The sequence below is a fragment of the Actinomycetospora chiangmaiensis DSM 45062 genome (assembly GCF_000379625.1).
Taxonomy (GTDB): Bacteria; Actinomycetota; Actinomycetes; order Mycobacteriales; family Pseudonocardiaceae; genus Actinomycetospora; species Actinomycetospora chiangmaiensis.
Genome location: NZ_KB903240.1, coordinates 1 through 57053, shown reverse-complemented (window position 1 = coordinate 57053; position 57053 = coordinate 1). Strand labels below are relative to the sequence as shown.

The 57053-nt window shown below is 74.6% G+C and carries 56 protein-coding genes and 1 pseudogene (1 of these 57 running past the window's edge); 34 read left to right on the top strand and 23 right to left on the bottom strand.

Translation table 11 applies throughout. The features are described from left to right. From A3CO_RS37055 to prcA, 8 genes are all read left to right on the top strand, one after another. Positions 1-816, top strand: the 3' portion of a protein-coding gene (locus A3CO_RS37055) for a tRNA (adenine-N1)-methyltransferase (RefSeq protein WP_425393417.1). 96 nt of this gene lie to the left of the window's left edge; 816 of the gene's 912 nt are visible here — the last part of the coding sequence; its start codon lies beyond the left edge, outside the window; it ends in the stop codon at positions 814-816. Between the two features lie 146 nt (positions 817-962). Next, positions 963-2750, top strand: a complete 1788-nt coding sequence (gene arc, locus A3CO_RS0117330; protein WP_018333502.1) for a proteasome ATPase — start codon at positions 963-965, stop codon at positions 2748-2750. Between the two features lie 20 nt (positions 2751-2770). Further along, on the top strand, positions 2771-4042 hold the full coding sequence (locus A3CO_RS32865) for an esterase/lipase family protein (RefSeq protein ID WP_018333501.1): 1272 nt from the start codon (positions 2771-2773) through the stop codon (positions 4040-4042). Next, positions 4039-5274, top strand: a complete 1236-nt coding sequence (locus tag A3CO_RS0117320) for a multidrug effflux MFS transporter (RefSeq protein ID WP_018333500.1) — start codon at positions 4039-4041, stop codon at positions 5272-5274. Before A3CO_RS32865 ends, A3CO_RS0117320 begins: the two co-directional genes overlap by 4 nt. Next, on the top strand, positions 5271-6788 hold the full coding sequence (dop, locus tag A3CO_RS0117315) for a depupylase/deamidase Dop (RefSeq protein WP_018333499.1): 1518 nt from the start codon (positions 5271-5273) through the stop codon (positions 6786-6788). The genes A3CO_RS0117320 and dop overlap by 4 nt, the downstream gene beginning before the upstream one ends. 77 nt (positions 6789-6865) lie before the next feature. Further along, positions 6866-7060: a ubiquitin-like protein Pup gene (locus tag A3CO_RS0117310; protein ID WP_018333498.1), complete on the top strand. Its 195-nt coding sequence runs from the start codon at positions 6866-6868 to the stop codon at positions 7058-7060. Positions 7061-7198: 138 nt separating this feature from the next. After that, positions 7199-8032 carry a proteasome subunit beta gene (prcB, locus tag A3CO_RS0117305; protein WP_018333497.1) on the top strand — a complete coding sequence of 278 codons (834 nt, stop codon included), beginning with the start codon at positions 7199-7201 and terminating at the stop codon, positions 8030-8032. A 36-nt stretch (positions 8033-8068) separates the two neighbouring features. Continuing rightward, a complete protein-coding gene (prcA, locus tag A3CO_RS0117300; RefSeq protein ID WP_018333496.1) occupies positions 8069-8848 on the top strand; it encodes a proteasome subunit alpha in 780 nt (259 codons plus the stop codon). Positions 8849-8933: 85 nt separating this feature from the next. Here prcA and A3CO_RS32860 read toward each other — a convergent pair whose 3' ends face one another. Then, positions 8934-10409, bottom strand: coding sequence for a bifunctional phosphatase PAP2/diacylglycerol kinase family protein (locus tag A3CO_RS32860; protein WP_018333495.1), 1476 nt, complete (start codon positions 10407-10409; stop codon positions 8934-8936). Between the two features lie 201 nt (positions 10410-10610). On the opposite strand from A3CO_RS32860, the gene pafA reads away from it, so the two are divergent. From pafA to A3CO_RS0117250, 9 genes are all read left to right on the top strand, one after another. Further along, positions 10611-11969: a Pup--protein ligase gene (gene pafA / locus A3CO_RS0117290; RefSeq protein WP_018333494.1), complete on the top strand. Its 1359-nt coding sequence runs from the start codon at positions 10611-10613 to the stop codon at positions 11967-11969. Between the two features lie 96 nt (positions 11970-12065). Continuing rightward, positions 12066-13811: a serine/threonine-protein kinase gene (locus A3CO_RS0117285; protein WP_018333493.1), complete on the top strand. Its 1746-nt coding sequence runs from the start codon at positions 12066-12068 to the stop codon at positions 13809-13811. 69 nt (positions 13812-13880) lie between these two features. After that, entirely contained in the window at positions 13881-14861 is a 981-nt protein-coding gene (locus A3CO_RS0117280; protein WP_018333492.1) for a helix-turn-helix transcriptional regulator, read from the top strand. Continuing rightward, complete coding sequence (locus tag A3CO_RS0117275; protein ID WP_018333491.1) at positions 14858-15838, top strand: helix-turn-helix transcriptional regulator; 981 nt, start codon at positions 14858-14860, stop codon at positions 15836-15838. The genes A3CO_RS0117280 and A3CO_RS0117275 overlap by 4 nt, the downstream gene beginning before the upstream one ends. Before the next feature lie 19 nt (positions 15839-15857). Next, positions 15858-16121 (top strand): hypothetical protein, encoded by a 264-nt coding sequence (locus A3CO_RS32855; protein ID WP_018333490.1) that lies wholly within the window; start codon positions 15858-15860, stop codon positions 16119-16121. Continuing rightward, the gene (gene tatA, locus A3CO_RS0117265) at positions 16118-16369 is read left to right on the top strand and encodes a Sec-independent protein translocase subunit TatA (RefSeq protein ID WP_018333489.1); all 252 of its coding nucleotides are present in this window, start codon (positions 16118-16120) and stop codon (positions 16367-16369) included. The genes A3CO_RS32855 and tatA overlap by 4 nt, the downstream gene beginning before the upstream one ends. A gap of 47 nt (positions 16370-16416) precedes the next feature. Beyond that, positions 16417-19251: a DEAD/DEAH box helicase gene (locus A3CO_RS0117260; RefSeq protein WP_018333488.1), complete on the top strand. Its 2835-nt coding sequence runs from the start codon at positions 16417-16419 to the stop codon at positions 19249-19251. Positions 19252-19282: 31 nt separating this feature from the next. After that, positions 19283-20020, top strand: a complete 738-nt coding sequence (locus tag A3CO_RS36040; RefSeq protein ID WP_018333487.1) for a DUF4333 domain-containing protein — start codon at positions 19283-19285, stop codon at positions 20018-20020. Between the two features lie 96 nt (positions 20021-20116). Then, positions 20117-20500 carry an MmcQ/YjbR family DNA-binding protein gene (locus A3CO_RS0117250; RefSeq protein ID WP_018333486.1) on the top strand — a complete coding sequence of 128 codons (384 nt, stop codon included), beginning with the start codon at positions 20117-20119 and terminating at the stop codon, positions 20498-20500. A 56-nt stretch (positions 20501-20556) separates the two neighbouring features. Here A3CO_RS0117250 and A3CO_RS0117245 read toward each other — a convergent pair whose 3' ends face one another. After that, positions 20557-21552, bottom strand: coding sequence for a 5'-3' exonuclease (locus A3CO_RS0117245; RefSeq protein ID WP_033414592.1), 996 nt, complete (start codon positions 21550-21552; stop codon positions 20557-20559). Further along, on the bottom strand, positions 21545-23593 hold the full coding sequence (locus A3CO_RS32845) for a DUF2339 domain-containing protein (protein WP_018333484.1): 2049 nt from the start codon (positions 23591-23593) through the stop codon (positions 21545-21547). The genes A3CO_RS0117245 and A3CO_RS32845 overlap by 8 nt, the downstream gene beginning before the upstream one ends. A gap of 123 nt (positions 23594-23716) precedes the next feature. On the opposite strand from A3CO_RS32845, the gene A3CO_RS0117235 reads away from it, so the two are divergent. The 9 genes from A3CO_RS0117235 (at position 23717) to A3CO_RS0117195 (ending at position 32855) form a co-directional block, all read left to right on the top strand. Next, on the top strand, positions 23717-24400 hold the full coding sequence (locus A3CO_RS0117235) for a GntR family transcriptional regulator (RefSeq protein WP_018333483.1): 684 nt from the start codon (positions 23717-23719) through the stop codon (positions 24398-24400). Positions 24401-24485: 85 nt separating this feature from the next. Continuing rightward, positions 24486-25838, top strand: a complete 1353-nt coding sequence (locus tag A3CO_RS0117230; protein WP_018333482.1) for an allophanate hydrolase — start codon at positions 24486-24488, stop codon at positions 25836-25838. Further along, positions 25835-26575: a biuret amidohydrolase gene (biuH, locus tag A3CO_RS0117225; protein WP_018333481.1), complete on the top strand. Its 741-nt coding sequence runs from the start codon at positions 25835-25837 to the stop codon at positions 26573-26575. The genes A3CO_RS0117230 and biuH overlap by 4 nt, the downstream gene beginning before the upstream one ends. Next, on the top strand, positions 26572-27264 hold the full coding sequence (locus A3CO_RS0117220; RefSeq protein ID WP_018333480.1) for a cysteine hydrolase family protein: 693 nt from the start codon (positions 26572-26574) through the stop codon (positions 27262-27264). Before biuH ends, A3CO_RS0117220 begins: the two co-directional genes overlap by 4 nt. Then, on the top strand, positions 27261-28898 hold the full coding sequence (locus tag A3CO_RS0117215) for a xanthine/uracil/vitamin C permease (RefSeq protein WP_018333479.1): 1638 nt from the start codon (positions 27261-27263) through the stop codon (positions 28896-28898). Before A3CO_RS0117220 ends, A3CO_RS0117215 begins: the two co-directional genes overlap by 4 nt. Next, positions 28895-29308: an AtzH-like domain-containing protein gene (locus tag A3CO_RS0117210; RefSeq protein WP_018333478.1), complete on the top strand. Its 414-nt coding sequence runs from the start codon at positions 28895-28897 to the stop codon at positions 29306-29308. The genes A3CO_RS0117215 and A3CO_RS0117210 overlap by 4 nt, the downstream gene beginning before the upstream one ends. A 36-nt stretch (positions 29309-29344) precedes the next feature. Beyond that, a complete protein-coding gene (locus A3CO_RS0117205; RefSeq protein WP_018333477.1) occupies positions 29345-30454 on the top strand; it encodes a M24 family metallopeptidase in 1110 nt (369 codons plus the stop codon). Further along, entirely contained in the window at positions 30448-32028 is a 1581-nt protein-coding gene (gene lnt, locus A3CO_RS32840) for an apolipoprotein N-acyltransferase (RefSeq protein WP_018333476.1), read from the top strand. Before A3CO_RS0117205 ends, lnt begins: the two co-directional genes overlap by 7 nt. Next, a complete protein-coding gene (locus tag A3CO_RS0117195) occupies positions 32025-32855 on the top strand; it encodes a polyprenol monophosphomannose synthase (RefSeq protein ID WP_018333475.1) in 831 nt (276 codons plus the stop codon). Before lnt ends, A3CO_RS0117195 begins: the two co-directional genes overlap by 4 nt. 27 nt (positions 32856-32882) lie before the next feature. On the opposite strand, the gene A3CO_RS0117190 is transcribed toward A3CO_RS0117195, so the two are convergent. Both A3CO_RS0117190 and A3CO_RS0117185 read right to left on the bottom strand, forming a co-directional pair. Beyond that, positions 32883-33221 carry an RNA polymerase-binding protein RbpA gene (locus tag A3CO_RS0117190; RefSeq protein ID WP_018333474.1) on the bottom strand — a complete coding sequence of 113 codons (339 nt, stop codon included), beginning with the start codon at positions 33219-33221 and terminating at the stop codon, positions 32883-32885. 243 nt (positions 33222-33464) lie between these two features. Continuing rightward, positions 33465-34259 (bottom strand): glycerophosphodiester phosphodiesterase family protein, encoded by a 795-nt coding sequence (locus tag A3CO_RS0117185; protein ID WP_018333473.1) that lies wholly within the window; start codon positions 34257-34259, stop codon positions 33465-33467. 234 nt (positions 34260-34493) lie between these two features. Between A3CO_RS0117185 and A3CO_RS0117180 the strand changes: the two genes are divergently transcribed. Beyond that, positions 34494-35225 carry a hypothetical protein gene (locus tag A3CO_RS0117180; protein WP_026204705.1) on the top strand — a complete coding sequence of 244 codons (732 nt, stop codon included), beginning with the start codon at positions 34494-34496 and terminating at the stop codon, positions 35223-35225. Here the strand turns inward: A3CO_RS0117180 and ligD are convergent, their stop codons facing one another. Next, on the bottom strand, positions 35226-36659 hold the full coding sequence (gene ligD / locus A3CO_RS39625) for a non-homologous end-joining DNA ligase (RefSeq protein WP_157647669.1): 1434 nt from the start codon (positions 36657-36659) through the stop codon (positions 35226-35228). Positions 36660-36747: 88 nt separating this feature from the next. Between ligD and A3CO_RS0117170 the strand changes: the two genes are divergently transcribed. Next, entirely contained in the window at positions 36748-38124 is a 1377-nt protein-coding gene (locus tag A3CO_RS0117170) for an FAD-binding oxidoreductase (RefSeq protein ID WP_018333471.1), read from the top strand. An 8-nt stretch (positions 38125-38132) separates the two neighbouring features. Then, a complete protein-coding gene (locus A3CO_RS0117165; protein ID WP_033414591.1) occupies positions 38133-39383 on the top strand; it encodes an SAM-dependent methyltransferase in 1251 nt (416 codons plus the stop codon). Between the two features lie 408 nt (positions 39384-39791). Here the strand turns inward: A3CO_RS0117165 and A3CO_RS39620 are convergent. Next, positions 39792-40352, bottom strand: a pseudogene (locus tag A3CO_RS39620) (sigma-70 family RNA polymerase sigma factor); the annotation flags it as partial. Then, complete coding sequence (locus A3CO_RS0117155) at positions 40349-40891, bottom strand: hypothetical protein (RefSeq protein WP_157647668.1); 543 nt, start codon at positions 40889-40891, stop codon at positions 40349-40351. The pseudogene A3CO_RS39620 and the gene A3CO_RS0117155, both read right to left, overlap by 4 nt. A 590-nt stretch (positions 40892-41481) precedes the next feature. Between A3CO_RS0117155 and A3CO_RS0117150 the strand changes: the two genes are divergently transcribed. Continuing rightward, a complete protein-coding gene (locus A3CO_RS0117150; RefSeq protein WP_018333467.1) occupies positions 41482-41916 on the top strand; it encodes a hypothetical protein in 435 nt (144 codons plus the stop codon). Continuing rightward, entirely contained in the window at positions 41913-42395 is a 483-nt protein-coding gene (locus tag A3CO_RS36035) for a hypothetical protein (RefSeq protein WP_018333466.1), read from the top strand. The genes A3CO_RS0117150 and A3CO_RS36035 overlap by 4 nt, the downstream gene beginning before the upstream one ends. 4 nt (positions 42396-42399) lie before the next feature. On the opposite strand, the gene A3CO_RS0117140 is transcribed toward A3CO_RS36035, so the two are convergent. The 7 genes from A3CO_RS0117140 to A3CO_RS0117100 form a co-directional block, all read right to left on the bottom strand. After that, the gene (locus A3CO_RS0117140) at positions 42400-43257 is read right to left on the bottom strand and encodes an alpha/beta fold hydrolase (RefSeq protein WP_018333465.1); all 858 of its coding nucleotides are present in this window, start codon (positions 43255-43257) and stop codon (positions 42400-42402) included. A 59-nt stretch (positions 43258-43316) separates the two neighbouring features. Next, the gene (locus A3CO_RS38220) at positions 43317-43475 is read right to left on the bottom strand and encodes a hypothetical protein (RefSeq protein WP_018333464.1); all 159 of its coding nucleotides are present in this window, start codon (positions 43473-43475) and stop codon (positions 43317-43319) included. A gap of 162 nt (positions 43476-43637) precedes the next feature. After that, positions 43638-44663, bottom strand: coding sequence for an aldo/keto reductase (locus A3CO_RS0117125; RefSeq protein ID WP_018333462.1), 1026 nt, complete (start codon positions 44661-44663; stop codon positions 43638-43640). 39 nt (positions 44664-44702) lie between these two features. Then, positions 44703-45119, bottom strand: a complete 417-nt coding sequence (locus tag A3CO_RS0117120) for a MarR family winged helix-turn-helix transcriptional regulator (RefSeq protein ID WP_018333461.1) — start codon at positions 45117-45119, stop codon at positions 44703-44705. A gap of 442 nt (positions 45120-45561) precedes the next feature. Beyond that, positions 45562-46398, bottom strand: coding sequence for an ANTAR domain-containing protein (locus A3CO_RS0117115; protein ID WP_245561520.1), 837 nt, complete (start codon positions 46396-46398; stop codon positions 45562-45564). Positions 46399-46579: 181 nt separating this feature from the next. Continuing rightward, positions 46580-47287, bottom strand: coding sequence for a GAF and ANTAR domain-containing protein (locus A3CO_RS32825; RefSeq protein ID WP_018333459.1), 708 nt, complete (start codon positions 47285-47287; stop codon positions 46580-46582). A gap of 121 nt (positions 47288-47408) precedes the next feature. Continuing rightward, positions 47409-48302 carry a DUF72 domain-containing protein gene (locus A3CO_RS0117100; protein ID WP_018333458.1) on the bottom strand — a complete coding sequence of 298 codons (894 nt, stop codon included), beginning with the start codon at positions 48300-48302 and terminating at the stop codon, positions 47409-47411. A gap of 41 nt (positions 48303-48343) precedes the next feature. On the opposite strand from A3CO_RS0117100, the gene A3CO_RS0117095 reads away from it, so the two are divergent. Together A3CO_RS0117095 and A3CO_RS0117090 are read left to right on the top strand one after the other, a co-directional pair. Then, positions 48344-48979, top strand: coding sequence for an MOSC domain-containing protein (locus tag A3CO_RS0117095; RefSeq protein WP_018333457.1), 636 nt, complete (start codon positions 48344-48346; stop codon positions 48977-48979). A 112-nt stretch (positions 48980-49091) separates the two neighbouring features. Beyond that, positions 49092-49319 carry a hypothetical protein gene (locus tag A3CO_RS0117090; protein WP_018333456.1) on the top strand — a complete coding sequence of 76 codons (228 nt, stop codon included), beginning with the start codon at positions 49092-49094 and terminating at the stop codon, positions 49317-49319. Positions 49320-49489: 170 nt separating this feature from the next. Here the strand turns inward: A3CO_RS0117090 and A3CO_RS40090 are convergent, their stop codons facing one another. The 8 genes from A3CO_RS40090 to A3CO_RS32810 all read right to left on the bottom strand — a co-directional run bounded on the left by A3CO_RS40090 (position 49490) and on the right by A3CO_RS32810 (position 56446). Continuing rightward, positions 49490-50263: an efflux RND transporter periplasmic adaptor subunit gene (locus tag A3CO_RS40090; protein WP_018333455.1), complete on the bottom strand. Its 774-nt coding sequence runs from the start codon at positions 50261-50263 to the stop codon at positions 49490-49492. Next, positions 50260-51762: an efflux RND transporter periplasmic adaptor subunit gene (locus A3CO_RS40085; RefSeq protein ID WP_018333454.1), complete on the bottom strand. Its 1503-nt coding sequence runs from the start codon at positions 51760-51762 to the stop codon at positions 50260-50262. The genes A3CO_RS40090 and A3CO_RS40085 overlap by 4 nt, the downstream gene beginning before the upstream one ends. Before the next feature lie 67 nt (positions 51763-51829). Next, complete coding sequence (locus tag A3CO_RS0117075; protein WP_018333453.1) at positions 51830-52306, bottom strand: SRPBCC family protein; 477 nt, start codon at positions 52304-52306, stop codon at positions 51830-51832. Continuing rightward, entirely contained in the window at positions 52303-53187 is an 885-nt protein-coding gene (locus tag A3CO_RS32820) for a hotdog family protein (protein ID WP_157647667.1), read from the bottom strand. Before A3CO_RS32820 ends, A3CO_RS0117075 begins: the two co-directional genes overlap by 4 nt. Positions 53188-53255: 68 nt before the next feature. Next, positions 53256-53672, bottom strand: coding sequence for a hypothetical protein (locus A3CO_RS0117065; protein ID WP_018333451.1), 417 nt, complete (start codon positions 53670-53672; stop codon positions 53256-53258). Positions 53673-53809: 137 nt separating this feature from the next. Then, a complete protein-coding gene (locus A3CO_RS32815) occupies positions 53810-54076 on the bottom strand; it encodes a FeoC-like transcriptional regulator (RefSeq protein WP_018333450.1) in 267 nt (88 codons plus the stop codon). After that, positions 54073-56196 carry a ferrous iron transport protein B gene (feoB, locus tag A3CO_RS0117055; RefSeq protein ID WP_026204700.1) on the bottom strand — a complete coding sequence of 708 codons (2124 nt, stop codon included), beginning with the start codon at positions 56194-56196 and terminating at the stop codon, positions 54073-54075. The genes A3CO_RS32815 and feoB overlap by 4 nt, the downstream gene beginning before the upstream one ends. Further along, positions 56189-56446, bottom strand: coding sequence for a ferrous iron transport protein A (locus A3CO_RS32810; protein WP_018333448.1), 258 nt, complete (start codon positions 56444-56446; stop codon positions 56189-56191). Before A3CO_RS32810 ends, feoB begins: the two co-directional genes overlap by 8 nt. 213 nt (positions 56447-56659) lie before the next feature. On the opposite strand from A3CO_RS32810, the gene A3CO_RS0117040 reads away from it, so the two are divergent. Continuing rightward, positions 56660-57053 (top strand): VIT1/CCC1 transporter family protein (locus A3CO_RS0117040; RefSeq protein ID WP_018333447.1); only part of this gene is annotated, 394 nt, incomplete at its 3' end.

Here is a 57053-nt window from a genome sequence, read left to right as displayed (position 1 = left end):
GGGCCGTTCCTCCCGGGCGACCGGGTGCAGCTGACGGACCCGAAGGGCCGGCACTTCAGCCTCGTCCTGGAGCCGGGGGAGAGCTACCACACCCACCGCGGGGCGATCGCGCACGACAAGCTGATCGGCGCCCCCGAGGGCAGCGTCGTGCACTCCGCGGCGAACACGCCCTACCTCGCGCTGCGCCCGCTCCTGCCCGACTACGTGCTCGCCATGCCACGCGGGGCCCAGGTCATCTACCCGAAGGACGCGGCGCAGATCGTCATGTGGGGCGACGTGTTCCCGGGGGCGAACGTCCTCGAGGCCGGGGCGGGCAGCGGGGCCCTGACCTGCAGTCTCCTGCGCGCAGTGGGCCCGGAGGGCAGCGTCACCAGCTACGAGATTCGCGACGACCACCTCGAGCACGCCGAGGCCAACGTGGTCCGGTTCTTCGGCGAGCACCCGCCGAACTGGCACCTCCACCTCGGTGACATGGCCGACGCCACCGGCACGTTCGACCGGATCGTGCTCGACATGCTGTCACCGTGGGAGATGCTGGAGACCGTCCGGAACGTCCTGGTTCCCGGGGGCGTGCTGGTGGGCTACGTCGCGACCACCACGCAGCTCTCCACCCTCACCGAGGCGCTGCGCGACCAGGCGGGCTGGACCGAGCCCCAGGCCTGGGAGTCGCTGGTCAGGCCGTGGCACAGCGTCGGTCTGGCGGTGCGCCCGGAGCACCGGATGATCGCGCACACGGCGTTCCTCGTGACCGCACGGAGGCTCGCCGACGGGGTCACCCCGCCGCGGGTCCAGCGTCGCCCCACCCGGAGCCGGTAGCACACTTCTGAACCCGCAAGAACCACGCTCGGTGACAAAAGCAAGGGAACGGCGCGAGAAGTCCGTCACCGGCTCGCTACTCCACGGACACCCGGATTCACGGGTACGGTGACGCCACGGAGTAGCGGGAGGAGGGCGCCGTGAGCATGAACGACGACCCCAGGGGCCGATCCGACCAGGGCCGCGACCGAGGCGCGGCGGACATGGCGGCACAGGTGCGATTCCTCGAAGAAGAGGTCGCCCTGCTGCGTCGGAAGCTGACCGAATCTCCGCGCCACACCCGGATCCTCGAGCAGCGGCTCGCGGACTCGGCGGCGCGGGTGTCCCAACTGACCGAGCGCAACGACAAGCTCACCGACACCCTCAAGGAGGCGCGGGCCCAGCTCGTCGCGCTCCGCGAGGAGGTGGACCGTCTCGCGCAGCCGCCGTCGAGCTACGGCGTGTTCCTGACCCTCCACGAGGATCAGACGGTCGACGTCTTCACGTCCGGTCGGAGGATGCGCGTCGCCGTGTCCCCCGCCGTCGAGGCCGCGGAACTCACGCGCGGCCAGTCGGTGCGACTCAACGAGGCGCTCACCGTCGTCGAGGGCGGCGACTACGAGCGCATCGGTGAGGTCTGCTCGCTGCGGGAGGTCCTCACCGAGGAGGACGGCTCGCGGACGCGCGCGCTGATCATCGGCCACGCCGACGAGGAACGGGTCATCCACCTGGCCGACTCCCTGTTCGGCCCGGACGCCCCGGAGCTCAAGCCGGGCGACTCGCTCATGGTCGACACCAAGGTGGGCTACGCCTACGAGAAGGTGCCGAAGGCCGAGGTCGAGGAGCTCGTGCTGGAGGAGGTCCCCGACGTCGCGTACACCGACATCGGCGGGCTCTCGCGGCAGATCGACTCCATCCGCGACGCGGTGGAGCTGCCGTTCCTGCACGCGGACCTGTTCCGCGAGTACCAGCTCCGCCCGCCGAAGGGCGTCCTGCTCTACGGCCCGCCCGGCTGCGGCAAGACGCTCATCGCGAAGGCGGTGGCGAACTCGCTGGCGAAGAAGGTCGCCGAGCAGCGCGGTGAGGACAGCCGCGACATCAAGGCGCACTTCCTCAACATCAAGGGCCCCGAGCTGCTCAACAAGTTCGTGGGCGAGACCGAGCGGCACATCCGGATGATCTTCCAGCGGGCGCGCGAGAAGGCGTCCGAGGGCACCCCGGTGATCGTGTTCTTCGACGAGATGGACTCGATCTTCCGCACCCGCGGATCGGGCGTGTCCAGCGACGTCGAGACGACGATCGTGCCCCAGCTCCTCAGCGAGATCGACGGTGTCGAGGGCCTCGAGAACGTCATCGTGATCGGTGCGTCCAACCGCGAGGACATGATCGACCCCGCGATCCTGCGGCCGGGCCGGCTCGACGTGAAGATCAAGATCGAGCGTCCCGACGCGGAGGCGGCGATCGACATCTTCGGCAAGTACCTCATCGAGGGCCTGCCGGTCCACGAGGAGGACGTCGCCGAGTTCGGCGGCAACCGCCAGGCGTGCCTCGACGGCATGATCGAGCGGGTCGTCGAGCGGATGTACGCCGAGACCGACGACAACCGGTTCCTCGAGGTCACCTACGCCAACGGGGACAAGGAGGTCCTGTACTTCAAGGACTTCAACTCCGGCGCGGTCATCGAGAACATCGTCGGGCGGGCCAAGAAGTCCGCGATCAAGTCGCACCTGGAGACCAAGCAGTCCGGGCTCCGGGTGCAGCACCTGCTCGACGCCGTGGTGGACGAGTTCGCCGAGTCCGAGGACCTGCCGAACACGACCAACCCCGACGACTGGGCCCGCATCTCCGGCAAGAAGGGCGAGCGGATCGTCTACATCCGCACGCTCGTCACCGGGAAGGGCTCGACGCAGGGCAAGGAGATCGACACCGCGTCCAACACGGGCCAGTACCTGTAGTACCGGGTACCGTCACCTCCATGACGGACGAGCAGCACCGGCCGCTTCCCGCGCCTCGCAACGAGGTCCGGGGGGCGGCCGGTGTCGCGTCCGAGGCCGTCGACATCCTCTCCCGCCCCGTCGAGGGCACCCACCGCGCGATCTCCGACACGGTGTTCGCCACCCTACGGCTGGTGGGCCTCGGGCCCGCCTCGAAGCCGGTGCAGGTGCTGCACGACGGCATCTCCGCCGGCGTCTACTCCGCGGTGCGCGGCATCGGGCACGCCGCGGGCCGCGGCATCGGGCTGGCCGCCGAGGTCTACCGCGAGGCGTCCGGGAAGGCCGACTGGACGCCCATCACCTCCCGCCCGGCCGGCGCGGTGCTGACCGGCGCGATCAACGGCCTCGTCGGGGACCACATGGTGGCCCTCGACAACGACCTCGCCGTCCCGATGGCGCTCTACACCTCCACCATCGGCGACGACGAGGACCCGCACGCCCAGCTGCGCCTCGACGACATCCGGGTGGCCGACCACCCCGAGCGCGACCTGTCCCACGTCGTGCTGTTCGTGCACGGCCTGGGGGAGACCGAGCACGCCTGGCGCCTGGCCGACGAGGACAGCGCGGGGGAGGGCTACGCCGAGCGCCTCGCCTCCACGGTCGGGGCGGTCCCGCTGCTGCTGCGCTACAACACCGGCATGCGCATCGCCCACAACGGCGCCGCGCTCTCGGTGCTGCTCGCCGAGGTCGTCGAGGCGTGGCCGGTGCCGATCCGTCGGCTCGACCTCGTCGGCCACTCCATGGGCGGGCTCGTGCTGCGCCACGCCTGCCACGCCGCGGTGCTCGCGGGTGAGCCGTGGGTGCACGCGGTGCGCCGCATGGTCTACCTCGGGTCCCCGCACGATGGCGCCCCGCTCGCCCACCGCGTCGACCAGCTCGCCACCCAGCTCTCCCGCTGGGCCCGGTCCCGCACGTGGGGCGAGTTCCTCGACCGCCGCTCGGCCGGCATCCGCGACCTCGTCGCCGGCGTCTCCGACACCGACGTGCCGCTGCTCGCCTCGTCGACCCACCACGGCGTCGCCGCCTGCCTGACCTCGAGCGCCCACCACCCGCTGGCCAACATCCTCGGCGACCTGCTCGTCCCGGTGGACTCCGCGCGCGGCGCGATCGCCGACGTCGAGACCCTCCCGTCGTCGCACCACTTCCACCTGCTCAACGACCCGCGGATCCACGAGCACCTGCTCCGCTGGCTGGCCGCCGACGAGCCCCCCGACGCCGGGTCGTCCCCGACCGCCGTCGACGACCGGCGGTGAGCGGACCCGGCCGCCACCGGGGGAGCCTCGCCCTCACCGTCGTCCTCGGCGCGCTGAGCGCCGCCGCGCCGCTCGCCACCGACACCTACCTGCCCGCGCTGCCGGCGGTCGCGGCGGACCTCGACGCGTCGGCGCCGCTGGTCGGGCTGACCCTCACCTCCTCGGTGGTGGGCCTCGCCGTCGGGCAGCTCGTCGGCGGGCCGGTGTCGGACGTCCTGGGCCGCCGACGTCCGCTGATCGTCGGAGCGGTCGGCTTCGTCGTGTTCTCCGCCGCGTGCGCCGCGGCGCCGGACGTGGGGACCCTGGTGGTCCTGCGCCTCGCCCAGGGCCTGTTCGGGGCGGTCGGGATCGTCCTGGCCCGCGCCGTCGTCCGGGACCTCTACAGCGGACCCGCCGCCGCCCGTGGCTTCGCCGCCCTCATGCTCGTGTCCGGGGTGGCGCCGATCGTGGCGCCCGTCCTCGGGGGTCAGCTCCTGCGCCTGACGTCCTGGCGCGGGGTGTTCGTGTTCCTGGCGGTCCTCGGTGCGGTGGTGGCGATCGGTGTCCTGACCCTCGTCCCGGAGACGCTGCCGCCGGACCGGCGCAGCCACGGGGGGTGGCGCGCCACCCGACAGTCCTTCGCCGTCCTGCTCGCCGATCGGCGGGTGGTCGCGTGCGTGTGCGCCGCCGGCTTCGGGTTCGCCGCGATGTTCGCCTACATCTCGGGCTCGTCGTTCGTGCTCCAGGCGCTGTTCGGGCTCAGCCCCCAGCAGTTCAGTGGCGTGTTCGCGGTGAACTCCGTCGGGATCGTGACGGCCGTGCAGGTCGCGGGCCGGCTCGTGGGCGCCGAGCGGGTCCGGCCCGCGCGCATGCTCGCGACCGGGCTCGTCGTGACCGTGGTCGGGTCGGTGGTCGTGCTCGTGGGCGCGGCGGCCCTCGGCATCGTCGCCGTCCTCGCCGGGCTGTTCACCACCGTCGTCGGGGTCGGGCTGACCCTGCCGACCGCGACCACGCTGACGCTCGCCGACCACCCCGACCGGGCCGGCAGCGCCTCGGCCCTGCTCGGGACCGCCCAGTTCATCGTCGGCGGCGTCACGTCGCCGCTGGTGGGCATCGGGGGCGGGCGGACCGCCGTCCCGATGGGCATCGTCATGACGACGGCCGCCGTGGTCGCCCTGGGGACCTTCGCCCTGCTCTGGCGGCGCGGGGAGCCCGGCACCGCGTCCCGCGGCCAACTAGGGTCGGGGACATGACCGCGCGCCGCATCATGGGCACCGAGATCGAGTACGGCATCTCCGTGCCGGGCGACCCGACGGCGAACCCCGTCATCACCTCCACCCAGGTCGTCCTCGCCTACGCCGCGGCCGCCGACGTGCCCCGCGCCCGCCGGGCCCGCTGGGACTACGAGGTGGAGTCCCCGCTGCGCGACGCCCGCGGTTTCGACCTCGGCCCGAGCGCCGGCCCGCCGCCGGACACCGGCGACCTCGACGACCTCGGCGCCGCCAACGTCATCCTCACCAACGGTGCCCGGCTCTACGTCGACCACGCGCACCCCGAGTTCTCCGCCCCCGAAGTCACGACGCCGCGCGGCGCGGTCATCTGGGACAAGGCGGGGGAGCGGGTGATGGAGGACGCGGCCGAGAAGGCCGCCGTCGTGCCGGGCACCCCCCGCATCCAGCTCTACAAGAACAACATCGACGGCAAGGGCGCCTCGTACGGCTCGCACGAGAACTACCTGTGCAACCGGCAGACGCCGTTCCCCAGCATCATCTCCGGGCTCACCCCGTTCTTCGTGACCCGGCAGGTGATGACCGGCGCGGGCCGCGTCGGCATCGGCGCCTCCGGGGACGAGGCCGGCTACCAGCTCTCGCAGCGCGCGGACTACATCGAGGTCGAGGTCGGCCTGGAGACCACGCTCAAGCGCGGCATCATCAACACCCGCGACGAGCCGCACGCCGACGCCGACAAGTACCGCCGCCTGCACGTCATCATCGGCGACGCGAACCTCTCCGAGTACTCGACGTTCCTCAAGGTCGGGACGACGGCGCTGGTCCTCTCGATGATCGAGGACGGCGTCCGCTTCGACGACCTGCGGCTGCTCGAGCCGGTCCGCTCGGTGCACCGCATCAGCCACGACCCGACGCTGCAGCTCGAGGTCGAGCTCGCGAACGGCAAGCGGATGACGGCGCTGCAGATCCAGCGGGAGTACTACGAGCGGGCCCGCAAGCACGAGCAGGAGACCCAGGGCGAGGACGTCGACGCGGTCACCCGCGAGACCCTCGACATCTGGGGCGAGGTCCTCGACGACCTCGAGACCGACCCGCTGCGCTGCGCGGACCGGCTCGACTGGGTGGCCAAGCTCAAGCTGCTGCGGAGCTACCAGGAGCGCGACAACCTGCCCTGGGACTCCCCGAAGCTGCACCTGATCGACCTGCAGTACTCCGACGTGCGCCAGGCCAAGGGGCTCTACAACCGCCTGGTCACGCGCGGGTCGATCAAGCGCCTGGTCACCGAGGAGGAGGTCCGGGCCGCGGTGACCCGCCCGCCGGAGGACACCCGCGCCTACTTCCGCGGCCGGTGCCTGGAGCGCTACCCGAGCGAGGTGGCGGCCGCGTCCTGGGACTCGGTCATCTTCGACCTCGGGCGCGAGTCCCTTGTACGGATCCCCACCCTCGAACCGCTGCGCGGCACCCGGGGGCACGTCGGCGAGCTCATCGACAACGCCGAGAACGCCACGGCGCTGGTCGAGGCGCTCACCAGGGGATGATGTTCACGACGTCGGGCGCGGCCCGCGGCAGGTAGGGTCACGGCCAGCACCACCAACAGCGGTCCCGGGAGGCAGCCATGGCGCAGGAACAGACCCAGCGGCAGGGCGGTGGCGACGACGGCGACGGCGGCGAGGACTCGACCGCCGCCGGCCAGGAGCGCCGGGAGAAGCTCGGCGAGGAGACCGACAGCATCCTCGACGAGATCGACGACGTCCTGGAGGAGAACGCCGAGGACTTCGTCCGGGCGTACGTCCAGAAGGGCGGCGAGTAGCCGACCCCGGTCCGCCGGGGTTCGCCACGCGCGAACCCCGACGCACCGGCAGTGCACGAGCGGCGGGCCGGGACTAGCGTTCCGGCCCGCCGCGCCGTCTCGGTAGCGGTACCACCAGCAGAGGAGCGACGACCGCCGATGGACCCCAGGAGCATCACCGGGCTGGCCCCCGCCTACTTCGACTCCGGCACCTCCTCGTTCATCGACTTCCTCTCGACGGTCCGGCCGGACCTGCTGCCCACCGCGCGCGGCGCCGGCCCCGAGATCGCGAGCGGGGTCCCGCACGGCACGACGATCGTCGCGGCCGCCTACGACGGCGGCGTCGTCATCGCTGGTGACCGCCGGGCGACGATGGGCAACCTCATCTCCCAGCGGGACATGCAGAAGGTCTACATCACCGACGACTACTCGGCGGCCGGGATCGCCGGCACCGCGGGCCTGGCCGTGGAGGCCATCCGGCTGTTCGCGGTCGACCTGGAGCACTACGAGAAGCTCGAGGGCGTCGGCCTGACCTTCGACGGCAAGTCCAACCGCCTCGCCTCGATGATCCGCGGCAACCTCGGGGCGGCCATGCAGGGCCTGTCCTACGTCCCGCTGTTCGCGGGGTACGACCTCGACGCCGTCGACCCGCGCCGCGCGGGCCGGATCGTCTCCTACGACGTGGTCGGCGGCCGCTACGAGGAGCACGGCGGCTACGCCGCGGTCGGGTCCGGCTCGCTGTTCGCCCGGTCCTCGCTGAAGAAGCTGCACGACGTGACCGCCGACCGCGACACCACGGTCCGCAACACCGTCGAGGCGCTCTACGACGCGGCCGACGACGACTCGGCGACCGGTGGCCCCGACACCGTCCGCCACATCTTCCCGATCGTCGTGGCGATCGACGCCCAGGGCGCGGTCCAGCTGCCCGCCGACGAGGTCCAGACCGTCGCAGAGGCCGTGATCGCGGGCCGCCGCGAGCGCGCGACCAGCTGACCGACCCCACCGCACCGAAGAGGGAGCCTCCCCGCCATGACGATGCCGTTCTACGCGTCGGTCGACCAGCTGATGCGCGACCGCTCGGAGCTCGCCCGCAAGGGCATCTCCCGCGGTCGCAGCGTGGTGGTGCTGAGCTGCGCGGACGGGGTCCTGTTCGTCGCGGAGAACCGGTCGAAGTCGCTGCGCAAGATCTCCGAGATCTACGACCAGCTCGGGTTCGCCGCGGTCGGGCGCTACAACGAGTTCGAGAACCTGCGCCGCGCCGGGGTCCGGTGGGCCGACGTGCAGGGCTACTCCTACGACCGACGCGACGTCTCCGGCCGGGCGCTGGCGAACGCCTACTCGAACATCCTCGGCGCGAGCTTCATCGAGCAGCAGAAGCCGTTCGAGGTCGAGCTGTGCGTCGCCGCGCTGGGCGAGACCGCCGACTCCGACCAGCTCTTCCGCATCACCTACGACGGCTCGATCTCCGACGAGCCGCAGTTCGTGGTCATGGGCGGCACCACCGAGCCCATCTCGACGGCGCTGAAGTCGTCCTACGACGCCTCGCTCGACACCCAGGGCGCCCTGCGCACCGCCCTCGACGCGCTGCAGGCGCAGAACGGGACCTCCGAGGACCGCACGCTCGCCGTCGACTCGCTCGAGGTCGCCCTGCTCGACCGCACCCGCCGTCCGCGGCGCTCCTTCCGCCGACTCACCGGCGCGGCGCTGGCGGGGCTCCTCCCCGACGCCGGGTCCGCCGCCGCGGCCGAGGACGCCGGCGACACCGGGGCGGGCGACGAGGTCTCGGGCGCCGGTGGCGCGGACGCCTGACCTGCACCGATCGAGCTGACGGCACGCCCGCGCACCTCGCGGCTGCGGGAGTGCCGTCCGCACGTCCCGGGCCGGTGACCCGCGGTCACCGGGCCGCGGCGCGCTCCGGCCAGCGGGTCTCGTCACGGCGGTAGACCGGCACCGGGTGCTCGGCGACCGAGAAGACCAGCCGCTCGCCCGCGACCATGACTTCGCCGTCGGTGGCGACCTCGAGCGGGCCGTCGAGCAGCTCCACGTCCAGCGTGCGGGCGGTGTGCTCGACGTAGGTGCGGGTGTGGCCGAGGGTGCCGAGCAGCAGCCCGACGACGGCGCGCGCGCGGGAGAACCGGCGGTCGGCGCGCAGATAGCGCACCTCGAGCAGGCCGGTGTCGAGCCGCGGGCGGTAGGCGGGCGTCATGCCGGCCGGTGCGTAGGGCCCGTTGCCGACGAAGACCATCCAGACCTTCGTCTCCTGGCCGTCGATGCGGCAGCGGATGGGCCGGGCGGTCCAGAGCACGGCGACGAGGGCCGCGGACGCCGCCGGCCACTTGCCCCAGCGCTTCTCCCACTTCTCGCGCAGCCGCACCATGTCCGGGTAGCCGCCGAACGACGCGGTGTTGATGAAGACGATGCGCTCGCCACCCGCCGGTCCGGTGGAGGCCGAGTAGACCCGCAGCTCCCCGACGTCGACGGCGACCGCCTCGCCGGCACCGGTGGCGTCGACGACCTCCTGGAGGTCGTACACGCCGACGTCACGGCCGAAGTGGTTGAGCGTGCCGGCGGGCATGACGGCCAGCGGCAGGTCGAGGTCCTCGGCGATCCGGGCGGCCGCCGCGACCGAGCCGTCCCCGCCCGCGATCCCGAGAGCCTCCGTGCCCGGGGTGCCCGCGGCCTCCTGCAGCCGGGCGAGGAGGTCGTCACCCGGCTCCAACCGGACGATGTTGGCCTTCGGGAGGGCGGACGCGACCTCCTCGGCCGGGTCTACCCCGGGCCGGCCGGAGCCCATGTTGACCACCATGGACAGCCCGTCGCCGTCCTCGAGGGCCGGCGCGTCGAGCCACGGCCGCGCGATCGCCTCGTCGGTGGGCCGCCGCGGCAGCCAGCGCTGCGTGAGCAGCGCCGCGCCGGCGCCGACGGCCGAGCCGACGGCGACGTCGCTGGTCCAGTGCACGCCGACGTGGATGCGGGAGTACGCCACGGTGGCGGCCAGCGGGGCGAGCACGGCGGCGGCGCGGGGGCTCTCCAGCCCGACCCCGAGCGCGAAGGCGAAGGCCGACGCGGAGTGCCCGGAGGGGAACGACGACGAGGTCGGCCGGTCGGGCAGGCGGCGGTAGGGCGGCAGCAGGTCCGCCGCCGGGCGCCGGCGCGGCACGAGCGGCTTGAGCACGGCGTTGGACGCGAAGCTCGCCAGCCCGATCCCGAACACCCCGCGCAGCGCGCCGCGTCGCGTCCTGCGGGTGCCCAGGCCGGCGAGGAGCGAGGCGGCGGCGAACCACAGGCCGGAGTGGTTGGCCGACCGGGTCAGCGTCAGGAGCGCGGAGTCGAGCCGGGTCGGCGGGAGGTCTCCGATCGCCCCCGTCACCCGCCGGTCCAGCCTGCCCACCGGGCGCAACGAGCGACGGCTCTGCCGCAGACCCGTGCGGACCACTGCCTTCGCGCGGCGTGCGCGTCGCCGGGGAAGCATGGGGGTTGACCCTACGGGGGCGAGCGGAGCGACGGGGGACTGGTACGGCCCGGTGTCGGAGGGGACCGCGAGCGGCCTCGGGGGCTTAGGCTGGAGACCATGCAGCGGCGGATCTACGGCATCGAGACCGAGTTCGGGGTGACCTGCACCTTCCACGGTCAGCGTCGGCTCTCCCCCGACGAGGTCGCTCGTTACCTGTTCCGGCGGGTGGTGTCGTGGGGACGCTCCTCGAACGTCTTCCTGCGCAACGGCTCGCGGCTCTACCTCGACGTCGGGTCGCACCCGGAGTACGCGACGGCGGAGTGCGACTCCCTCGAGCAGCTCGTGGCGCACGACAAGGCCGGTGAGCGGATCCTCGAGGACCTGCTCCTCGACGCCGAGCGCCGCCTCGCCGACGAGGGCATCGGCGGCGACATCTTCCTGTTCAAGAACAACACCGACTCGGCGGGCAACTCCTACGGCTGCCACGAGAACTACCTCGTCGGCCGCTCCGGCGAGTTCTCCCGCATCGCGGACGTGCTGCTGCCCTTCCTCGTCACCCGCCAGCTGATCGCGGGCGCGGGCAAGGTGCTGCAGACCCCGCGCGGGGCCGTTTTCTGCCTGTCCCAGCGCGCCGAGCACATCTGGGAGGGTGTGTCCTCGGCCACCACCCGCAGCCGCCCGATCATCAACACCCGCGACGAGCCGCACGCCGACGCCGAGCGCTACCGCCGCCTCCACGTGATCGTCGGCGACTCGAACATGAGCGAGGTCACCACCCTGCTCAAGGTCGGCACCACCCACCTGGTGCTGGAGATGATCGAGCAGGGCGTCCAGTTCCGGGACTTCACGCTGGACAACCCGATCCGCGCCATCCGCGAGATCAGCCACGACCTCACCGGCCGCCGCCCGGTCCGGCTCGCCGGGGGCCGCGAGGCCGGCGCCCTCGACATCCAGCGCGAGTACCACCAGCGCGCCGTCGAGCACGTCGCGCGCCGGGGGAGCGACCCGGTGACCGACCGGGTGCTCGAGCTGTGGGGCCGCACCCTCGACGCGGTCGACCGCCAGGACCTGAGCCTGATCGACCGCGAGATCGACTGGGCCATCAAGCACAAGCTCGTCGAGCGCTACCGCAAGCGGGGCGACCTCGGGCTGTCGAGCCCGCGAATCGCCCAGCTCGACCTCGCCTACCACGACATCCGCCGCGGCCGGGGCGTGTTCGACCTGCTGCAGCGCAAGGACATGGTCGACCGGGTCACCGACGACGGCGAGATCGAGGCCGCGAAGGACACCCCGCCGCAGACCACCCGGGCGAAGCTGCGGGGCGACTTCATCGCCGCCGCCCAGAACGCCGGGCGTGATTTCACGGTCGACTGGGTTCATCTCAAACTGAACGACCAGGCGCAACGAACCGTCCTGTGCAAGGACCCGTTCCGCGCGGTGGACGAACGGGTGGACCGGCTCATCGCGACGCTGTGACCGTGTAACAGCGCTCACGCCTCGTGTCGGCCGGTCCGGTCAAACCCCAGCACCGCACCTGACCGATCGACCGAGGACGAGGACGGCACACAGCCGATGGAGCACCAGGACCGCACGTCCCGGGTGACGCCCGCCGACCAGCCGAGCACGATGCACGACGCCGCGTCCGTGACACCGGACCCGGAGGTCGAGGGCACGCTGCTGGCGGGCCGCTACCGCGTGGGCGAGTGCCTCGGGGCGGGCGCCATGGGCGTGGTGTGGTCGGCGTGGGACCGGCGGCTGAGCCGCACGGTCGCGGTCAAGCAGCTCACGGCACCGCGCGACGGGGACGAGACCGAGCTGCGGGTCGCCCGGGCCCGCGCGATGCGGGAGGGCCGGATCGCGGCCCGGGTGGTGCACCCGCGGGCCATCGCGGTGTTCGACGTCGTCACGCACGGCTCGATGCCGTGGATCGTCATGGAGTACCTCCCGTCGCGCTCGCTCGCGGCGGTGCTCGCGGAGCGGGGCCCGCTGCCGCCGACCGAGGTCGCGCGCATCGGCGCCCAGATCGCCGATGCGCTCTCGGCGGTGCACGAGGCGGGGATCGTCCACGGGGACGTCAAGCCGGGCAACGTGCTCATCACCGAGGACGGCGTCGCGAAGCTGACCGACTTCGGGGTCTCGCGCGCCTCCTGGGACACCAGCGCGACCGGCGGCGGGCTCGTCGCGGGCACGCCCGGCTACTTCGCGCCGGAGGTCGCCCGCGGCGGCGACCCGACACCCGCCTCGGACGTGTTCTCGCTCGGCGCCACGCTCTACGCGGCCGTCGAGAACGAGCTCGTCTGCGGTCGGCTCGACAACACCCTCGCCGTCCTGCACGCCATGGCCGAGGGCCGACTGCGCCCCGCGACCCGCGCCGGCGTCCTGGGCCGCCCCCTCTCGGCGATGCTGCGCCTGGAGGCCCGGCACCGTCCCGACACCGCCCTGCTGCGCTCCGCCCTCGAGGCGCGCGCCGCGCTCGGGGCCGCGGAGGCGGGCCTCCCACCGACCCCGGTCCCCCCGCCCGACGTCGTGCCGGCCCCGGACGAGCCCGCCGACCCGTCGACCGCCGACGTCGCGGGGCGCCGGCCCGTCGCGACCGGGCCGGCGACCTCCCCCGACGCCCCGGGGTCGGTCGGCGGGCCCGACGACCGCTCGGACTGGTTCCCGCTGGCCCCGGCGCCGGGCCCCGTGACCGCGCCGCAGCCGGTCCGCGCCGGCGCCCGGCGTCGTCGTCGGGTGCTCGCGGTGGTCGCCGCCTCCGCGGTGGTCCTCGCGGCCGGGGTGGGCGCCGCCCTCGCCGCCGCCGACCACCCGCGCACCGCCGCGCCGCGGACCACGGTCGCGGCGCCCGCGCCCGTGCCGACGACCACCGGGGACGCGCCGGTCACCGTGCCGAGCACCGAGACCGTGCCGCCCGTGGCGGGCGCGCCGCTCTCGCCCGGGAGCCCCACCGCCCCGAGCAGCGCCCTGCCCGCGGCGGGCGACCCGAACGCGCCGGTGACCGAGGACGACACCCGCCGCACCGTCACCGCGTACTACGCGAGCCTGCCCGCGAACATCCCCGGCGCCTGGGCGCTGCTCTCCGGCGACGCGCGGCAGGCCTCCGGCGGCTACGGCGGCTACCAGCGGTTCTGGGGCGGCATCACCTCGGTGAGCGCGGACGACGTGCAGGTCGACGGCACCTCCGCCCGCGCGGTCCTGGAGTTCGTGACCGCCAGCGGCCGGACCTCGCGGGAGACCTACAGCTTCCAGGTCGACCGCAATGACCAGGGCGGGCTGGAGATCCGCTCGGCGTCGCGCGGGGGCGCCGACTCGGCCTGAGCCGCCCCGGACGCGCCGGGATGCGGGATGTCGAACACAAGATCGAGCGACGGACGTACCCTCTGAGGCGTGCCCGCCGCCCCGACCGCTCGTGCCGAGCGTCTCGTGAACCTGGTGCTGGCGCTGCTCTCGACGCGGCAATTCCTCACGGCCGACCGCATCCGCACCACGGTCGCGGGCTACGAGGAGGCCGCGACCGACGAGGCGTTCTACCGGATGCTCGAGCGGGACAAGGCCGAGCTGCGCGAACTCGGCATCCCGCTCGAGACCGGCAAGCAGTCGATCTTCGACACGGTCGACGGCTACCGCATCGCCCGGGGCGACTACGAGCTCGCCGCGATCGACCTCGCGCCCGACGAGGCGACCGCGGTCGCGCTCGCCGCCCGGCTCTGGGACTCCCCGCAGCTGGCGGGGGCCGCCCGCACCGCCGTCACGAAGCTGCGGGCGGCCGGCGTCGAGGTCGACCCGACGGCGGCCTCGGAGGTGCAGCCGCGGGTGCGCACCACCGACCCCGCCTTCGCCCCCCTGCTGGCCGCCGCCCGCGCCGGGCGCGCGGTCACCTTCGCCCACCGCGGCCACCCCGCCTCCCCGGCCCGCACCCGCACCGTCGAGCCCTGGGGCGTGGTGTCCTACCGGGGCCGCTGGTACCTCGTGGGGCACGACCGGGACCGGGACGACGTCCGCTGCTTCCGCATCTCGCGCATCGAGGGCGAGGTGACCCCGGTCGGGCCCCGGGGCGCGGTGGTCCGGCCCCAGGGCGTCGACCTCGTCGATCTCGTGGCCCGCTCCGCCGGACCACCCCCGCCGTCGGGAACGGCCCGGGTGCGGCTGGTGCCGGGCCGCGCGGCCGGGCTGCGCCGGGCCGGGCGGCCCGACCCGCAGGGCGACCCCGACGTGGTGGAGCTCGACCTCTCCCGCCTGGAGTCGCTCGCCCGGTGGATCGCCGGGCACGGGCCCGACGCCGTGGTGCTCGAGCCGCCGGCCCTGCGCGACGCGGTGATCGCGACCCTGCGCGCGAGTGCGGGCACGCTCACCGAGGCGCACCCGTGAGCGCGGAGGGCGTGGCGGAACGCCTGCCGCGCCTGCTCACGCTCGTCCCGTGGCTGCTCGCCCGGCCCGGGGTGCCCGTCGCGGAGGCGGCCGCCGAGTTCGGCATCACCGAGGCGCAGCTGCGTCGCGACCTCGAACTGCTGTGGATGTGCGGCCTCCCGGGCTACGGGCCGGGGGACCTGGTGGACCTGTCGTTCGAGGGCGACACCGTCACCGTGGTCTACGACGCCGGGCTCTCCCGCCCGCTGCGGCTCTCCGGGCCCGAGGCGGCCACCCTCGCGGTCGCGCTGCGGGCGCTGGCCGACGCGCCGGGGGTCGCCGACACCGACGCCGTGCACCGTGCCCTCGCGAAGATCGAGGAGGCCTCGGGACGCACCGAGGACCCGTCGTCGGGAACGGTCGCGGTGGGTCTCGGCCGCACCCCGGGCAACGCCCGCGCCGAGGCGACGGTGCGCGACGCCGTCGCCCGGCACCGGGCGCTGCGCCTGACCTACTACTCGGCCTCGCGCGACGCGGTCGGCCGCCGCGACGTCGACCCGATGCGGTTGATGCTGGTCGACGGGTCGACCTACCTCGAGGCGTGGTGCCGGCGCGCCGAGGGGGTCCGGATGTTCCGGCTCGACCGGGTGGACGACGCCGAGATCCTCGACGAACCGGCCCGCCCCCCGGCCGACGCGCAGCCGCGGGACCTGCCCGCGGACGCCACCGGCCTCCTCACCCCCGACGCGGGCCGGCAACTCGCGGCCCTGCGCCTGGCGCCGGCGGCTCGCTGGGTCGCGGAGTACTACCCGATGGAGGAGGTCGTCGCCGACGACGACGGGTCGGCCCGCGTCCGGATGCGCTACGGCGACCGCGCCTGGATGGTGCGCCTGCTGCTGGGCCTCGGCGACACCGTCGAGGTGCTCTGGCCGCCCGAGCTCGCCGCCGACCGTGCGGAGCGTGCCCGCGAGGCGCTGGCGGTCTACGGCGCCGGCTGAGGGACGTTAGGGTCCCGGCGTGGTCGGACCCATCGTGTGGAGCCTCGTCGCCGTCGTCGTCGCGCTGGTGGTGCTGGCGCTCCTGGTCGGGGGCCTGCTGCGCACCCTGCGGCGCACCACGACGGTGGCCGGAGCCTTCAGCAGCCTCCTGTCCGACCGGGTGGGCCTGCTGCGCGCCCGGGTGGCGGCGCTCCGCGTCCGGATGGAGCAGCGCCGAATGTCCGGTTCCTCCCCGGTACAGTCGGGGACGACCGTGCCGGGCTCCGAGGGGAACCACCCGTGAGCGAATGGATCATCGTCGCCGTCGTCGGCGTCGTGCTGCTCTTCAGTGCCAAGAAGCTGCCCGACATGGCCCGCGGCCTCGGGCAGTCGATGCGCATCTTCAAGGCCGAGACCCGCGGGCTGAAGGAGGACGACGAGCGCGCCAGGACGAGCGACGCCCCGAAGCCCGTCGAGGCGCCCCGCGCCGAGCCGACGGTCGTCGAGAAGCCGCGCGAGACGGTTCCCGACGAGACCCGCCGGGCCGACTGAACCGTCCTCGCCAGCGCGCCCCCACCGATGTGTGACACGGTGGGGGGGTGGCCCGCTCTCCCGCCGAGGCCTACGCCGCAGCGCGCACCCGCTCGGCGCACCCCGAGCTCGGCACCTTCGTCACGTCCCTGAGCTTCGAGCTCGACGACTTCCAGCGGCGCGCCTGCCTCGCCCTGGAGGAGGGACACGGTGTGCTCGTCTGCGCACCCACCGGCGCCGGCAAGACCGTCGTCGGTGAGTTCGCGGTCCATCTCGCGCTCGCGCGGGGCCAGAAGTGCTTCTACACGACGCCGATCAAGGCGTTGTCGAACCAGAAGTACGCCGACCTCGTCGCCCGGCACGGCGCCGACGCCGTCGGTCTGCTCACCGGCGACACCGCCGTCAACGGGTCCGCACCCGTCGTCGTGATGACGACCGAGGTGCTGCGCAACATGCTCTACGCCGACTCCCCGGCGCTCGACGGGCTCGCCTACGTGGTGATGGACGAGGTGCACTACCTCGCCGACCGCTTCCGCGGCGCCGTGTGGGAGGAGGTCATCCTCCACCTGCCCCGCTGGGTGCAGCTCGCCTCGCTGTCCGCGACGGTGTCGAACGCCGAGGAGTTCGGCGACTGGCTCGTGGAGGTCCGCGGCGACACCACCGTGGTCGTCGACGAGACCCGGCCGGTGCCGCTGTGGCAGCACATGGTGGTCGGCTCGCGGATGTTCGACCTGTTCGCCGAGGAGTCCCGGGGCGACGGGGACCACCGGGTGAAGGTCGACCCGACGCTCGCCAAGGCCGTCGCGGAGGTCGACCGGGACGGTGGCGGGCACCGGCGCGGCCGGTCCGGGCCGCCGCCGCGCGGGGGCCGGGACGCCCGTCGCCGGGATGACCGGGGCGCCGGCCCGGGCCGCAACGGCCGCGGCGGGGGACCGGGCTACCGCCCGCCGTCGCGCGTCGACGTGATCGAGCGGCTCGACGCGGCCGGGCTCCTGCCCGCGATCACCTTCATCTTCAGCCGCGCCGGCTGCGACGCCGCGGTGACCCAGTGCGTGCGCTCGGGGCTGCGGCTCACCGACCGCGATGAGGTCGAGCGGATCCGCGCCGTCGTCGACCGCCGGTGCGCCGCGCTGCCGGACGCCGACCTCGACGTGCTCGGCTACTGGGAGTGGCGCGAGGGGCTCGAGCGCGGGGTGGCGGCCCACCACGCCGGCATGCTCCCGGCGTTCAAGGAGACCGTCGAGGAGCTGTTCGTCCAGGGGCTCGTGCGGGCGGTGTTCGCCACCGAGACGCTCGCGCTCGGCATCAACATGCCCGCGCGGACGGTCGTGCTGGAGAAGCTGGTCAAGTACAACGGCGAGTCGCACGTCGAGCTCACGCCGGGCGAGTACACGCAGCTCACCGGGCGGGCGGGTCGGCGCGGCATCGACGTCGAGGGCCACGCGGTGGTGCTCTGGGCGCCCGGGATGGACCCGGCGCAGGTCGCCGGGCTCGCGTCGACGCGCACGTACCCGCTGCGCTCGTCGTTCCGGCCCGGCTACAACATGGCCGTCAACCTGGTCGACCGCCTCGGCATCACCGAGGCCCGGGAGCTGCTCGAGCAGTCGTTCGCGCAGTTCCAGGCCGACCGGTCGGTGGTGCACCTCGCCAAGCGCGTCGAGCGCAACCGGGAGGCCCTCGAGGGCTACGCCGAGGCCATGGGCGGCGGCGCCTCGTCCGACGGCGAGGGCGCCTCGGCCGAGGAGTTCGCCGAGTACATGGACCTCCGGCGCCGGCTCACCGAGCGGGAGAAGCAGCTCGCGCGGGCCGGCCGCACCCAGCAGAAGGCCGAGGCCTCGGCCTCGCTCGAGGCGCTCGGGCGCGGCGACGTCATCTCGGTGCCGTCGGGCAAGCGCGCGGGCCTCGCCGTCGTGCTGGACCCCGGCGTCGACCGCTCCGGTCGCGGCATGGAGCCCCGCCCACTGGTGCTGACCGAGGACCGGTGGGCCGGGCGGCTGTCGATCGCCGACTTCCCCGACCCGGTCACCGCGCTCGGGTCGATGAAGCTCCCGAAGCGGGTCGACCACAAGGAGCCGCGGGTCCGCCGCGACCTCGCGAACGCGCTGCGGGACACGGGGATCGAGGCCCCGGGGCGTTCCCGACGACGGGGCGGCGGGGCCGGCGAGGACCCCGAGCTCGCGTCGCTGCGCCGCGCGGTGCGCTCCCACCCGTGCCACGGGCGGGCCGACCGCGAGGACCGGGCGCGCTGGGCCGAGCGGCACGCCCGGCTGGAACGCGAGACCGAGCAGCTCGAGCAGCGGGTCCGGTCGACGACCCACTCGCTCGCCCGGAACTTCGACCGCATCCGGGGGCTGCTGGGGGAGCGGGGCTACCTGCAGGACGCGGAACTCACGCCCGCCGGGCACCGCCTCTCCCGGCTGTGGGGGGAGTCGGACCTGCTCGTGGCGGAGTGCCTGCGCCACGGCGTGTGGCTCGGTCTGAAGCCCGCCGAGCTCGCGGCCGTCGCGTCGTCACTGGTCTACGACTCGCGTCGCGACGACGGCGGGATCCCGCGGGTGCCCGACGCCGTCGAGGCCGCGGTCGAGGCCACCGTGGGGCTGTGGAACGACCTGGTCCACGACGAGCGCCGCCACCACCTCGACCGCACCCGGGAACCCGACCTGGGCTTCGCCTGGCCGGTGCACCGGTGGGCACGCGGCGACGCCCTGTCGGTGGTGCTGTCCTCCGCGCGGGCGCACGGGCTGGAGCTCTCGGCCGGGGACTTCGTGCGGTGGTGCCGGCAGGTGCTCGACCTGCTCGACCAGATTCGCGCCGTCTGCGGCAGCGACGACCCGGTGGGCCGGGCGGCCGCGGACGCCGGGCGGGCCATCCGTCGCGGGGTGGTGGCGGTGGGGGAGACCTGAGCCACCGCGCCGCCGTGAGACTCTGGGCGGCGTGACCAACGCGGCGGGGGAGTCGTCGGCCCGGTCCGAGGACTCCCCCGACCCGGCTAGTGGTCCGTCGGCCGAGCCGTCCTCGTCGGAGGAGCCGGCACCGTCGCGGTCGACCGGGGTGCGGTGGGGTGACGGGCCGACGTCCACCCCGGCCGCGAGCGCCCCGTCGGCCGCGAGCGCCCCGTCGGCCGCGAGCGCCACGCCGGGTACGGATCGCGACGAGGACGCGACCCCGCCGTCGGGGTTCGCGGCTCCCGGACCGGGCGACGTGGTCCCGGCGCGCACGTCCGGGACAGCGCCGGACCCGACTCCGGGCGCCGCCTGGCCGAACCCGGCGTTCCAGCCGGGCCCGTGGCAGCAGACCGCTCCGGGATGGGCGCCCCCGCCGTCGCCGGCACCCGACCCCGCCCGGCGCCGACGGGTGCGGCGGATCGTGCTCGGCGTCGTGCTCGCGGTCGTCGTGATCGCCCTCGTGGTCGTCGCCCTGCTGGCGTTCCTCGTCGGCCCGCGGTTCGCGCGGTACGACGTGCTCGACCGGTCCGCCGTCGAACGCGGGGTCACCGACGTGGTGAGCCGCGACTGGAAGCGCCAGGTCACCGGAGTGAGCTGTCCCGACGACCAGCGCGTGCAGCCGGGGACCACCTTCACCTGCACCGGCACCGTCGACGGTCGCCCCGCGACCGTCCCGGTCGACGTGGTGGACGCGTCCGGCACCTACGAGGTCGGCCAGCCGCGGTGATCGGCGAGCACTCCCGGTGCTCCGCGGCCCCGTCGCACCAGCGACCGCGTCGATGATCATGGTCGGCGGGACGGGCCTGCCCTAGGGTCGACGCGCATGGCGACCTGGGACGACGTGCGACGACTCGCGCTCGCGCTGCCCGAGGTGGCCGAGCGGTCGACGCACGGCGGGGCCGTGTCGTGGAAGGTGGCGGGGAAGCTCTTCGTCTGGGAACGGCCGCTGCGCGTGCGCGACCTGGCCGACCTCGGGTGGGCCGAGCAGCCGGGGCCGGTCCTCGGCGCCCGGGTGCCCGACCTCGGGGCGAAGGAGGCGCTCGTCGCCGAGCACGGCGTCTACTTCACCACCCCGCACTTCGACGGACACAGCAGCGTGCTCGTCCACCTCGACCGGGTCGCGGTCGACGAGCTCGGGGAACTGGTCACCGAGGCCTGGTACGCCGTCGCGCCCCCGATGGTCCTGCGCCGCCACCCGCGGGAGTGACACCGGGCGAACACTCGGGTCCGCCCCACCGTCGTCCTCGCGGTCGCGGCAGCGAGCTAGGCGTCCCGCCCGGCGAGGGCGGCCGTCAGCCGGTCCACCGACCCCGTGAGGTTCCACCGCTCGGCCAGGGCGGCGAGGGCGTCCGGGTCGGCCGGCTCGTGGGGGAGCGACCGCGTCGAGCCGGTCCAGTCGATCGGCGCGTCCTTCGCCACGAGTACCACGTCGGGCGCGACCGTCAGGTACGGCGCGGCCTTCACGAGCTTGGTGCGCACGGCGGCCGAGAGCCGGGAGTCCCCGCCGTCGACGACGGCGGTGATCAGCTCGGCCCACGAGTCGAACTTCGACACCACCTGCGAGGCGGTCTTCTCGCCGACGCCCGGCACGCCCGGCAGCCCGTCGGAGGGGTCGCCGCGCAGCATCGCCATCTCGGCGTAGCCGTCGCCGGCACGGCCGACCGGCACGCCGTACTTCGCCGCGACCTCCTCGGGCCCGTACACCTCGTACTTCGACACCCCGCGGGCGATGTAGACGATCCGCACCGGGGTCGGTTCGTCGCGCACCAGCTGGAGCAGGTCGCGGTCCCCGGAGACGACCTCCACGGCGGCGGTCGCCTCGCCGGACGCGAGGGTGCCGATGACGTCGTCGGCCTCGAAGCCCTCCGCACCCGCCGTCGGGATGCCCGCGGCGGCGAGGACGTCGAGGATCACCGGGACCTGGACGCCGAGCTCCGCCGGGGCGGCCTCTGCGTCGGGACCGCCGCCGACGGTCGGGTCGGACGGGTCGATGCCCGACGACGTGTCCACCCGGTGGGCCTTGTACGACGGCAGGGCCCGCACGCGGAACGCCGGGCGCCAGTCACGGTCGAGGCACGCGACGACCGCGGACGGCTGCCGGGCCCGGACGAGGCGGGCGACCATGTCGCAGAACCCGCGGATCGCGTTGACCGGCGTGCCGTCGTCGGCGGTCAGCGACGCCGGCACCCCGTAGAAGGCGCGGAACCACAGGCTCGCCGAGTCCAGCAGCATCACGGGACCCTCGGCTCCGTCACTCATGGGGCGCAAGCGTGCCAGGGTCGGCGGTCGGGGCCGTCACCAGCCGGGCGTAGCGCGTCCCCGCGACCAGCAGCACGAGCCCGGCGCCGAGGAAGACCACGACGCGCGCGAGACCGTCGAGCGCCACCAGGTCGAAGAGGATCAGCTTCGTTACCGCCGCGACGACGAGCACGCCGCCCAGCACGCGGGGGAGGACCGCGCCGACGCCGCGCACCAGCAGCACCAGCGCGAGCGCCGTCCAGGAGATCGTCACCAGCACGTGTCCGGCGAGGAACCCGCCACGGCTCGGCGCGGCCGCGAGGGCCGATGTCACGACGGCGCCCGCCGCCCCGTACAGCCCGACGATCCCGAGCAGGCCCACGACGACGGCCGTGCGGTCGCGTCCACCCAGCAGGTCCGCCCGGGCGACGGCGATCAGCAGCGCGCCCGCGGCCGCGGCGAGGAGCACCCCGACCGCCGCCATCGCGAGCAGCGTCCCCGCCGGGCGGACGTCCCCACCGACGACGACGTCGAGCGGCAGGTCCCGGACCAGCGCGAGACCTCCGCCGGCGACGCCGAACCCGGCCGCGACCACCAGCACGACCGTCCGGCCCGTCCGCGCGGCGAGCACGGCCAGCACCGCCGCGACGGCGAGCAGACCGCCGCCCTGCGCGGTGCCGGTGAGGACCAGGGGCACGGCCTGCAGCCCGACCACACCGGCCACGGCGACCGCCGTGGCGGCCAGGGCCGGGGTCACCGGGACCCGGCCCGTCCCGCGCTCGGCGACCACCGCCGCGACGAGCAGCAGGAGGGCGGCGACCACGTCGAGGACGCCACCCCAGGGGCGGGTGAGTGTCGACGCGACGGCGAGCAGGGGGAGGACCGGGGCGACGAGCGCGGTGCCGGCCACCACCGTGGCCGCCCGGTCCGCGGCGGGCGCGGCCACGAGCACCAGCGCGGCGACGACCCCGACGACGAGCAGCGCCGCGGCCGCCGCGGCCACGCCGACCGGCGAGGATCCGGCGCGTCCGACGGCGTCGGTGGCGAGCAGGCCGACGAGCGCCGCGTACACCGTGGAGACGGCCACGAGGACCGGCCAGGCGCGCCGGGCGGCGACGGGCAGGGCGACCACCACCACGACGACGAGCAGGACCACGAGCAGTGCGCCCGCCGCGTCGACCACGGCCGGCACCAGCAGGTCCACCCCGACCACGACGCCCAGCGCCAGGTCGCGCCGCCGCCAGCGGTCGGCCAGCACCAGCCCACCGCCCGCGACGAGCAGGGCGAGCACCACCGCCGCGGCGGCCGGCAGGAAGCGGTAGAGCGAGGCCGCCGCGGCCACGGTCAGGTACAGGGCCGTGATACCGGTGGCGGCGAGCGAGACCGGACCCGGGTCGGCCGCCCCGTCGGCACCGCGCCGACGCTGCAGGACGACGCCCGCCCCGAGGAGCCCGAGACCGACCAGCCCGCCCATCGCGACGCGGGCCCCGGGGCCGAACCAGCCCCGGGACGCGGCGAGCGCCAGGAGCAGCACGACGCCGAGCAGCGTCACGCCCGCGCCGGTCGCCGCGAGCAGCCGGCCGCCCGACAGCCGGGGGAGACGGGGCCGTCGCGGGCCGACCGGCGCCGGCGGCGCCCAGACCGTCGGGCCCGCCGACCCGGGAGCCGGGCCGCTGACCGGAGGTACGGGCGGCGACGACCGCCGCGGCGGCGCGGACGGCATCCAGGGCCCGACGCCTGCGGGCAGCCCGGCCGGGGGAGCCCACGGCAGCCCGGCGGGCGGTCCGGACGGCAGCCCGGCGGGTGCGGCCGACGGCAGCCCGGCCGGGGGAGCCGACGGAGGACTCGACAGCGGACCCGACGGTGGCGCCGCGGTCGACGGCGGTGCGGGCTCAGGACCGGAGCCGGGCGGGGCGGCAGCCGCGGAGGCACCCGTCGTCGGGACGGGGGAGCCGCGGAGCGCCCCGAGGTCGGAACGGACGGAGGCGAGGCGGGCGCCGAGGTCGGCGAGCTCGCCGTCGAGCCGGTCGAGCAGGGCGGTGGGGTCCCCGGGATGCGTCATGCGGTCACCCTCACCCGACCCGGCGGGCCCGGACAGGGGGCGACTACCTAGTCGCGTCTGGGAAGCTGAGCGGCAGGGAGAGACGACCGGACGGCGGTCGTCACGCCGGAGGAGGAGCGCACCGTGACGGCTGAGGCCCCGCCGGACGAGGGCCCGGGGCTCGGCGCGCAGAGCCTCGTCCAACTCGTGGTCACCCGCATCCGCGCCGACATCCTGCGGGGTGCCCTGGCCCCCGGGGAGCGCCTGGTCGAGGAGCAGCTGACGCGACGGTTCGGGACCAGTCGGGCGCCGCTGCGCGAGGCGTTGCGTCTGCTCGGCGAGCAGGGGCTGGTCGAGCACCTGCCACGGCGGGGCGTGCGGGTCGTGGACCTCTCGCCCCAGGACATCGAGGAGCTGTTCGGGCTCCGCGACGCGCTGGAGCGGTTCGCGGTCGGCACGGCGCTGGCCGACGGCCCGCCGGCGCCGGACCGGCTGGCCGCGCTCGAGCGGACCATCGGGCGCATCGAGACGGCGGTGGGCGCGGACCGGGCGGACGCGCACCGCGAGTTCCACCTCGCGCTCGTCGCGCTGGCTGGCCACCGCCACCTGCTGCGGGTCTACGAGCCGGTCCTGCTGCAGCTGCAGCTCTACATGGCCACCAACATGCGCCGGGAGGCCGAGGTGCGCAGCGCCGCCGAGGGCGTCCGACGCCACCGCGCGCTGTACGACGCCGTCGCGAGCGGGGACGTCGACGCGGCGCTCGAGGCGCTGTCGACCCACGGGGCCCGGACCTACCTGGTGTCCGAGCTGGACGAGACCCGGCGCTGAGCCGGGCCACCGTCCCGGTCGCGGCGTCACACAGGCGTAACCGCAGGGGCCGGTCGCCGACATCAAACGGTCGACAATCGACCGTATGCCGAGCACCGCCCTCACCCCCGGGACCCGCCCCGCGGACGTCGTGGAGGCGGTCCTGGCGCGGATCGCCGAGCGGGGCGACGACGGGGTGTGGATCACGGTCGCCGACCGCGACGCGTTGCACGCGCGGGCCGGGGAGCTCGAGGCCCTGGCGCCCGGGCACCGGGGCCCGCTGCACGGCGTGCCCGTGGCGGTGAAGGACAACATCGACGTCGCAGGCCTGCCGACCACCGCCGCCTGCCCCGCCTTCACCCGCCGCGCCGACACCGACGCCGCTGCGGTGCGACGGCTGCGCGAGGCCGGCGCGATCGTCGACGGGAAGACCAACCTCGACCAGTTCGCCACGGGACTCAACGGCGGTCGCTCGCCCTACGGCGCCCCCGAGAGCGTGTTCGGCGGCGACCTGGTGTCCGGCGGATCGAGCTCGGGCAGCGCGGTGGCGGTCGCCGCGGGCATCATCCCGCTCGCGCTCGGCACCGACACGGCGGGCTCCGGGCGGGTCCCGGCCGCCCTGAACGGGATCCTCGGGCTCAAGCCGACCCGCGGCATCGTCGGGACCTCCGGCGTGGTGCCGGCCTGCCGGTCCCTCGACTGCGTCAGCGTCTTCACCCGCGAGCTCGACCTCGCCGCCCGCGCCCTCGACGTCCTCGTCGGGCCCGATCCGGTCGACCCCTGGTCGCGCCGCTACCGCCCCACGCCGCCCGTCGCCCGGCCGGCGCTGGCCGTGCCCGGCGACCTCGACGTCGCCGACGCGTTCGCCGGCGACCGGGCCATGGCGCTCGCCTTCCACGCGGCCGTGGAGCGGGCGGGGGCCGCGACCGGGGCGGTCGTCGAGACCCCGACCGCACCCCTGCGCGAGGCGGGCGACCTCCTCTACGGCGGACCGTGGGCGGCCGAGCGGCTCGCCGCCCTGCAGGAGTTCACCGACACGCACCCCGACGAGGTGCTCCCCGTGATCCGGACCGTGATCGCCCGGGGCGCCGAGTTCAGCGCCGTCGACACCTTCCGCGCCCGACACCGGCTGCAGGAGCTGCGCGCGTGGACGGCCCGGCTGTTCGAGCGCGCCGACCTGCTTCTGCTCCCGACCGTGCCCACCACCTTCACCCGCGCCGAGCTCGCCGCCGAGCCCGTCGCCCGCAACCTCGTCCTCGGCCGGTGGACCCAGGCCACCAACCTGCTCGACCTCGCGGCCCTCGCCCTCCCGGCGGGGACGACGCCCGACGGCCGGCCCGTCGGCGTGACCCTCGTCGGCCCCGCCCACAGCGACGCCGCCCTGCTCGCCGCCGCCCGCACGCTGCTGCCCGCCCTGCTGCCCGACCTGCGCCCGCCCTCGACCCAGGAGGCCCCGTGACGACCGACTCCCTCCCCACGACCGGGACGGCACCCCCGGCACCCCGACCCGCCGTCATCGGCCCGGTCGACGCGGCGCCCTACGCCTGGCCCTACGACGGGTCCGTGCCGACCGAGCGGGTCGCCCTGATCTGCATCGACTGGCAGATCGACTTCTGCGGACCGGGCGGCTACGTCGACCGCATGGGCTACGACATCGCCCTCACCCGGGAGGGGCTGGCGCCCACGGCGCGCATGCTCGCGCTCGCCCGCGAGACCGGGATGCTCGTCGTGCACACCCGCGAGGGGCACGCCCCCGACCTGTCCGACCTGCCCGCGAACAAGCGGTGGCGCTCGGCGCAGATCGGCGCGGAGATCGGCAGCGAGGGCCCGACGGGCCGCATCCTGGTCCGCGGCGAGCCGGGCTGGGAGATCGTCCCCGAGGTCGCGCCGTGGCCCGGCGAGGTGCTGATCGACAAGCCGGGCAAGGGCGCGTTCTACGCGACGCAGCTCGACCTGGTGCTGCGCACCCACGGGATCACGCACCTCATCCTCACCGGCATCACGACCGACGTGTGCGTGCACACGACGATGCGGGAGGCCAACGACCGCGGACTCGAGTGCGTGATCCTCTCCGACGCGACGGGGGCGACCGACCCGGCCAACCACGCCGCGGCGCTGCACATGGTGACGATGCAGGGCGGGGTGTTCGGAGCGGTCGCGACGTCGGACGCCGTACTGGCGGGGGTCCGGTCGTGACCGTGACGGTGGACGCCGACCCCGGCCCCTTCGAGCTCGACGTCGCGACGACGGCGCTCGTCATCATCGACATGCAGCGCGACTTCTGCGAGCCGGGCGGCTTCGGCGAGACCCTCGGCAACGACGTGTCGCTGCTGCGTGGCGTCATCCCCCCGCTGCAACGGGTCCTCGCCGCCGCCCGCGCGCTCGGCATGACCGTCGTGCACACCCGCGAGGGCCACGTGCCGGACCTCTCGGACTGCCCGCCCGCCAAGCTGCACCGCGGGTCGCCGTCGCTGCGGATCGGCGACCCCGGGCCGAAGGGCCGCATCCTCGTGCGGGGCGAATACGGCCACGACATCGTCGACGAGCTCGCCCCGGTCGAGGGTGAGCTCGTCGTCGACAAGCCCGGCAAGGGCTCGTTCCACGGCACGTCGTTCGGGGCGGAGCTCGCCGCCCGCGGGATCACCCGGCTCGTGGTCACCGGCGTGACCACCGAGGTGTGCGTGCACACCACCGTCCGCGAGGCCAACGACCGCGGCTACGAGTGCCTCGTCCTGTCCGACTGCGTCGGCTCCTACTTCCCCGAGTTCCAGCGCGTCGGGCTCGCCATGATCGCCGCGCAGGGCGGGATCTTCGGCTGGGTCGCGCCCTCGGCGGCCCTGCTCACCGCGCTGCCCGTCACCGCCCTCGAAGGGACCCCGTCATGAGCACGCCGACCACCGAGAGCACCGCCCCGCCCCGCCTGTCCTGGTGGGTCGCCGGCGACACCAACGCCTTCTTCGGTCTCGGGTTCAACACGCTGGTCAACGTGCTCGTGCTGTCCGGGCTCTGCGTCGGCGTCGTGAAGATCCCGGGCGCCGAGGTCTTCGGGGTCATCCTCCCGGCCCTGGGCGTGCAGCTGCTCCTGGGCAACGTCTACTACACCTGGCTCGCGCGGCGGCTCGCCCGCCGGGAGGGCCGCGACGACGTCTGCGCGATGCCCTACGGCCCCTCCGTGCCGCACATGTTCATCGTCGTCTTCGTGATCATGCTGCCGATCGCGCTGACCACCGGGAACCCGCTCGTGGCCTGGGCCGCGGGCCTGGCCTGGTGCTTCATCATCGGGCTGATCGTGCTGCTCGGCGCCTTCGTCGGGCCGTACATCCGCCGCTACACCCCGCAGGCGGCGATGCTCGGCACGCTCGCGGGCGTCTCGATCGCCTTCATCTCGATGCGCCCCGCCGCCCAGATGTTCACCGCGCTGTGGATCTCGCTGCCGGTCATGGTGATCATCCTGATCGGCTTCTTCACCGACCTGCGCCTGCCGGGCAACATCCCGGTGGGGCTCGCGGCCCTGCTGGTCGGCACCGCGATCGGCTGGATCGGCGGGTACATGTCTGTGCCCGAGGTGGTCACGGCGGCGCAGGACGTGTCCGTCTCCCTGCCGTCGATCGACCTCGGCCGCCTCGGGACGGGGCTCGTCGACGTCGCCCCGCTGCTCGCGACGGCGATCCCGCTCGGCATCTACAACTTCACCGAGGGCATGACGAACGTGGAGTCGGCCGCGGTCGCGGGCGACTCGTACAACCTGCGCTCGGTGCTGCTCGCCGACGGCGCCGGGGCGGTCCTCGGGTCGGCCCTGGGCTGCCCGTTCCCGCCGGCGGTCTACATCGGCCACCCGGGCTGGAAGTCGGCGGGCGGGCGCACCACCTACTCGTTGGCCTCCGGCGTCGTCATCGCCCTGCTGTGCTTCCTCGGCATGTTCTCGCTGCTCGGAGCCCTGCTGCCGCTCCCCGCGATCGTGCCGATCCTGCTCTACATCGGGCTGCTCATCGGCGCCCAGGCCTTCCGCGAGACGCCGTCGCGGCACGCCGTCGCCGTGGTCTTCGCGATCATCCCCAACATCGCGTCCTGGGCCACGGGCCTGATGGACGACGCCCTCGACGCGGCGGGCACCACGGCCGACCGCGTGGGGGAGGGGGCCCTGTCCAACGCCGGTCTCGTCTACCACGGCACGGCGCTGCTCGGCGGCGGCGCGATCCTGGCCGGTCTCGTGCTCGGGTCGATCACCGCCTTCATCATCGACAAGCAGTTCTTCGCGGCGGCGGCCTACGCCCTCGCCGGCGCGGTGCTCGGCTTCGTCGGGCTGATCCACGCCGAGTCGGTGGGCTGGGGGGTCGGCGGGCAGATCGCCCTGGGCTACCTCTTCGCCGGGATCGTGCTGCTCGGCTTCGGGTTCGTGCACCGGCGGGCCCACGACGACGGGTCGGAGCCGGTCGAGGAGGACCAGGCGGACGCCGTGGTCGCGGAGGAGCCCGCAGCCACAGACCCCCGCGAGCCGGCCCGCGTGGAGCCCGCGTGACCGTGCCGCCCCGGACGGGGCCGCGCGCGGCGGCGTTCGACGACGAGGACGTCGCGGCCGAGGTGGCCGCGGTGTTCGCCCGGTACGAGCGGGCGCTGCGCGAGGCCGACGTGGCGACGCTGACCGAGCTCTTCTGGGACGACGGCCGCTGCGTGCGCTACGGGGTCGCCGACCGCCAGCAGGGCGCCGCGGAGATCGCGGCGTGGCGGGCGGCGCACCCCGGCGTGCCGCCGGGCCGCCGGCTGTCCGGGACGGTGGTGCTGCCGCTCGGCCCGGACGCCGCCGTCGTGAGCACGCTGTTCGCGTACCCGGACTCCCCGCGCGAGGGACGCCAGACGCAGACGTGGGCGCGGACGGCCGCGGGGTGGCGGATCGTCGCCGCGCACGTCTCGGAGATCCCCGGGCACTGACCGGGACGGCACCGTCGCGGCGGTTAGGCTCCGACCATGGCTCCGCTCGCCGACCAGGTCACCGCCCGCCTCGACCGTGCGCGCCGGCTCGCCGCGGACGCCGGTCTCGACGCGCTGGTCGTCACGCCCGGCCCCGACCTGCAGTACCTCGCGGGCGTCGTGAAGCACTCCCACGAGCGGCTCTCGGCCCTCGTCCTGCCCACGCAGGACGAGGCCGCGTTCGTCGTGCCGCGCCTGGAGCGCCCGGGCCTGGACGGCACCGGGGTGGACCGGGCGGGCATCCGCGTCCTCGACTGGGTCGACGGTGAGGACCCGCACGGGCTCGTGGCGGCGTGCCTGGACGGGGCGAAGCGCGTCGCGGTCGCGTCCGACATGCCGGCCCTGCACGTGCTGGGCCTGCGCGACGCCCTGCCGCTGGCCACCCAGGAGCTCGCCACGCCGGTGCTGCGCGAGCTGCGGATGCGCAAGGACCCGGCCGAGATCGAGTACCTGCGCCGGGCCGGTGCCGCCATCGACTCCGTGCACGAGCAGGTGCCGGGGCTGCTGCGGGCCGGGCGCACCGAGGCCGAGGTCGGCGCGGACATCACCGCCGCGATCGTCGAGGCCGGGCACGCCGAGGCGGCCTTCGTGATCGTGGGATCAGGCCCGAACGGGGCGAGCCCGCACCACGAGGTGTCCGACCGGGTCATCGAGTCCGGCGACGTGGTCGTGGTCGACATCGGCGGGCCGCTGCCCGAGGGCTACAACTCCGACTGCACCCGCACCTACGTCGTCGGTGGGGCCACCGACGAGATCGTGAACGTCTACGCGGTGCTGCAGCGCGCCCAGGCGGCGGCCGTGGCGGCCGCCCGCCCCGGCGTCACCGCCGAGAGCGTCGACGAGGCCGCCCGTGCGATCATCCGCGAGGCCGGGTTCGGGGACAACTTCGTGCACCGCACGGGCCACGGGATCGGGCTCGAGGTCCACGAGGAGCCCTACATCGTCGCGGGCAACGGGCTGGCGCTCGAGCCGGGCATGGCGTTCTCCGTCGAACCGGGCATCTACTTCGACGGCCGGTGGGGCGCCCGCATCGAGGACATCGTGGTGGTCACCGAGGACGGGTGCGAGGCGGTCAACACCCGCCCCCACGAGCTGCTGTCGTGCTGACGGCCCCGCGGCGGGGGACGGCCGCCCGACGGCGCCGGCCCACGCGCGCGACCGGCCTCCGCGCGGCCGCGGCCGTCGTCGCGGGGCTCGCGCTCTACGTCTCGTTCCCGCCGCTGGGCTGGTGGTGGGCCGCGCCGCTCGGGATCGCGCTGCTGGTCGCGACGGTCGCCGACCGGTCCTGGCGCGCCGCCCTCGGCTGGGGCGCGCTCGCGGCGGTGGCCTACGAGTACCCGCTGCTGTCCTGGACCGGCACCTACGTCGGTGCGGTCTGGTTGTTCGCGCTGCTCGTCGTCGTGCTGGCCACCGCGGTCCCGGTCGCGTTCGTCCCCCTGCTCGCCCGGCTGCCCGGCGCCCCGCTGTGGATCGCGTGCCTCTGGGTGGCGGGGGAGGCGCTGATCGAGCGCGAACCCTTCGGCGGCTTCCCCTGGTCCAAGCTGGCCTTCGGCCAGGCGGGCGGCGCCTACGCGACGCTCGCCTCCCTCGGCGGCGCCCCGCTGGTCAGCTTCGCGGTCGTCCTCTCCGGCGCCGGCCTCCGGGCCCTGCTGCGCTCCCCCCGACGGCGGGTCCTGCCGGGCCTGGGGGCGCTCGTCGCGGTCCTGCTCGGACCCGTCGTCGGGATCGCGGTGCCCGCCCACCCGCTCGCCGCGCCGGGCGACCGGACGATCACCGTGGCGGCCGTGCAGGGCAACGTGCCGCGGGCGGGCCTGGACTTCGCGAGCCAGCGCCGGGCGGTGCTCGACAACCACGTCCGGGAGACCCAGCAGCTCGCGGCCGGGGTGGCGGCCGGCCGGACCGCGCGGCCGGATCTGGTGATCTGGCCGGAGAACTCCTCGGACATCGACCCGTTCCGCAACCCGGACGCGCGCGCGGAGATCCAGGCGGTCACCGACGAGGTCGGGGTGCCCGTCGTCGTGGGCGCGGTGCTGCAGGGCACGCGGGACGCGGACGGGACGATCGTGCAGGGGCCACGCAACGTCGCCGTCGTCTGGACCCCGCGGGTCGGGCCGACCGACCAGTACGTCAAGCGCCACCTGCTGCCGTTCGGGGAGTACATCCCGATCCGCGGGCTCGCGTCGGTGTTCTCCGCCGACGTCTCCCGGGTCACCGACTTCGAGCCCGGCACCGGCGCGCCCGTGCTCGACGCCGGACCCGCCCGGCTCGGCGTCGCGACCTGCTACGAGGTGGTCTTCGACGGCGACGTCCGCGACGCGGTGACGGCGGGCGCGGACCTGCTGACGGTGCCCACGAACAACGCGACCTTCGGCTTCACCAACATGACCTACCAGCAGCAGGGGATGAGCCGGCTGCGCGCGGTGGAGCACGACCGGGCCGTCGTCATCGCCGCGACGAGCGGGCAGAGCGCGGTCATCGCGCCGGACGGCACCGTGCTCGACCGGACCGGTGAACTCTTCACGCCGGGCGTGCTGGTCGACCGGGTACCGCTGCGGACCACGACTACCCTGGCCACCCGGCTCGGCGCGGGCCCCGAGTGGGTGCTCGCCGGCCTCGGGGTGGCGGCGGTCGTCGTCGGGGGCGTCGTCCGACGGCGGCGACGGGAGGGCGGGGCGGCATGAGCGCGCAGCGGTCGCAGGAGACCCGGGTGCCCTCGGCCCCGGCCGCACCGGCGGCGGACGGCCGCGGGGTGCTCGTCGTCGTGCCGACCTACGACGAGCGGGAGAACCTGCCCGGCATCGTGGCGCGGGTGCTCGACACCGTCCCGGCGGTGCGGCTGCTGGTGGTCGACGACGGCAGCCCCGACGGCACGGGGGAACTGGCCGACGGCCTCGCCGCCCGCGACGACCGGGTCACCGTGCTCCACCACCGCCCGAAGCGCGGACTGGGGGCGGCGTACGTCGACGCCTTCGCGCACGTCATGGCCACCCACCCGGCCGACGACGTCGGGTGGATCGTCCAGATGGACGCCGACGGATCGCACGCCCCGGAGGACCTCCCGGCGATGCTCGCGGCGGCGCGGGACGACGGCGCCGACCTCGTCCTCGGCTCGCGGTACGTGCCGGGCGGCCGGGTGGTGAACTGGCCCTGGTACCGCAACGCGCTCTCCCGATCGGCCAACGTCTACTCCCGCCGGGCGTTGCGCCTCCCGGTCCGGGACGTCACCGGCGGGTTCCGGCTGTTCCGTCGCGAGGCGCTCGAGGCGGTGACCGCCAGCCCGGTGTCCTCCCAGGGCTACTGCTTCCAGGTCGACCTCGCGTTCCGCGTGCAGCGGGCGGGCTATGCCGTCCGCGAGGTGCCGATCGTGTTCACCGAACGCTGTGCGGGCGCCTCGAAGATGAGCGGCGCCGTGGTGCGGGAGGCGCTCTGGCGCGTCACGGTGTGGGGCGTCCGCGACCGTCTGACGCGCCGACCCCGGACGCACGACGACCCCGCCACCGGGCGGTGACGGGGTCGTCGGTGGTGCGGGGCGGGATCAGGCGCCGCGGCGCTCCTTGAGGAGGTCGAGGCGCTCCTCCAGCAGCTCCTGCAGCTCCGGCTCGGAGCGGCGCTCGAGCAGCATGTCCCAGTGGGTGCGCGGCGGCTTGACCTTCTTCTGCTCGGGCTCCGTGCCGTCGATCCGCTTGCCCTCCTCGCCGTGGAGGCGACATTCCCAGGTGACCGGGGCCTCGGCGTCGTCGGAGAACGGGACCTCGAAGTCGTGGCCCTTGGGGCAGCGGTAGGCGAAGGCGCGGCGGGGGGCGAGGTCGTGGTCGCGGTCGGTCTCGTAGCTGACGGCTCCGAGGCGGCTTCCACGGAGGACGCGGTCGGCCATGAGTGCTGTCCTTTCCTCGACTGCGTGCATGTCGCCCTCGTGGGGCGACCCCGGTCCCAACGTCGGGCGTCCCGTGTTCGTTCCCACGACACCGGTCGGACACGTGGTCGTGACCCGTCTCACGCCGGCCCGTGCGACGGTTCCGCGACCCCTGGCACACATCGATGTGTTCACCACGGTGTTACCCGCGGACCGAGCACGTCACACCGGGCGGCGCGCCGGCGGGTCGTGGGCCACCGGCGGTCAGCCGGTCGGCCACCCGCCCCGCACGACGAGGACCTCCCGCAGCAGGTCCGGGCGGTCGGTCATCAGTCCGTCGACCCCCAGGTCGAGCAGCCGGTGCATCTCCGAGGGCCGGTCGATCGTCCACACGTGCACCTCGATGCCGAGGGCGTGCGCCGCCGCGACCGACACCGGGTCGATCACCGGCAGCGCGCCGAAGTGCGTCGGCAGCTGGGCGAGGTCCCCGCCGACCGGGACCCGGCGGGCGAGCGGCCCCGGGAGGACCGACCGCCAGCGCAGCGACAGTGCGGCCCGCGCCGAGACCCCGGTGACCACCCGGTCCCCGAAGCGCTGCCGCACCGCCCGCAGCCGGCCCTCGTCGGTGCTGGCGACGGCCACCCGCTCGGCGACGTCGTCGCGTTCCAGCAGGTCGAGCATCGGGCGCAGCGAGCCGGGCGACTTGATGTCGACGTTGAACCGCAGCTCGGGCTCGGCCTCCAGCACCTCCTCGAGACGCGGCAGGCGTTCGCGGCCGCGGACCCGCACCTCGGCGAGGTCGGCCCAGTCCAGGGCCCGCAGCACCCCGGGATGGCCCGCCACGCGCCGCAGCGTGGCGTCGTGGTGGACGACGAGGACACCGTCGCGGGTCGCGTGCACGTCGGTCTCGACGTAGGCGAAGCCCTCCTCCCGGGCGCGGGTGAAGGCGGCGAGGGTGTTCTCGAGCCCCGCGAGGTCCCCGACGTGCCAGCCCCGGTGGGCGAACGCCCGCGGGCGGGGAGCGGCGAGGTAGGGGTGGGAGCGGACGGCCGGCAGCACGGGCCGCAGTCTGCCCGACCCGGACGACCGGCGGGTGTCGCCGGGACGGCCCGGACGTGTCCCGGGAGGAGCAGCCGTTTCCCCCGGACGCCGGTCACGGCCGTGACACGGAGTCATCACGACCCTGGTACGAAGATCAGCGGTCACTCCCTGGCCACCTTGGGGGGATACGTACACATGGAGTAGTGTCGCGTCGGTCATCCACGACAACGAGAGTTCGGACTCGGGGGACGAATGACGCGCTCGCGGCAGGGCCGCTCGGGGGAAGCGGGTGAACCCGCCGGTCTGCCCTTGTGGGCCCAGCGCCACCTCGACGAGTCCGGTTACACGCCGGCCGTCACCACGAGCCACCGTCGGGGTGACGCGCGTTCCCGGACCGAGAGCCCGCTGCGGGGCTGGGGTCTCGCGATCCTCTCCGTCGCCGCGGCCGTCACCGCCGTGCCGCTGGCCGTCAACGCCGTGGCGAACGACCGCTCGAGCGACCCGCTGCCCACCGTGGACACCTACACCGCCGGCTCCCCCCAGGCGCTGGACGGGGGCCAGGGCGGCGCGACCCGGCGCGGACCCTCCGACGTGACCGGGGACCCGGCCACCGCGGGCATCCTCACCGTGCCCGGCCCCGGGGCACCGCCGGCCGCGCCTCCCGCGCCCGTCGTCCCGGCCCCGCTGCCGGCCGCTGTCGTGCGCCCGACCCAGCCCGCCGTGCCGACCCTGATCACCCCACGGGCGGCGACGCCGACGACGGCCCCGACCACGAAGCCCACGACCACCACGACGGGCGCGGGCGACGGCCAGGGCAGGAGCGGCACGCCGACCGGCACCACGAAGCCCACGTCGGGCTCGAAGTCGGCCCCGTCGGGCGGGAACGACGGCGGCGGCGGACAGAAGGGCCTCGTGCCCCAGGTCGCGGACACCGCCGGCAAGACCGTCAACGGGCTCGGGAAGGCCGTCGGCGGTCTGCTCTAGCTAGTCCGGCAGCTCGACCCCGTCGGTCAGCGCCCCCGCGTAGAGGTCGCCGTGCTCGGCGATGCGGTCGAGCACCGCGGCCGGGGAGAACACGAGTGCGTCGGCGTCGTCGGCCGCCTCGACCTCGTCCCACGTCAGCGGCGTCGACACCGTCGGCACCCCGTGCGCGGCCCGCGCCCGGAGCGAGTACGGGGCGACGGTGGTCTTCGCGGTGTTGTTCTGCGACCAGTCGATGAACACGCGGCCGCCGCGGCGGTCCTTGGCCATCACCGCCGTCACGTCGTCCGGCGTCTCGCGGGCGAGCTCCTGCGCGATCGCCCGGGCGTACTCCGACGTCCGACCCGGATCGGCCACGACGACGGGCGCGGTCATCTGCATGCCCTTCGAGCCGCTGGTCTTCACCACCGGCACCAGCCCGTCGTCGTGCAGGCGGTCCCGGACCCGGCACGCGACCCGGGCGCACTCCGGCAGACCGGTGCCGGGCCCCGGGTCGAGGTCGAACACGAGCTCGTCCGGCGGCTGCGGCACGTCGTCCGGATCGACCCGCCACTGCGGGACGTGCAGCTCGAGCACGGCGAGGTTGGCCAGGTACACCAGCGTCGCGAGCTCCTCCACGACGACGAAGCGGGCCGAGTCCGACCCCCGCGACGAGCCCGGCGTCGGGACCACGACCGTCCGCAGCCAGTCCGGGGCGTTGCGACCCGCGTTCTTCTCGTAGAAGGACTCGCCGTCGATGCCGTCGGGGAAGCGGCGCAGCGTCAGGGGGCGGCCGGCGAGGTGGGGGAGCAGGGTGTCGGCGACCCGGGCGTAGTAGTCGACCACCGCGTTCTTCGGAGTCCCGGGGTACAGCTCCTTGTCGAGGTTGGACAGCTTGAGCGCGCGGCCCCCGACCGAGACGCGCGGGGACTGCACGTCGCGGGGCGGCCGGGCTTTCTCCTCACCCTTCCTCGTGACGAGCCAGTCCTCGTCCGACGGTCGAGCTCCGCTGCGCTGCACCTGCCGCCCGTCGGCGTTGCGCTTCGGCCGGAAGAACACGAACCGCCCGTCGGCCCGCTCCCCGCGCAGCCTCACCGCGACCTCGTCGTCGGTCCACTTCTCGGTCTCGTAGGTGCCCCTATCCCAGATCGTCATGGACCCGCCGCCGTACTCGCCGGCCGGGATCTCGCCGTGGAAGTCGAGGTACTCCAGCGGGTGGTCCTCGGTGTGCACGGCGAGGCGCGGCGCCCCGGGGCCGTCGGGCAGCCCCTTCGGCACGGCCCAGCAGACGAGCACGCCGCCGCGCTCCAGCCGGACGTCGTAGTGCAGCCGCCGGGCGTGGTGCTCCTGGATGACGAACCGACCGCCCGCGTCGGTGTCGGCACTCCCGACCTCCCCGAACGGCTCGGGTGTCCGCCCCGGGTCCCGTTTGTCCCGGTAGGTCCGGAGTTCGCCCATCGTCCCCACCCCTCGTGTCGGCTCACCGTGAAGGATCCCACTGGCGACACAGGTGCCGGTGGTGCGTACCAGGCATAGTCTCCGGGCCGTGGCGAGCGCGGTGACAGGGTTCTCGACGGCGCACGAGGAGGCGGTCGCCGCCGCCCGGGAGCGCCTCGCCGCGCTGCCCGCCGACGCGCCGGTGCGGCTGCACAAGAAGACGTCGAACCTGTTCCGCTTCCGCGACGGCGCCGGGGGCCTCGAGGTCGACGGCCTCGACCGCGTGCTCCACGTCGACCCCGTCGCGCGCACCGCCGACGTCGGCGGGATGACGACCTACGAGGACCTCGTGGCGGCGACGCTGCCGCACGGCCTCATGCCGCTCGTGGCGCCGCAGCTCAAGACGATCACGCTGGGCGGCGCGGTGGTGGGGCTCGGCATCGAGTCGACCTCGTTCCGCGACGGCCTGCCGCACGAGTCCGTGCTCGCGGCCGACGTCCTCACCGGCGCCGGGGAGATCGTCCACGCGACGCCCGACAACGAGGCCGCCGACCTGCACGCGGCCCTCGCCAACTCCTACGGGACGCTCGGCTACGCGGTCGCCCTGACCATCGAGCTCGCCCCGGTGCGTCCCTTCGTGGCGCTGCGCCACCTCCGGTTCGACGACGCCGCGTCGATGGCCGACGCGTGCGCGCGCATCACCGCGGAGCGCCGGTACGACGGCGAGGCCGTCGACTTCCTCGACGGCACCGTCTTCACCGCCGGCGAGCAGTACCTCACCCTCGGGCGGCTCGTCGACGAGGCCCCGTACCTGTCCGACTACACCGGGCAGGGCATCTACTACCGCTCGATCCAGCAGCGCCACACCGACCACCTGTCGATCCACGACTACCTGTGGCGTTGGGACACCGACTGGTTCTGGTGCTCGCGGGCCCTCGGCGTCCAGCACCCGCTGGTGCGCCGGGTGTGGCCGTCGCGTCTGCGCCGCAGCGACGTCTACCGCCGCCTGGTCGCGCTCGACCGCCGCTACGGGATCTCCGAGCGCATCCAGACGCGGGCCACCGGGGCGGCCGGCGTCGAACCGATCATCCAGGACGTCGAGGTCCCCGTGGAGCACCTCGCGGAGTTCCTGGACTTCTTCCACCGCGAGATCGGCATCAGTCCGGTGTGGGTCTGCCCGCTGCGGCTGCGCGGGGACCGCACCTGGCCCCTCTACCCCCTGGAACCGCACCGGACCTACGTCAACGTCGGCTTCTGGTCCGACGCCCTGCTCCGGCCGGGGATGGCGCGCGATCACCACAACCGGCTGATCGAGCGGAAGCTCATGGAGCTCGAGGGACACAAGTCCCTGTACTCCACGGCGAGTTACACCCAGGACGAGTTCGACACGCTCTACGGAGGCGCGGCCTACCGGGACCTCAAGGCCCGGTACGACCCCGCCGGGCGGTTGCCGGACCTCTACACCAAGTGCGTGCTGAATTCGTAGGAGGAGTCATGAGCGCACCTGCCGTGGCGGAGCTGTTCCGCCCGGTCCTCGGACCCGAAGCCCCGATCACCGTGAAGGCCTACGACGGCAGCCTCTCCCGCCCCGCCGGCGGCGGGTCGGTGGCCACCGTCGACGTCCGGAGCGAGACGGCGCTGGCCTACCTGGCCGGATCGCCGAACTCGCTCGGGCTGGCCCGGGCCTTCGTGTCCGGTCACCTCGACGTCGACGGCGACCTCTACACCGCCCTCACCGCGATGAGCGAGCTGACGATCTCCGACGTCTCGCCGCGCACGCTCGCGGAGATGGCGCTGCGCCTCGCGCCGATCCGGCTCCGCCACCGCAACCTCGCGCCGCCGCCGCAGGAGCACCGTCAGCACGGCTGGCTGCACTCGAAGTCGCGCGACGCCGAGGCCATCGCCCACCACTACGACGTCTCGAACCGCTTCTACGAGATGGTGCTCGGGCCGTCGATGGCCTACACCTGCGCGGCCTACCCGAGCGAGACCTCGTCGCTCGAGGAGGCCCAGTTCGCGAAGCACGCGCTGGTCGCGGAGAAGCTGGCGCTGCGGCCCGGGATGCGCCTGCTCGACGTCGGGTGCGGCTGGGGCCAGATGTCGATGCACGCCGCGGAGCACCACGGGGTGCGGGCGCTCGGCGTGACGCTCTCGCGGGACCAGGCGCTGTGGGCGCAGAAGGAGGTCGCACGCCGCGGCCTGTCCGACCTCGTGGAGATCCGCCACGGCGACTACCGCGACGTCACCGAGACCGAGTTCGACGCCGTGGCCTCCATCGGGCTCACCGAGCACATCGGACGCGCGCAGCTCAAGCCGTACTTCGCGTTCCTGTACGCGAAGCTGCGGACCGGCGGCCGCCTGCTCAACCACTGCATCACCCGGCCCGACGCCAACCACCGGGCCCACGCCGACCCCTTCATCGACCGCTACGTCTTCCCCGACGGCGAGCTCCTGCCGGTCGGCTACCTCGTCTCGCGGATGAACGGGGCGGGCTTCGAGATCCGTCACGAGGAGAATCTGCGCGAGCACTACTCGAAGACGCTCAAGGCCTGGACCGCCAACCTCGAGGCGAACTGGGACGAGTGCGTCGCCGAGGCGGGGGAGGGCAGCGCCCGCGTGTGGAAGCTCTACATGCCCGCGTGCGCGGTCGGCTTCGACCTCAACAACATCCAGCTCCACCAGGTGCTCGGCGTGAAGCTCGACGACCAGGGCCGCTCCGGCTTCCCGCTGCGTCCGGCGTACTGACGGGTGCGCTCCGCGCTCGTGAGCACTTTCCGTCGCTGTAGCGACGGAAAGTGCTCACCGGGGCGGAGCCCACCTCGCGGCCGCGGCGGCCATGCGCGCGTCCTCGGCGGCGAGCACGTCCTGCCGGACGCCGCGGTCGGTCACCCCGACCGGCCCGGCGGCCCCGTCGAACCCCTCCGCGGTCGCCGTCAGCACGTGGGCGTCCGCGGCGTCGAGGAGCCGGTCGAGCAGCTCGTGACCGGTCCGCGGCGCGGCGTGCCAGTCGAGGGTCGGCGCGCCCGCGGCCGGGGGAGCGGGCTGCTCCGGCGCGGCGGGCTGGCGACGACGGGGCCCGCGGGCACCGCCGCGGCGGCGGGTCGGGGCCGCCGGGCCGTCGTCGGGCACCGGCGGGTGGTCTCCCCGCTCGATGATGAGCTGGCGCAGCCGCGTCAGCGCGCGGTGCTGCGCGACGCGCACCGCGCCCGCCGTCGACCCGACCGCCTCGGCGGTCTCCTCCGCGGAGAGCCCGACCACGACCCGCAGCCGCAGCACCTCGCGCTGCTTCTCCGGCAGCTCGGCCAGCAGCGTCGCCATCTCCACGGAGTCGGAGAGGTTCACCGCGTGCTGCTCGGGGCCGTCGTGGACGTCCTGCTCCTCGGGCAGCTCGTCGACGGGGTCGGAGCGGTCGCGGCCGGCGGAGCGGTGGGCGTCGACGACCTTGTGCTGGGCGATGCCGTAGACGAACGCGAGGAAGGGACGGCCCTGGTCCTGGTAGGTGGGCAGCGCGCGGAGCACCGCCAGGCAGACCTCCTGGGCGACGTCGTCCGGGGAGGCGTTGACCCGGTCGTACCCCCCGAGCCGGCTGCGGCAGTAGCGCACCACGAGCGGCCGCAGGATCCGCAGGAGCGTGTTCATCGCGCCGCGCTCGCCGGCGAGGGCGGCCGCGACGAGCCGGTCGAGCTCCCGGGGATCGTTGAGCGGGTCGGTCACGGTGCGCCCGCCCCGCCGGCCGCCGCGGTGACCGCCTCCCACTGCGCCATGGCGGCGTCCAGGCGGCGGTCGAACTCCGACGCCGGGAGGCCCAGCTCGGGCGCGGCGTCGGCCGCCGGCACGTCCAGCCACCGCAGCACCGCGAGGTCACGGGCCAGGGGGTCCAGGTGCGGCAGCGCGCGCAACGGCCGGGCCGCGCGCACGGCGAGGAGCCGCCAGGGGTCGGGGTGCCGCCACGCGGGCTCGAGCGAGCGGGCCGCCAGGACGGCACGCGGCGGGGGCGGCTGGGCCGGCCGCGGCCGGTGCGACCCGGGCGTCGCGTGCCCGCCGACGCTGCGGGCGGTCCGCACGAGCAGCATCGTCAGCTCGAGGGACCGGACGTCGTCCGGCGCACCGCCGAGCTGGGGCCACCGGTCCCACAGGGCGGCACGGCTCAGCAGGAAGACGTCGTGGGCGCCGGCGCCGTAGGCGTGGCCGAGGATGGCGGCACGGGGCTGGAGCAGGGCGTCGTGGCGGACGAGGAACGGGGCGAGCGCCACGGGCTCACGTCCCCGCACGACCGGTCCGGGCGTCACGACGCCCACCGACGCCCGCGCGGCGCCACCCGTTCGACCTGTCCCACTCGTCCACCCACCCGCGCCCCCGAACCCCCTCGATGACCGGACCCGGCGGTGCCGGGTCCTCGCGGCCCCCCGCCGCGTGGTCACCCCACGTCGCGAGGCGGGCCCTGATCGGTGACCCCGAACCGGCCTCGACTGCACGCCGTCGTGTGATGTCACCGTGACCGATCGACACCGACCCGCGAAAGCACGTGTCGACCGACGGGCGGTCGCGTCGACTCAGTGGCAGGTGCGCGCGACCCGCCGGGGATCGAACGGCACTGCCACCGGTCGTTCCCCGGCGACGAACGGCACCAGTGGTCGGCCTGATCCGGACGATCAGGGCCCGAACAGCTGATGTAGCAGGTCCAATAGGTGCATGGATCACTCGCCCGTTCGGAGTGATCGGGCGGCGTGTCGGTGGTCTGCGCGCCGGATCCGTCCGGATCCGCCGTCGTCGTGCGGGCCCGGCCGGGCTCGCGGCATGATCGCCGGGGCGGGGAACGGGACGGGGGAGGGGGACGCGGGCGATGGCGACTCCGGTCCGGGTGCTGGTCGTCCTCGGGGTCGTGCTCGCGGTCGCGGCCGCCGTCCTCGGGGTCCTCGACGCCCGCGCCGACGCCCGGGAGGGGGACCGGACCGCAGCCCTGACCGCCGCGCGGTCCCACCTGGCCGACCTGGGCGCCGCGTCGGCCGACCCCGCCGCCCGCCGTCGCGCGCTCGACGGTGCCACCGGTGCGTGGCGGGACCGCCTCGCCGCCGCGACGACCACCGACCCGACGTCGACGGTGGTCCGCTCGGTCGGGCTCGAGGACCTCGAGGGCGACACGGCCCGCGTGCTCGTGGTCGGCCTCGTCGGCGGCGGGGGTGACCGCGGGGCGGGTGCAGGGCCGTTCCGCGTGGCGGTCGCCCTCTTCCGAGCCGACGACCGCTGGCTCGTCACGGACGTGGCGGAGGTCCCGTGAGGCGTCCGCGGGTCCTCGTCAGCGTGATCGGGGCGGCCGTGCTGGTGCTCGCCGTCGTCGTCGGGGTGCTGGCGCGCGGCGTGGTCACGGCGGCACGCACCGACGGCGCCACCCGGGACGCCGTCGCAGCCGCGACGACGTTGACGCCCGTTCTGCTCGGCTACGACTGGCGCACCCTCGACGCCGACGTGGCCCGGATCGACACCGCCACCACGGGCCCGTTCGCGGACCAGAACCGGGCGATCGTCGCGAGCCTGGTGGTCCCGGCCGCCGTCGGGACCCGGGCGAGCTCGACGGCCGTCGTCCAGCGCGTCGCGGTGCTGACGGCCGCGCCGGACCGCGTCGAGACGCTCGTCCTGTACGCCCTGACCACGGCGCGGGGCGGGTCGCCGGGGGAGACCGTCCCCCGGAGCGCCCGGGTCACGCTCCTCCCCGACGACGACGGACGCTGGCTCGTGGCCGAGTTCGACGCGTCGTGACCGCCTAGCGGTCGAGGAACGCGGTGACCGCGTCGGCCACCGCCCCCGGGCGTTCGACCGGGAGGAAGTGTCCGGCCCCGGGGATCTCGACCGTCTCGCACAGCGGCGCGGCGAGCCGACTCAGCTCGGGGCGGACGCACCCGTCGTCGGCGCCGAAGAGGTAGAGCAGCGGCTGGGACGGCAGCCCGAACACCGCCCGGTCCTCCCGCCGGTAGCGCGGGGAGCGGTGCCAGGGCTGCAGCCACGCACGGTAGTAGCTCAGTGCAGCCGTGCGCCGCGCCGGCGTGTCGAGCGCCGCCAGGACCCGGACGACGTCCGCCGCCGCGTCGTAGCCGGGCGACCAGTCGGCCCAGAGCCGCGGCACGAGCCGGTCGAGGACCGCCTCGGAGACCCACGGCAGCTGTTGGAACCCGATGTACCAGCTCGCGCGCAGCTGCTTCCCGACGAGCCCCGGGTCCCGGACCGAGGCACCCGTCGGGAGCGGGGGGACGGCCATCGTGACGACGCGGTCCCACAGGTCGGGGGCGAACACGGCGGCTCCGTAGGCGGTGATCGCGCCCCAGTCGTGGCCCACCAGCAGAGCCGGGCGGGCGTCGCCCAGGGCGCGGCGCAGGGCGACCGCGTCGGCGACGAGGGCGCCGGTCCGGTAGCAGCCGTCGGGGGCGAGCCCGGTCGGGGCGTAGCCGCGCAGGAACGGGGCGACCACCTGGTAGCCCCGGTCGGCGAGGACCGGGGCGAGGTGGCGCCAGGACCAGGCCGTGTCGGGGTAGCCGTGCAGCAGGAGCGCCACCGGCCCGTCGTCGGGACCGCTGCTCAGGTAGGCCACCTCGAGCTCGCCGAGCCGAATTCGCCGTGTCTCCACGAGGCGATCCTCGCCCGGCGGACGCGGTGCGCGCAGCAGACGTCGTGGCGGAGGCGCTCTCACCGGGCCGGTGACCAGTGGTTCCCGGTGCGCACGTCGGCCTCCGGCAGGAAGTAGTCGCCGGTCGCGAGGTCGGCCAGCAGCCCGGCGTGCTGCGGGCGCCAGCCGAGGAGCGCCTGCGTCGCGGTGGACGAGGCGGGGACGTCGAGGCCGAACACGTGGCCGACGAAGGGGCTGCCGAGGTGCGCCGCGAACTCCTCGGACGCGAGTGTGGCGACGGGCGTGGCCGCGCTCGTCGGCGTCTTCTCCGTCGCCGCGGACCCCGCGCGGACCGCCCGACTCCTCGACGTGGTGTCGGACGGCCTGCGCCGGCCCTGAGCTCACTCGCGGCCGGAGGAGATCCAGTCGTCGTCGGCGAAGGAGAAGTTGCGGCTGCCCTGGACGAGGTCGGCGGCCGCGTCGAGCCGGGACTTCTGGTCCGCGGACAGCGTCAGCGACACCGCGCCCGCGTTCTCGACGACGCGCTGCGCGGAGCGCGTGCCGGGGATCGGGACCGTCGGGATCCCGAACGCCGCACCTTGGGCGTACACCCACGCCAGCGCGACCTGGGCGGCCGTGGCGTCGAGCTCGCCCGCGACCTCGCGCACCACGTCCACGACCTTCTGGTTGGCGTCGAGGTGGTCGGAGAACCGCGGGGACTTGGCGAGCATCGTGCTCGCCACCCGGTCCGCCGTGACCGTGCCGGTGAGGAAGCCGCGCCCGAGCGGGCTGTAGGGCACGAATCCGACGCCGAGCTCGACGGCCTTCGGCACGACGTGGGCCTCGACGTCGCGCGACCAGATGCTCCACTCGCTCTGGACCGCGGCGATCGGGTGCACGGCGGCGGCCTCGGCGAGTTCGGTGGCGGTGACCTCCGAGAGCCCGAGGTGGCGCACCTTGCCCTCGGCCACGAGCTCCGCCATGGCCGCGACGGTCTCGGTGATCGGGAGGTCGAGCTGGCGGCGGTGCATGTAGTACAGGTCGATCGTGTCGGTGCCGAGGCGGCGCAGCGAGTTCTCGCACGCCTGCCGGACGTAGTCGCGGTCGCCCCGCGTGGGCGTCGCGCCGTTCCCGACCTGCCCGGTGATCCCGAACTTCGTCGCGAGCTGCACCTCGTCGCGCCGGTCGGCCAGGACGCGGGCGACGAGCTCCTCGTTGGTGCCGGACGGGCCGGTGGTGCCCTCGCGCGGGGTGCCGTAGACGTCGGCGGTGTCGAGGAAGGTCACGCCGGCGTCGAGCGCCGCGTGGAGGGTACGGACGCCCTCGTCCGGGTCGGTGGCGCCGTACACGTCGGACAGCGCCATGCCGCCGAAGCCGAGCGCGCTGACCTGCAGTCCGTCGCCGAGGGTGGTGATCGGGAGGCTCATGGCGACCACGCTAGGAGTTCGAGCGCACTCGAACGCAACTCAGGGCGTCACCCGTCGCAGCAACGCCGTGAGCTGGGCGCGCTCGTCGCGGGTCAGGGCCCCGAACACCTCGGACTGTGCCTCGTGCACCACGATCGCCAGCTCGGCGAACGCCGCCGTCCCGGCGGGGGAGAGGGCCACCAGCACCCGCCGTGCGTGGTCGGGGTCCTGACGACGGGTCACCAGCGTTTTGCCCTCCAGGGTCCGGACCGTCGCGGTCACGTCGCTGCGGTCGAGCGAGGCGGCCCGACCGAGGTCGGCCTGCGTGCGGTGCTCGACGCCGGCGAGCGACGCCAGCACCCGGTACTCGAACGGGCTCGACCCGGCGTCCGCGAGCCGACGTCCGAGCAGGGTCTGGGCGTGCGCCGCGGCGCGGGTGAGGGTCGAGGTCTCCAGGTCGGACCAGGCGGTGGGCACGGGATTCTCCTCGCGGTATTGGTCAGGCCAACACTAGAAGTGTATGTTGGACTCACCAACATCGGGGGACGCCAGCAGGCCGCGAGGATGACGAGGGGCGGCTGCGAGCCCGACGAGCCGAGCCCGGCGCGAGAGTGACGTCAGGCGGGTTCCGCGGGCCCTGGACCTGCCCGGCGTACATCTCGCGGTGGCCCCACGAGCCGAGCCGGACGCGACAGAGACGTCAGCAGGCTCTGCACGCCGGCGACCTGACCGGCGTGCATCTCGCCGGCGGACGCACCGAACCCGGCCGGTGGCGACCCGTCGTCAGACGGTCGCAGCGCGCGGACGCACGTCCCGGCCTGCCCGACGCGAACCACGGTCTCCGCAGGTCCCCGCGATCCGATAATCGACATTATGTCAGATCGGACGCGACGACCTGGGGTCGCCGTCCCCCCGCGCCCTACAGCTCGGCGCGGCGCGAGGCGATGGTCGTCGCGATGTCGCGGATCTTGACGTTCAGGTCCTGTGAGGCACGCCGCAGGACGTCGAAGGCCTCGTCGGCGTCGATCCCGCGGCGCTGCATGAGGATGCCCTTGGCCTGCCCGATGACGTCGCGGGACTGCAGGGCGTCGGTGAGCTGGGCCGACCGGAGCCGCTCGGCCTCCACCCGCTGTGCCGCCTGGAGCGCCACCGCCGCGTGGGCGGCGAGCAGCAGCATCATGTCCTCGTCGATGTCCTCGAGGTCCTCGGGCGAGCGGAAGTAGTAGTTGAGCGCGCCGAGCCGCGGCGGGTCGCTCTCGGGGAACATGCCGGTGGCGATCACGGCGGTCATCCCCAGCTCGGCGACGCGGGGGCCGAAGCGCGGATAGCGCGGGTCGCGCGCGAGGTCGCGGCTGTGGGTGGTGCCCGTGCTCGCGTCGGCGACGACCTCGACGCACGGCCCCTCGCCGGTCTCGTACTGGATGTGGTCGGCCCGGGTGGCGAGCGGGTCGGTCTCCACCGGGGTGTGGAACGAGCCGTCGGGCTCGCGGACGGTCACCGAGACCATCGCGGCCGACGGCGCGAGGTCGCGGGCCCGCTCCACGATCCGCTCGAGCACCCCGCCGACGCCCTGTTCCGGCGGGACGGCGAACAGGTCGCGGGCGAGGGCGTAGAACTGGTCACCGAGCGGACCGAGGTCCTCGACGGCCGTCGGGGTGCCGCCCGCGCCTCCCCCGGCGCCGTCCGCGTCCTCGACGAACCGCCGCCTGGCCGCCTGCCACTCCCGCTCCGTCGCCATGAGGACTACGTACCCCACCGCCGAGGTCCTGCGCACAGGAGGTTCCTCACCGCCTCGGCCCGGTCGGGGCGTGCGTTAGTGGCGCAGGGCGGCCGGGTAGACCTCCGCCGCACCCGCCGGCTGCCCGGGCGGTCGGCAGGTGCAGGTCCTGGATGGTGCAGACCTCGCTGCCGCCAGGACCGACCTCACCAGCATCGACTCACGACGGACGGGGGGCCGGCGCAGTCCCGTCCTGGTCCGTCACGTACCAGCGGGCGATGTCGACCAGCTTGACGTTCATGTCCTGCGACGCCTCCACCAGGCGCCCGAACGCCGTCGCGGCGTCGATGCCGTAGCGGCTCATGAGGATGCCCTTGGCCTGGCCGATGACGTCCCGACTGGCCACGGCGTCGCGGAGCTGCAGGAGACGGCGGCCGGCCTCGACCACCAGCGCGGCCTGGTGGGCGATCAGCGCGACCACCTCCCGGTCGTCCTCGCCGTCCCCCGGCGCGCGCCGGTGGAGCGTGACCGCTCCCGCCGCGGACCCCGCGATGACGACGGGCGCGGCGACGACGTCGTGGTAGCCCGCGCGGGCGACCGCGTCGGACCACGCGTCCGGCACGGGCCCCCGGTCCCCGGACCCCACGACGCGGATCTCGTCCAGGGCCTGCACGGTCGGCCCTGCCCCGAGTCGGCCCTCCAGGGTCACGAGCTCGCGGGCCACGCGGGTGGTGGCCGCCCGGACGAGGCGGGTGCGGTCGACGCGGAGCGTCACGGCGACGTCGTGGTCGGGCAGCGGGACGGCGGCCGCGGCGGCGTCGGCGAGGCCGGCGGCGATGCGGTCGAGCGATGGCGGTTCGTCGTGGATGATCGCGAGCAGCTCGTGCGACAGACGCGCGGACGAGGCGAGAAGGTCCCTCGGATGCACCTGGTTTCCTCAGCCGGGACGACACGTCGACGTGCCTGCCTCACGGCTGAACCAGGAATCCGGGAACTTTAACCAATACCGTCACCCGGAGGGACGACAGGTCCGGCTCCGGTGGCGCGTGTCATGTCCCGTCCTCTCCGCGGCAACGCGCGGCGAGCGCCAGGGCGTCGGCGGGCGCGTGTCCCCCGCCGTCGTTGTCGAAGAAGACCCACACGTCGCGCGGCACCGGGGGCGCCGGCACCCCGGGCGCGATGGTGTCCGCGGAGGCGGGCGACTCCCCCTCCGCCCACGCCCGGACACGCGCCGCCCACGCCCTCAGGGCCGCCGGGGAGTACCCGCTGCGGTAGAGCTCGGTGTCGCCGTGCAGCCGCACGTAGACCGGATCGGCAGTGACGTCGTCGAAGCGCGGGAAGGCCCCCGCCCCGTCGGAGACGACGAGCGAGACGTCGAGCTCGCGCAGCGCCCGGACGACGGCCGGGTCCCGGAAGCTCGGATGTCGGGCCTCGAGGGCGTGCCGCAGGGGCCGGTCGACGTCGACGTCGGTGCAGGGGTCGCGCACGAGCTCCGCGTAGGGCCGCGCCCGGTCCGCAGCCGTGGCGGTGCTGCGCGGGAGCCCCCCGAGGAATCCGCCGATGAGCTCGGCGTCCCACCGCATCGCCGGCGGCAGCTGCCAGAGCACCGGCCCGAGCTTCTCCCCCAGCGCCAGCGGCCCCGAGGCCAGGAACCGACCGAGCGCCTGCTCGACGTCGCGCAGGCGCTTCATGTGCGTGATGTAGCGGCTCCCCTTCACCGCGAAGCGGAAGTCCTCCCCCGTCGCCGCCGCCCAGCGGCGGAAGGTCGACGCCCGCTGCAGCGAGTAGAAGGTCCCGTTGACCTCCGCGGCGTCGAGCCGGGAGGCGAGGTACTCGAGGCGCCGGCGCTTCGCGAGCCCGTCGGGGTAGAAGGTGCCCTGCCAGTGGTCGTAGGTCCACCCCGAGGTGCCGATGCGTACCCGGCCGGCGTCCACCCGCGCCATGCTCCCGCAGGCGCTGCCCGTGCGCGGGCTACCGTCGAGCGGTGGGCGTGATCGAGTCGGTGAACGTCGGGGTGGAACGGGCGGTCCTCGCGAAGACCGGGCGCTCCGGGATCGACAAACGGCCCGTCCCCGGCGCGGTGTCGATCGCGGTCCCCGCCGCCGGGTGCAGCGGCCTCGCGGGCGACCGGATCAGCGACGTCGACCACCACGGCGGCCCGGACCAGGCCGTGTACGCCTACGCCCGCGAGGACCTCGACGCGTGGGAACCGCACCTCGGGCCCCTGCGCGCCGGGACGTTCGGGGAGAACCTGACGACGCGGGACCTCGACGTCACGGGCGCGCGGATCGGCGAACGCTGGCACGTCGGACAGGGACTCGTCCTGCAGGTCACGGTCCCCCGCATCCCCTGCCGCACCTTCGCGGCCTGGCTGGAGCGGGCCGGGTGGGTCAGGGAGTTCACGACGGCGGGTGTGCCCGGGGCCTACCTGCGCGTCGTCACGCCCGGGACCGTCGTGGCGGGCGACGCGGTGGTGGTCGAGCGACCCGACCACGACGTGACGATCGGGCTGGCCTTCCGGGCGGTGATGACGGCGCCCGAGCTCCTGCCCGAGCTCCTCCCCGCCCTCGATGCCCTGCCCGACGACGTCCGGGACCGGGTGCTGCGGCGCCTCCGGTGACTGAAGGTTCAACCAGTCGTCACCCTCCGTTGTGGCGTCCGCGACAAGCCCGCGATACCGGCGGGTAGTGCCAGACACTCGTGCTCAGCACACGACGACGTGGAGGACCTGGATGACGATGATCGGCAGCCCCTGGGACGTGCCCACGGACGTCGGGGAGCAGGCGCCCGCCGCCGACCGGCCCGACTGGTTCGACGACCTCGTGACGCTGCACGTGCTGACGTCGCACGGCGACGCCGGTGCCGCGGACGACGTGGCCCGGTGGGCGGCGTCCGACCCGGTCGTGGCCCGACTCTCCGCCGAGCTCCGCGACCTGCACCGCGCCAGCCTCGACGCCTGACGCCTCCCCGGGGGGAACGACGATGCCCGGCCCACAGCGCGGTGGGCCGGGCATCGTCGTGTCCGGGCCCGATCAGCGCGGTCGCAGGCCCGCGAGCAACGCGGCCGGGCTGATCGTCAGGAGGTTCGCGAGCGTCAGGTCCATGGGGGCCGTTCGGTGGACCGCCCCCGCTACTGCCCCGGCTTGTGGATGTCGACGGTGACGTTCATGCCGGGGATGAGGTCGGCGCCCTGCCGGTCGGTGATACCGACCCGCACCGGGATGACCTGGGTGACCTTCTGGAAGTTGCCCCCGGAGTTCGACTGCGGGAACGGGGAGAAGACCGCGGCCGCACCACCTTGGATCTGGTCGACGTAGCCGCGGAAGGTCCGGCCCGGGTAGGCGTCGACGGTGAAGTCGACGGGGCGGCCGACCTGCACCTGGCCGATGTCGGTCTCGTCGACCCGCGCGGTGACGTACACGTTGGCCGGGTCGTAGGCGATCGCGAGCTGCGTCCCGGCCGTGAGGTAGGCACCCTCGGCGGTGTTCGTGGTGGCGACGATGGCGTCGGCGGGCGCCCGGATCGGGAGCTGGGGCTGCACGTAGGCCCCCTGCAGCTCGACGCGGCCGAGGACCTGGTCTTTGTGCACCACGGTCCCGACGGAGACGTTCCAGCCGGTGAGGGTGCCGCTGGCCGGGGCGACGATCGGGATCTGCGTGCCGTCGACCTGCGCGTTGTCGGTGGAGACGAAGCGGCTGGCGTTGAGGAAGTACGACACCGCGAAGGCGATCGCCGCCAGCAGCGCGATCACGACGATGACCGCGAGCGCGATCTTCGTCGACCGCTTGAGCGGCCGGCGCTTCGCGGGTGCGGGGGTGCCGTCCGCCGGTGTGGCGGTGTCGTCGGTGGCGGCGGTGTCGCCGGCCCCGTCGGCGGCGTCGGTGGTTCCCTGCGGTGTGCTCACGACGTCCCTCCGCCGACGACGACCTGCTGTCCCTCGGTCAGACCGCCGAGGATCTCGGTGCGGTCGGCTCCGGCGATCCCGGTGGTGACCGGGGTGGGCACCTGGCGGCCGTCGGGCTCCTGCACGGTGGCCACGGTGGCGTTGCCCTCCCGGCGCAGCGCCGAGTTGGGCACCGAGAGCCGGTCGGACTGGGCGGTGACCACGGTGGCGCGCGCCGACTGGCCGTCACGGATGCGCGGGTCGGTGTCGGTGAGCGCCATCGTCACGTAGTACTCGATGCTGCCGCCGATCGCCGTCCCGGAGGGCGCCACCGAGAGCACGGTGCCGGCGAAGGTGCGCTCGGGGACGGCGTCGAGCGAGACCACGGTGCGCTGCGCGGGCGCGATCTTCGCCGCGTCGACCTCCTGGAACGGGGCCACCACCTGGAACTGCGCCACGTTCTGCAGGACGAGGAACTGGGTGCCCCCGGGACGCGAGGGCGAGGCCGCGGCCGCGGCGGCCCCCGCGGCGGCGCCGGCCGCCTGGGCCGCACCGGGGATGGTGGCGTCGGACCCGGGCGCCAGCGCCGACGTGCCGGAGCTCGGCGCCAGGTACTCCCCCACCGCCCCGTTGAGCGCGGAGACGACGCCGGCGGCGGGTGCGCGCAGCGTCGTGTTGGCGAGGTTGCGCCGGGCGATCTCGACCTGGGTCCGCGCGTTGTCCACCGCGGCCGCCGCGGCGTCGAGGCTGTTCGGGCGCGCGGCGCTCGCGGAGTCCAGCCCGTTCTGCGCGCTGACCTGGCCCTGCCGGGCACTGGCGACCTGCAGATCGCCCGCCGCGGCGTCGACGCCCCGCTTCTGCTGCGCCTGCTGCAGCGACTGCTGGGCCTGCACCAGGCCCTGCTGGGCGGACTGCACCGCGTACTGGTCGACGATGAGCGCGTTGCACGGCGCCGCCGGGGCGGTCGAGTAGGCCCCGCCCGCCGCGCACGCCGCCCGGTCGTTCGCCAGCTGCTGCGCCGCCTGCGCGTAGCCGGCCTGCGCCCGGGGCAGCGCCGACTGGGCCGCGGCGATCGCCGCGTCGTCGGCCCGCAGGGTCGCCTCGACCTGCCGCCTGGTCGCCGACACCACCGAGGCCGCGGCGTCCACCGAGTTCTGCGCGCCGCCGACCTGGGTGCCGTCCTTGGTCTGCGCGTACTGCGCCTCCTGGCCCGCCAGGCCCGCCTGGGCCTGCTTGAGCGCCTGCCGGGCCGCGAAGTCGTCGATCGAGGCCAGGACGTCACCGGCCTCGACCCGGTCCCCGACCTTCACCCGCACCGAGGTCAGCTGACCCGCCGTCGGGAACCCGAGGTTGGTCGCCCCGAGCGCGGAGACCGAACCGCCGGAGTCGACACCGGAGCTGACCGCCGCGCGTTCGACGCGCACGGTCTGTGGCGGTGCGTTCCCGCCGGACCCGCCACACGCGGACAGGGTCAGGGCCGCCACCGCCATCAGGGTCGCGAGCGCCGAGCGTCGGGTCACGGTTCGTGAACGTATCGGACCCTAATTGGGATACGACTCCCGGCTCGTTATCCACCTCACGGCGAGATCACCGGTAGCCGCGGCGCACCACGCGCTCGAGGATCCCGAGCGTCCCCTTGAGCGCCTGCTCGGAGATGATCGGGAAGACGTGCTTCTCCCGCCACTCCTGCCGGATGTCCGACCAGTCGTAGTACGAGGTGACGAGCGTGCCGTCGTCGGGGCCCTGCGGCTCGAGCCGGTAGCCGTAGACGTGGCCGATCGAGGGGCGCACCGTGCCCTCGATGGTCCAGGCGATCTCGCGGTCGGGCTCGAAGGCCGAGATCGTGACGGTCACGTCGTAGCGGCCGAGCGGCACGTCGCCCAGGGCCTCGCGGTCCATGTGGACGACGAAGGTGTCCCCGACCGCGCCGACCCGCTCCCCCGTCGCGTCCATGAGCATGCCGGAGCTGTCGATCGCGACGTGCCCGATCGGATCGGTGAGCACGGCGAAGATGGTCGCGGCGTCGGCGGGGATCGTGCGGGAGACCTCGATGCGGTCGGTCATGGCGCGATCATGCGCCACCCGTCGAGCAGGGTCGCGTCGAGCCGGGTCCCGTCGTACGCCCGGCGGGGGCCGACCGCGTCGGCGAGCCCGACGCACCGGTCCCCGAGGAACACCCCGAGCCCGTAGGTGACGGTGTCGTCGTCGCCCCCGAGGACCGCGACGCCGATCTCGTACTGCGCCGGGTAGCCGACCTCGGCCACGTACTGCACGCGGTAGGCGGCGGGGGCGAGCTCGGGCGGCGGGCCGCCCCAGCCCGACGTCAGCAGCTCGTCGTGCAGCGCGGCGACGCCGTCGGCGTACCAGCTGACCAGGGTCACGTTGTTCACGTGCCGGTTGGTGTCGATGTCGCCGACCCGCGCCCGCAGCGCCACCGCGAACGGGTAGGACGACCGGTCGCGGCGCTCCGGACCGGGCTGGTACGCGGCCGGGGCGTCCGGCTCGTCGAGGACCATGCCGCCGAGGTCGGTGCGCAGCGCGTCGGGCAGGTGCGCCGGACCCGCGTCGGTGGCGAACACCGTGACGGTGCTGCCGAGGGCGACGCAGCGGTCGTCGCAGAACACGGCGTAGCCGTAGGTGAACGACGAGCCGCCGACGCGGCGGACGCCGACGCCGATGCGGTACTTCCCGTCGAAGGGCATGTGGTCGAGCCGCTCGACCGACTGCGCGGCGAGCAGGATCCGGAAGGCCCCGAACTCCCCGTCCTCGATCAGGCGCCGGAAGGCCGGCAGCTCCTGGCCGACGCGGGCGTCCTCGAACCAGCGCGTCACGCCGGTCGCGGAGACGCTGCCGTCGGGCCCGAGGTCGGAGTACCGCGGGGCGACCTCCCGCAGCACGGGGTAGGCCGCGGGATGGGTCAGTGCCGCCGGGTGCGATTCGGGCATGCGGCCCATCGTGGCCGTCCCGGCGTGCCCGGAGCAGCCGCCCCGGCGGGCGTCACAGGCGGGGCCGGTCACACCAGCCTCACCACTCCGGCCGACGTCGCCGTGAAGACGCCGCGCTGGACCACCCCGCGCGCCTCGCACATGGCGACGAGCGCCTCGGCCCAGTCCCGGTCGGCGGGGTGGACCGTCGCGGGGCCGAAGCGTTCGAGCACGAAGACCACCGAGCCTGGCCCGGCCGCGGTGCTCAGGCCCGGCAGGAATCCGGCGATCACGGTGCCGAGCCCGGCGACGAGGTCCCCGGGCAGGTAGGGCACGTCCTGGATGGGGATGAGCAGGGGCGGCTGGCGGCGGTCGCCGTCGAGCGGGACGAGCCAGAGCGTGCGGTCCTCGCGCGCGGTGCCCACGAGGGACTCCACGCGGTCGAGCACATCGTCGTCGGTCAGCAGCGGCGGCAGGTCCGGGGCCGGGGGCATCACGTCGGTCATGTCGACGAGCGTGACCGACGTCGTGCCCGGCCGGGGGCGGTTCGGCAGAACCCGGCGGGGCCGATCTCGCGAGGGCTACGTCAGGCGGGCTCCGGGCCCATGCATCCTGCCGGACGTCACACTCGCCCCCAGGGTGCCTACGGCCGGCGCACGCTGATGGCGAGCAGGACGGGGCCGCTCGTCCCGCAGCCCGGGCTGCCGTGGTCGCCCGACGGGCAGGAGCCGCAACCGCCGCTGCTGCACGCGGCGCTGAGGTCGGTCACGTCGAGGCGGCCCTTGCGCACCCAGTGGTCGACCATCGCGGACGCCTCGTCGCGGGAGACCCCGACGCGGGCGGCGAGGTCGTCGAGCCCCCGAGCGCGGCCCGAGCGGACCTCCTCGAGCACCTGTCGCAGCGCGCTCACGAGAGCAGCACCCCGACCTGGAACACGGCCACCGCGAGCAGCCAGGCCACCGCGAGCTGCATGACGATGCCGACCGCCGTCCACCGGGTACCGATCTCCTGGCGCTGCGCAGCGACCGTCGTCATGCACGGCGTGTAGGCCAGCAGGAAGACCATGAAGGCGAGAACGGCCGCGACGACGTGGCCGCCGGAGGTCGCCGTGAACGTGTCCCGCAGGGCCGGGCCGAGCGCGCCCGCCTGGTGGACGTCGGCCGGCTCCTCGGCGGAGTAGGTCTGGGCCGTCGTGGCGACGACGGCCTCCTTGGCCACGAAGCCGGTGATGAGCGCGGCGGACGCGTGCCAGTCGTCGAACCCGGCGGGCGCGAACACCGGGGCCACGGCCTGCGACACGGAGCCGAACAGGCTCTCCTCCGGCGCGACGTGCCCGAAGGAGCTCCCGGCGGCCGCTCCCGGCGCGGCGATCGAGGACAGCAGCCAGACCACCGTGACCGTGGCGACGATGATGCCGCTCGCGGTGCGCAGGAAGGAGCGCAGCTTCTGCCAGGTCTGCATCGCGGTGACCCGCAGCGCGGGCCGGCGGTAGGGCGGCAGCTCCAGCAGCAGCGGCTCGTGGGCGAGGTCACGGAACAGCACCCGTCGCAGCACCCAGCCCATGCCGACGACCAGCACGATCGAGAGCACGTACATCCCGAACACCATCGTCCCGGCCTGGTTGCCGAAGAAGATGCCCGCGAGCAGCACGTAGACCGTCAGCCGGGCGCTGCAGGAGACGAACGGGATGATCAGCCCCATCAGCAGGCGCTGGCGGGGGTTGCGCAGGATGCGGGTCCCGGCCAGCGCCGGGACGTTGCAGCCGAAGCCGACGATGATCGGCAGGAACGCCTTCCCGGGCAGGCCCATCAGGCGCATCAGCCGGTCGACGACGAAGGCCGCGCGGGCCATGTAGCCGGAGTCCTCGAGCACGGCGAGCAGCACGAACATGATCGCCATGAGCGGTGCGAAGCTCAGCAGCTGCCCGACCCCGGCGACCAGGCCGTCCTGCACCAGCCCCGTGAGCCACTCGGGGGCGGACACGGCGGTCAGCACCCACCCAAGACCGTCCGACACCGGACCACCGAACAGGCTCTGCACCGCGTCCTGCAGCGGAGCGGCGATCGACGTGGTGGCCTCGAAGACGCCCCACATCACGGCCAGGAAGATCGGCAGGCCGAACCAGCGGGAGGTGAGGACGCGGTCGGCGCGGTCGGACCATGTCACGCGGTCGCCACGACGTGCGACGGCGCTCGCCAGCACCCGGTGCGCCCAGGCGTAGCGCGCCTCGGCGACGAGCAGCTCGACCTCCTCGGCCACCTCGTCGTCGGGCGTCCCCGGCTCCACCAGCCCGACGGCGATCTCCCGCGCCGGACCGTCCGCCCGCTCGAGGGCCGCGAGCGCGCGCCACCGGGAGGCCGGGCCGCCGGGCTCGAGCGCCGCGACCACGCGGTCGAGGTCGTCCCCGAGCGACGGCACGGCCGGCGCCGCGGGCGCGCTCAACGCACCGGCGACGACGCCCGCGAGGACGTCGACGCCCTGCCCGCTGCGCGGGACGACCGGCACCACCGGCACCCCGAGGGCGGTCGACAACGCCTCCGGGTCGACGTCGACGCCGCGGGACCGGGCGACGTCCACCATCGTCAGCGCGACCACCACCGGCACGCCGGTGTCGGCGATCTGCGCGGCCAGGTACAGGTTGCGCGTCAGGTTGGAGGCGTCGAGGACCGCGACGACGAGTTCCGGACGACGAGCCGGGTCCTCGACCAGGATCTCGCGCGTCAGCTCCTCGTCCGGCGAGTCCGGCACCAGGCTGTACGTCCCGGGGAGGTCCACCAGCCCGACGGCGGGTCCGCTGCCCGGACGCCACTGCCCCGAGGCGACCGCGACCGTCTTGCCGGGCCAGTTCCCGACGTGCTGCCGGGCCCCCGTGAGGGCGTTGAACAGCGTCGACTTCCCGACGTTGGGGTTGCCGACCAGCACCACCCGCGGCGCGCCGACCGGAGCGGCGTCCTCGCCGTCGACACAGCACGGCTTCTCGAGCAGCACCGCCGCCGCGCTGCGCGACCGGCGCACGGACACCTCAGTCATGAACGGCCACCCACAGCTCCTCCGCACCGGCACGGTCGATCGCGACCCGGGCGTCGGCGTTCACGCCGACCACCAGTCCGCCCGCGCCCCGCCCGACCACCTCGACCGCCGCGCCCGGGACGAAGCCCAGCTCGGCGAGCCGACGGCGCCGCGCGCCGGCCGCGCGGACGGCACGCAGGACACCCCTCGTGCCGACGGGCCACTGGTCCAGCGGGCGGGTCGACGGGTCGGCGATCTCGGGAACGCTCATCGCTGCGGAGGTTAGCCTCGCCTATCCGCTGCGCTCAACATCGCGTCGCAATTGCCCCCGGAACTGCGGTCCGCAGCCAGCAGGAACGGGATGATGTCGACGAATCGGACGGCGGCAGAGTGCGTTGAGGCGAGCCTCCGCTGCCGAATGGGCGGAATCAGGCGAGCCTGGCTTTCCTGGCACGGACCGCCCGACGTTGCTTGACTCGTCGTCGTGAGCGAGGAGAGCGCGGAGGTCCTGCCGACCCACGAGGACGAGCCGCACGTCGAGCAGAACGAGAACCGGCTCAACCGGCTGCGCGCCGGGGTCCTCGGCGCCAACGACGGCATCGTCTCGGTCGCCGGCATCGTCGTCGGCGTCGCCGGCGCCACCATCGCCAGCGGCCCCATCCTCACCGCCGGCGTCGCCGGCCTNGTNGCCGGCGCGGTCTCCATGGCCCTCGGCGAGTACGTCTCGGTCTCCAGCCAACGCGACGCCGAACGCTCCCTGCTCGCCAAGGAACGCCGCGAACTCGCCGAGGACCCCGAGGAGGAACTCGAGGAACTCGCCGCGATCTACGCGGCCAAGGGCCTCAGCGAGCAGACCGCCATGCAGGTCGCCCGCGAAC

Coding starts and splice junctions, on each gene's coding strand:
- arc (WP_018333502.1), top strand. CDS start 963: ATGAACGACGACCCCAGGGGCCGATCCGACCAGGGCCGCGACCGAGGC.
- A3CO_RS32865 (WP_018333501.1), top strand. CDS start 2,771: ATGACGGACGAGCAGCACCGGCCGCTTCCCGCGCCTCGCAACGAGGTC.
- dop (WP_018333499.1), top strand. CDS start 5,271: ATGACCGCGCGCCGCATCATGGGCACCGAGATCGAGTACGGCATCTCC.
- A3CO_RS0117310 (WP_018333498.1), top strand. CDS start 6,866: ATGGCGCAGGAACAGACCCAGCGGCAGGGCGGTGGCGACGACGGCGAC.
- prcB (WP_018333497.1), top strand. CDS start 7,199: ATGGACCCCAGGAGCATCACCGGGCTGGCCCCCGCCTACTTCGACTCC.
- prcA (WP_018333496.1), top strand. CDS start 8,069: ATGACGATGCCGTTCTACGCGTCGGTCGACCAGCTGATGCGCGACCGC.
- pafA (WP_018333494.1), top strand. CDS start 10,611: ATGCAGCGGCGGATCTACGGCATCGAGACCGAGTTCGGGGTGACCTGC.
- A3CO_RS0117285 (WP_018333493.1), top strand. CDS start 12,066: ATGGAGCACCAGGACCGCACGTCCCGGGTGACGCCCGCCGACCAGCCG.
- A3CO_RS0117250 (WP_018333486.1), top strand. CDS start 20,117: ATGGCGACCTGGGACGACGTGCGACGACTCGCGCTCGCGCTGCCCGAG.
- A3CO_RS0117245 (WP_033414592.1), bottom strand. CDS start 21,552: ATGAGTGACGGAGCCGAGGGTCCCGTGATGCTGCTGGACTCGGCGAGC.
- A3CO_RS32845 (WP_018333484.1), bottom strand. CDS start 23,593: ATGACGCATCCCGGGGACCCCACCGCCCTGCTCGACCGGCTCGACGGC.
- A3CO_RS0117230 (WP_018333482.1), top strand. CDS start 24,486: ATGCCGAGCACCGCCCTCACCCCCGGGACCCGCCCCGCGGACGTCGTG.
- A3CO_RS0117215 (WP_018333479.1), top strand. CDS start 27,261: ATGAGCACGCCGACCACCGAGAGCACCGCCCCGCCCCGCCTGTCCTGG.
- A3CO_RS0117205 (WP_018333477.1), top strand. CDS start 29,345: ATGGCTCCGCTCGCCGACCAGGTCACCGCCCGCCTCGACCGTGCGCGC.
- A3CO_RS0117195 (WP_018333475.1), top strand. CDS start 32,025: ATGAGCGCGCAGCGGTCGCAGGAGACCCGGGTGCCCTCGGCCCCGGCC.
- A3CO_RS0117190 (WP_018333474.1), bottom strand. CDS start 33,221: ATGGCCGACCGCGTCCTCCGTGGAAGCCGCCTCGGAGCCGTCAGCTAC.
- A3CO_RS0117180 (WP_026204705.1), top strand. CDS start 34,494: ATGACGCGCTCGCGGCAGGGCCGCTCGGGGGAAGCGGGTGAACCCGCC.
- ligD (WP_157647669.1), bottom strand. CDS start 36,659: ATGGGCGAACTCCGGACCTACCGGGACAAACGGGACCCGGGGCGGACA.
- A3CO_RS0117165 (WP_033414591.1), top strand. CDS start 38,133: ATGAGCGCACCTGCCGTGGCGGAGCTGTTCCGCCCGGTCCTCGGACCC.
- A3CO_RS0117150 (WP_018333467.1), top strand. CDS start 41,482: ATGGCGACTCCGGTCCGGGTGCTGGTCGTCCTCGGGGTCGTGCTCGCG.
- A3CO_RS0117125 (WP_018333462.1), bottom strand. CDS start 44,663: ATGAGCCTCCCGATCACCACCCTCGGCGACGGACTGCAGGTCAGCGCG.
- A3CO_RS0117100 (WP_018333458.1), bottom strand. CDS start 48,302: ATGGCGCGGGTGGACGCCGGCCGGGTACGCATCGGCACCTCGGGGTGG.
- A3CO_RS0117090 (WP_018333456.1), top strand. CDS start 49,092: ATGACGATGATCGGCAGCCCCTGGGACGTGCCCACGGACGTCGGGGAG.
- A3CO_RS0117075 (WP_018333453.1), bottom strand. CDS start 52,306: ATGACCGACCGCATCGAGGTCTCCCGCACGATCCCCGCCGACGCCGCG.
- A3CO_RS32820 (WP_157647667.1), bottom strand. CDS start 53,187: ATGCCCGAATCGCACCCGGCGGCACTGACCCATCCCGCGGCCTACCCC.
- A3CO_RS0117065 (WP_018333451.1), bottom strand. CDS start 53,672: ATGACCGACGTGATGCCCCCGGCCCCGGACCTGCCGCCGCTGCTGACC.
- feoB (WP_026204700.1), bottom strand. CDS start 56,196: ATGACTGAGGTGTCCGTGCGCCGGTCGCGCAGCGCGGCGGCGGTGCTG.
- A3CO_RS32810 (WP_018333448.1), bottom strand. CDS start 56,446: ATGAGCGTTCCCGAGATCGCCGACCCGTCGACCCGCCCGCTGGACCAG.